A 57671-nucleotide genomic window follows, 5' to 3' on the forward strand; every position below is an offset into this window, starting at 1 on the left:
CGACTGGTTCGACACCATCAAGCTGTCCGGCGCCCGCACCGCCCTCGTCGTCGGCGACGTCATGGGGCACGGCATCCACTCGGCCGCCATGATGGGCCAGCTCCGCACCGCCGTGCAGACGATGGCCGGGCTCGACGTGCCGCCCGCGCAGCTGCTGCGCAAGCTCGACGACCTCGCCCAGCGGCTCGGCGAGCACTACCTCGCCACCTGCCTGTACGCGGTGTACGACCCGGTGGCCGGGGAACTGGAACTCGCCAACGCCGGGCATGTGCCGCCGGTGCTGGTCCGTGCCGCCGACGGACGTGGCGAGCTGCTCGACCTGCCCCCGGGTGCGCCCGTCGGCGTCGGCGGGGTGCCCTTCGAGGCCGTGCGCGTAGCCGTGCAGCCCGGTGACCGGCTGGTGATGTGCACGGACGGGCTGGTGGAGATGCGCGGCGAGGACATCGGCGCGGGCCTGGCCACGCTGTGCGAGTCCGCCGCCCATCCGGCGGCCTCCATGGACGACGCCTGCGACACCGTCATCCGCGCCCTGGCCCGCCGCGGCGGCCGCAAGGACGACGTCGCCCTGCTGATGGCGCGGCTGAACGGCGTCCCGGCGGCCGACGTCGCCCGCTGGCGGCTCGACGCCGAGCCCCGGTCCGTGCGGAAGGTCCGCGCCCTGGTCAGGGACCAGCTCTCCGACTGGCGGCTCGACCCGCTCGCGGACACGCTGCAGCTGCTGGTCAGCGAGCTCGTCACCAACGCCCTGCGGCACTCGGGCAGCCGCCGCCCCGTCGACGTGCGGCTGGTGCGGACCGACGCGCTGATGTGCGAGGTCACCGACGGCGGCCGCACCCTGCCCGCCCTGCGGGACGCCGGCCCGGACGCCGAGGCGGGGCGCGGCCTGCACGTGCTGAACGCACTGGCGCAGGAGTGGGGCGCCGGACGCGCCGGGGAGGGCACCGCGGTGTGGTTCGAACTGCCCCTGCCGAGGAAAGGAACGTCAGGAACCTGACAGCAGCCTGACAGCGTGTGGGGAGCAGCAGATGAGCGTGACGGACGACAGCCGGAACCGCAGCCGCCACCGGGACGCCTGGGAGGGGTTCTGGCGGGCGGCGCCCACCGGGCCCGGCGCGGTCTTCTGGGACGCGGAACCCGCCCGTACGGCCGCCCCGCACCTGGAGCTCCTCACACCGCACCTCACCGAGCCGGCGCTGCCGCTGGTCGACCTCGGCTGCGGCAACGGCACCCAGACCCGGTACCTGGCGGGGAGACTCCCCGGTCCGGTCGTCGGCGTGGACGTGTCGGCCGCCGCCCTTGAGCTGGCGCGCGCCCAGGACCCCGAGGGGGCCGCCCGGTACCGCCGGCTGGACGCCGCGGACACCGGCGCGGCCGCCGACCTGCACGCGGAACTCGGCGACAGCAACGTCTACATGCGCGGAGTCCTGCACCAGACCCCGCCCCACGACCGCGACGCCCTGGCCGAGAGCGTCGCCACGCTGCTCGGGCGGCGGGGCCGCGCCTTCGTCGTGGAGCCGGGCGAGGCCGCGGGGAAGGCGCTGGGGGCGCTCATGCGGGACCCGGCGGGGCCGCCCGCGAAGCTGCGGCCCGTCTCCGAGCACGGCATCGTGCCGGGCGCGGTGGCCGACGCGGACGTGCCGGAGCACTTCCGGGCCGCCGGGCTCGACGTGCTGGCGTCCGGCGGGGCGCCCCTCGCCACCACGGAGGTCCGTGCTGACGGCACGCCGATCGAGCTGCCGTCCCTGTGGCTGGTGGTGGGCCGGGCGGGCCGCGCCTGAGCGACGGTCCGGCGCCTCCGGCCGTCCCTCGGGCACACGCCCCGGTCCCCGCCGCCCCCTGTGCGGGGCGCTGCGGGGACCGGGGGACAGGGCGGGACGGCGCGGGCCGCCCGCAGGCCGGCGGGGCGGCCCGCAGGCCGCCCCGCCCGGATGGCCGGAGCTCAGCTGCTGCTCTTGCCGCGGCCCGTGATCGCGTCGCGCAGCCGGTCGACGAGGCCGGCGCCCGGAGCGAGAAGCTTGTTGGCCGGCGGCTTGTCCGGCGCCGCCGGGTGCGGCCTCGTGGGGGCCGTCTTCTTGGCGTGGCGCACCTTGTCGCCCAGCCGGTCGAGTTCCTCCTGCGGGCACACCGAGCGCAGCCGGGGCAGCAGGTTGTTCTCCTCGTCCTCCACGTGCTCCCGGATCTCGCTCATGAGCTGGGTGATCAGCGCGTCGAACCGGGCGTCACCGGCCTCGCAGCCCTCCAGCTCCTTCATGACGCGTTCCGCGGAGGCATGGTCCTCCAGTTCCTTGTCGGCGAGTGCGTCGCCGTTCGGCAGGTGCTTCCGCACCGCCGGGTACAGGTACTCCTCCTCGGCGATGGAGTGCCGTACGAGTTCGATGGTCACCTTGTCCGAGAGTTCCTTGCGCCGCTCGTCCCCGTGCGGCAGCCCTTCTATGCGGGTGAACATCTCCTCCACCTCGCGGTGGTCACTGATCAGTTCGGCGATCACGTCTCCGCCGTGGCCCATGACTCACTCCTCCGTGGTCGGGGGTAGCTGACTGCTACGTGGCGAATGCCACCTAATGGGAGAGATATGCGGCATACCCTCGTGCGGGCGCGGCGGCGTACCGTGCCGGTGTGCATCCGGCTCTCTCACCCCTGGTCGCGGCCACCACGCGGTGGCTGACCCGCGCCTACCCGCCCGGCGGGGGCGCCCTCCAGCGAGCCCTGGCGGAGGGCCAGGCCCGCCAGGCGGTCACGCTGGCCGCCGTGCTCCGCTATCCGACGGAGCTGGACGCCGGGCTCGTCGCCCTGACCGGCGCGGGCGGCACCGGCCGCCTCGACTGGATCACCGGCGCCGACACCCCCGCCGACCCCGCCGCGGACCCCTCCGGCGAGGACGCGCGGGACGACGACCTGCGGCGGGACGGGCACGAGGAGCCCCCGGACGCCTGGCGCACCTGGGTCGACGAGGCCGTGGCGAGCTGGGCGGCCTGCCTGCTCGGCGACCCCGAGCTGGCCGCGGCGGCGGCCGGGGCCGCCGGCGCGGGAGCGGGCGCCCCCGACGCGTACCGGCGCCTGCTCGCGCCCGGCGAGCACGACCGGAGGGCGGCCGCGCTCCTGCGCCACCCCGACCTGCTCGCCCCGGTCGCGGACCTGCACCGCGCCGAAGCTGCTCGACCTCCTCGCGCCGTCGTCCGGCCGCCCGGGCTGAGGACCGGCCCGGCGCCGCCGCCGGCACGGCACTCCGGGGACGCCGGTGCGGCCGGCCGGCCGGTCCGCCGGGTCACGCCGGTGTCAGCGTCGTCACCAGGACGTCCCGGTACGCCGGGGCGGTCCCGTCGACCGGGTGGACCGCGCTGACCTCGTGCAGGACGCACCGGTCGTCACCGAGCAGCAGCGTGCCCGGCTCGGCGAGCGTCGCCGTCAGCAGCTCCGTCCCGTCGGGGCGGAAGACCGCGCTCTCGCCGCCCGCCGCGTTCCGCCGGGAGACCAGCAGCGACGACACGAGCGTCACCCCGTCGCGGTGGCGGCCCTCCGGTGTGGGCCGGCCGTCCGACCCGCCGTCCGCCACCACCCGGAACGGGTGCACGTGCACCGTCCACTCGGCGGGCCCGTCCAGGCAGCCGGCCACCTCGTCCAGCAGCCGTACGACCGCCCGGAACACCGGGTCCGCCGTGAAGTCGCCGGTCAGCGGAGCGAAGTGCCGGTCCGTGTCGGCGTAGAGGGCATTGCTCCGCTCGGGCTGGAGGAACCCGTCGTGCGGCCGCGGCACGAGCTCGCCGGTCCCCGGCTCCAGGGAGAAGCGGCCGTAGCGGCGCAGCCGCCGCGTGCCGCCCTCGGCGGCGTACGGGTCGGGGCGCAGCTCGTCCCAGTGGGCGGCGAACCCGTCCCAGCCGCGGCTGTCCGCGCGCGTGTACGCCAGAACGTCGGCGGGCGGCATGACGTACACCCGCTCCGAGACGAGGGCGCGACGCGCGGCCTCGATCGCTGTGTCCGTGTCCCGGTGCATGCGGCCCCGGGTACCCGCCTCCGGCCGCGTCAGGCACCGACCGCTTCCGTGGCGCAGGGGGAGGAGCGCGCAGGGCGCGGTCCCGCCGGGAGGGCCCGGCGGGACCGGCTCCCGCACGCAGCGGTCCGCCGGGCCGGTGCGGAGGGCCGCTGTGGAGGGCTCAGACGCCGACCGGCTCCAGCACCGCCGCGATCCCCCGCGCCAGCTGCGGCACGCGGTCCGCGGGGAGGCCCGCGATGTTGATGCGCCCCGAGGAGGTGCCGTAGACCGCGTGGTCGCGGCGCAGCGCCGCCATCTGGCCGGGACCCAGCGGCAGCCCGGCGAACATGCCCTTCTGCCGGGCCAGGGGCGCGGCGGCGGCGCCGTGGCCCAGCGCCTCCAGCGCGGCCACCAGCGCGGCGCGGTTCGCGGCGATCCGGGACCGCATCGCGTCCAGCTCGGCCCGCCACGAGGCGCGCAGCGCCGGGTCCTGGAGGACGGCCGCCACGATCGCGGCGCCGTGCTCGGGCGGCATCGAGTACAGGGTCCGGGCCGCGTTCTGCAGAGCCGTCTCCACGTGCCGCAGCGCCGGCCCGGAGGAGCCCAGCACGATCGCGCAGCCGGTGCGGTCCGCGTACAGGCCGAAGTTCTTGGAGCAGCTCACGGCGACCAGCAGCTCCGGCAGCCGCTCCGCCAGCATCCGGACCGCCCACAGGTCGGCCTCCAGGCCGTCGCCCAGCCCGTGGTAGGCGAGGTCCACGAACGGCACCCAGCCCGCGTGCGCCGCCAGGGCCGCCAGCGCCTCCCACTGCTCCCGCGTCGGGTCGACGCCCGTGGGGTTGTGGCAGCAGCCCTGGACGAGCACCACGTCGTCGCGGCCCGCCAGGGCCAGGTCGGTGAGCAGGCCGTCGGGGTCGGTCCACCGGTACGGGCGCACGGCCAGGCCCGCGGCCTCCAGGATCGGGCGGTGGTTCACGTAGGCGGGGTCGCTCACCCACACCGTCGTACCGGGCCGGGTCTGGCGCACCAGGTCGGCGAGGAGCCGCAGCGCGCCGGTGCCCGCCACGGTCTGCACCGCGGTGGACCGCGCGACGAGGGCCTCGTCGCCGAGGACGGTCTCCAGCATCGCCTGGTTGAAGGCCGTGTTCCCGGACAGGCCCCGGTACTCCTTCGACGGGGAGCGCTCCGCGAGCCGTATCTCGGCGTCCCGCACCGCCCGCATCACCGGCGTGACGCCGGACTGGTCGCGGTAGACGCCGAGGACGAGGTTCAGCCGCTCGGGGCGCGGGTCGGCGCCGTACTCGGCCGTCAGGTCCCACAGCGGATCGGCGGGCGGGGCGGGCAGCAGCTCAAGCATCGCGGGAGACCTCCGGAGCAGGGGTACGGGCAGGGGGAGTGGTACGGGGGGAGCGGGCCGTCTCGGGACGGCCGGGGGTACGCGGCGTGCGGCCGCCAGGCGCGCGGCCCGCCCCGCTGCGGGCGGCGGGGCCACCGGAGGCGGCCGGGCCGTCCTGTGCCGCGCGGGCGCGGGGGCTGCGGTTGGCCAGGACCACCCCGGCCGTGATCAGGGGCACGCCGATCAGCACGGGCAGGGTCGGCCGCTCACCCAGCAGGGGGATCGCCAGCACCACTACGGCCACGGGGCTGAGGCTGCCGACGACGGAGGCGCGCTCGGCGCCCAGCCGGCGGATCGCGAACGCGTACAGCAGGCCGGCGCACAGTCCCACGCCCAGCCCCTGCACCACCAGGAACAGCGCGATGTCGCCGCCCGCCGCCCGCGCCAGCCCCGTGGGCAGCACCCCGGCCGCCACCAGCACGCCGATCACCGCGAACGACGGCAGGCACAGCAGGCCGATCGACCCCACCGGGTCGAGGTCCACCTCGCGCAGCCCCACCGTGTAGAGCGCCCACAGCCCGCTGGCCACCAGCAGCGTTCCGGAGCCGAGCATCACGTCCGCATCGAACGGCACCGCGTACCGCCACACCAGCGCCACGACGCCCGCGGCGATCAGCAGCAGCCCCGCCGACTGCGTGCCGCGGGGCAGGCCCCGGCCGCGTGCCACCATCAGCGCGGACACGAACAGCGGCACCATGCCCGGGACGATCGCCCCGACGAACGACGCCGACGTCAGCGAGCCACCGAACATCGCGGCGAGGAAGAACGGCACGCCCGCGCCGCACACGATCTTCGCCGCGGGGCCGGGCCGTACCGCGGCCAGGGCGCGCCTGCGCCGCCACAGCGCGGGCGCCAGCACCACCAGCGGCACGCCGAAGCGCAGCAGCGCCGCGTCGGCCGGGAGCAGCGTCGACGCGGCCAGCGCCCGCGCGCTGAGCGCGAACGCCGCCCAGACCGACACGGTCAGCAGCAGCGCCGCCATGCCCACCGCCTGCGGCGACGGTCGCACGCGGGTCACGCGAGCCCCCCGCCCGGCGACGGCCGGCGTCGCCATGTCCGTCGCGACACACGGCCTCCCTACGATCGGGTCATCCGCCCGTCACCTTGCGGGCGCCGCAAGACTAGGGCGTAAGCCGAGGCAGCCGATTGCTTGTTCTGCCTCCCGCTCCTATGTTTGGGGCAGAATCTGCCAAGAAGCAGCCGGGAGGACTCATGGACGACACCGACCTGCAGATCATCCGCGAGTTGCAGGCCGACGGGCGGCTCTCCAACCAGGACCTCGCCGACCGCGTCCGGCTCTCGCCCTCGCCGTGCCTGCGCCGGGTCCGCCGACTGGAGGAGTCCGGCCTCATCCGCGGCTACACGGCGATGGTCGACCAGGTCGCCTTCGGGCTGCCCATCACCGTCTTCGTCCGGATCCGCCTGGAGCGCCACACGGCCGAGGCCGTCGCCGTCTTCGAAGAGCACGTCGGCCTCATCGAGCACATCCAGGACTGCTACCTGATGGCAGGGAGCAGCGACTACCTGCTGCGCATCGTCATCGAGAGCCTGGAGGCGTACGAGCACCTCGTGCGCCACCGCATCCACGCCATCCCCGGCATCGCGTCCATCGAGTCGAGCTTCGCCTTCGGCAGCGTCAAGCAGACCCGCACCTACCCGAGGCCGAAGCCCTCCCGCTGAGCCCTCCCGCTGAGCCTCCGCGCGCCGAAGCCCTTCCCCGGTGCGGTCCCGGGTGCCGCGGCCGTGCGCACGGCACCCGAGGCCCCGCCAGGCGACCCGTCCGCCGAGCCGCCGTGCCTCCCCGGACCCCCGCGGCCGCGTCAGGGCCGCCCGGCCGCCCGGCCGTCCACCGGGCCACGCGGCCGAAGCCCGCAGGCCGCGCCGCGCTGACGCGCCGTCGGCGCGGCGGCAGCCTGGTACGGCCACCGGCCAGCCCGTAACGTGTGGGCATGAAGATCCTCGTCAGCGCCGACATGGAGGGCGCCACCGGCGTCACCTGGCCCGCGGACGTCCTGCCCGGCACCCCCCAGTGGGAGCGCTGCCGCGCCCTGTTCACCTCCGACGTCAACGCGGCCGTGCTCGGCTTCTTCGACGGAGGCGCCGACGAGGTCCTCGTCAACGAGGCACACTGGACCATGCGCAACCTGCTGCTGGAGCGCCTCGACGAGCGCGCCCAGATGCTGACCGGACGCCACAAGTCGCTCTCCATGGTGGAGGGCGTGCAGCGCGGCGACGTCGACGGCGTGGCCTTCGTCGGCTACCACACGGGTGCCGGGAGCGAGGGCGTCCTCGCCCACACCTACCTCGCGAACTCCATCACGGGCGTCTGGCTCAACGGCGTCCGCGCCGGCGAGGGATACCTGAACGCCCACGTCGTCGCCGAGTACGGTGTCCCCGTCGTCCTCGTCACCGGCGACGACCTGACCTGCCGTGACGCCGACGGCTACGCCCCCCAGGCGCGCAAGGTCGCGGTGAAGGACCACGTGTCGCGGTACGCCGCGGTGTGCCGCACGCCCGCCCGGACGGCCGCGGACATCCGTGCCGCGGCGAAGGACGCCACGCGTCTCGCCGTACGGTACGAACCGGTGCGGGGCGGACCGTACACCGTGGAGCTGGAGTTCGACGCCGAGCACCTCGCCGCGGCCGCCACCGTCGTGCCCGGGGCGGCCGTCAGCGGCGAGCGGCGCGTCGCCTACACCAGCACGACGATGTACGAGGCCATCCGCACCTTCAAGGCCGTCACCACGATCGTCTCGGCAGCAGTGGAGGAGCAGTATGGCTGAGCCCGTCACCCGGGGCCCGCAGGCGACCGGCCCGGACCCGCAGGGCGCGGACGCCCCCGGCCCGCAGGCACCCGGCCCGGACGCGCAGGCGTTCGACGAGGTCGTCGCGTTCACGTCGGACCTGATCCGGATCGACACCACCAACCGCGGCGGCGGCGACTGCCGCGAGCGGCCCGCCGCCGAGTACGTCGCCGAGCGCCTCGCGGCGGCAGGAATCGAGCCCGTCCTGCTGGAGCGCACCCCGGGCCGCACGAACGTCGTCGCCCGCATCCCCGGGACGGACCCCTCAGCCGACGCGCTCCTCGTCCACGGCCACCTCGACGTCGTCCCCGCCGAGCCCGCCGACTGGAGCGTCCACCCCTTCTCCGGCGAGGTCCGCGACGGCGAGGTGTGGGGCCGCGGCGCGGTCGACATGAAGAACATGGACGCCATGGTCCTCGCCGTCGTCCGCGACTGGGCCCGCCGCGGCGTCCGCCCCCGCCGCGACATCGTCCTCGCCTACACCGCCGACGAGGAGGACAGCGCCGCCGACGGCGCCGGCTTCCTCGCGGACCGGCACGCCGAGCTGTTCGAGGGCTGCACCGAGGGCATCAGCGAGTCCGGCGCGTACACCGTCCACGCCGACCCGCACCTCGCCGTCTACCCGATCGGCGCCGGCGAGCGCGGCACCGCCTGGCTGCGGCTCACCGCCCGCGGCCGCGCCGGGCACGGCTCCAAAGTCAACCGGGAGAACGCCGTCAGCCGGCTCGCCGCGGCCGTCGCCCGCATCGGCGACCACTCCTGGCCCGTGCGGCTCACCCCCACCGTCCGCGCCGCCCTCACCGAACTCGCCGCGCTCCACGGCATCGAGCCCCCGGACCTCGACGACCCCGCCGTCGACGTCGACCTGCTGGCCGGCAAGCTCGGTGCGGCCTCCGCCCTCGTGGAAGCCACCCTCCGCAACAGCGCCAACCCGACCATGCTCGACGCCGGCTACAAGGTCAACGTCATCCCCGGCACCGCGTGCGCCCACGTCGACGGGCGCATGCTGCCCGGCGCCGAGGCCGAGTTCGCCGCCACCCTCGACGAACTCACCGGACCCGACGTCGACTGGGAGTTCGTGCACCGCGAGATCCCCCTCCAGGCGCCCGTCGACGGCCCCACCTACGCCAAACTGCGGGCCGCCCTCGAACGGTTCGACCCGGACGCCCACGTCGTGCCGTTCTGCATCTCCGGCGGCACCGACGCCAAGCAGTTCGCCCGCCTGGGCATCACCGGCTACGGCTTCACCCCGCTGAAGCTGCCCTACGGATTCGACTACCAGGCGCTGTTCCACGGGGTGGACGAACGCGTCCCGGTCGACGCGCTGCACTTCGGCGTCCGCGTCCTCGACCACTACCTCCAGTCCGCCTGACCACCACCCGACCAACCGACCGCACAGCCCACAGGGGGGAGTCGTCCATGGTGCCCACGGGGGCCTACGGAACCTGGCCGTCACCGATCGGCGCGAGGCTCGCCGCCGCCCACGGCGGACATCCCGAGTTCGTCGGCATCGTCGGCGACGAGGTGTGGTGGACGGCGCCGCGCCCCGCCGAGGACGGCCGCCGCACCCTCGTCCGCCGCACCCCGGACGGCACCGAGCGGACCGTGCTGCCCGCACCGTGGAACGTCCGCAGCCGCGTCGTCGAATACGGCGGCCGCCCCTGGACCGGGACCGCCCGGCAGGACGGCGGCGGCCCCCTCGTGGTCTTCAGCCACTTCCCCGACCAGCGGCTCTACGCGTACGAACCCGACGGCGACGCACCGCCCCGCCCCCTCACCCCCGTCTCGGACACCGGCGGCGGACTGCGCTGGGCCGACCCCGTCCTGCACCCCGCAGGCCGCGAGGTGTGGTGCGTCCTGGAGGAGCACACCGGCGCCGGGCCCGGCGACGTGCGCCGCGTCATCGCCGCCGTACCGCTCGACGGCTCCGCCGCGCACGACCGGTCCGCGATACGGGAACTCACCGACGACCGGCACCGGTTCACCACCGGGCCCCGGCTCTCCCCCGACGGGCGGCACGCCGCCTGGCTCGCCTGGGACCACCCGCTCATGCCGTGGGACGGCACCCTGCTGATGACCGGCGAAGTCCCCGCGGACACAGGGCCCTTCACCGGCGTGCACCCCGTCGCCGGGGCAGTCGACGAATCCGTCTGCCAGGTGGAGTGGGCCCCCGACGGCTCCCTGCTCTACGCCTCCGACCGCGGCGGCTGGTGGGAGCTCCACCGCCTGCCGCCCGGCGGCACCGACGCGGTGCCCCTGTGCCCGGGCCGCGAGGAGGAGTTCGGCGGCCCCCTCTGGCGGATCGGCCTCACCTGGTTCACCCCCCTGGACAGCGGACTCGTCGCCGTCGTCCACGGCCGCGGCGCCAACGCCCTCGGCATCCTCGACCCCGAGACCGGCGAACTCGTCGACGCCGCCGGGCCCTGGACCGCCTGGGAAGCCACCCTGGCCGCCCACGGCAGCCGCGTCGTCGGCGTCGCCGCAAGCCCGCGCAGCGCCTACGAGGTCGTGGAACTCGACACCGGCACGGGCCGCGCCCGCGTCATCGGCTCACCCCACGAGGACCCCGTCGACCCCGCCTACTACCCCGAACCCCAGATCCGCACCTTCACCGGGCCCGACAACCGCGAGGTCCACGCCCACATCTACCCCCCGCACAACCCCGACCGCGTCGCCCCCGACGACGAACTCCCGCCGTACGTCGTGTGGGTGCACGGCGGCCCCACCAGCCACGCCCCGCTGGTCCTCGACCTGGAGATCGCCTACTTCACCTCCCGCGGCATCGGCGTCGCCGAGGTCAACTACGGCGGCTCCACCGGCTACGGCCGCGCCTACCGCGAGCGGCTGCGCGAGCAGTGGGGCGTCGTCGACGTCGAGGACTGCGCCGCCGTCGCGGAGGCCCTCGCCGCCGAAGGCACCGCCGACCCCCGCCGCCTCGCCATCCGCGGCGGCAGCGCCGGCGGCTGGACCGCGGCCGCCTCCCTCGCCACCACCGGCGTCTACGCCTGCGGCACCATCAAGTACCCCGTGGTCGACCTCACCGGCTGGAGCGACGGCGAGACCCACGACTTCGAGTCGCACTACCTGGACTCCCTCGTCGGCCCCCGCGCCGAGGTGCCCGCCCGCTACCGCGACCGCTCGCCCCTCACCCACGCCGACCGGATCGCCGCCCCCTTCCTGCTCCTCCAGGGACTCGACGACGTCATCTGCCGGCCCAGCCAGGCCGAGCGCCTCCTCGCAAGGGTCGCGGGGCGCGACGTGCCGCACGCCTACCTCGCCTTCGAGGGCGAGGGCCACGGCTTCCGCCGCGCCGACACCGTCGTCCGCGCCCTGGAGGCCGAACTGTCCCTGTACGTCCAGACGTTCGGCGTCCACCGGACGGACGTGCCGCTGCTGGAGCTGAAGAAGTGACCCCTGCCGAGCCCCTCGCCCCGCTGGTCCGCCCCGCCCGGCTGCGGCCCGGCGCCCGCGTCGCCGTCGTCTCCCCGAGCGGGCCCGTCGCCGAGGAGCGGCTGCAGACCGGGCTGGACATCCTGCGCGGCTGGGACCTCGACGCCACCGCCCTGCCGCACGCCGTCGACCGCCACCCCCGGGCCCGGTACCTGGCGGGCACCGACGAGGACCGGGCCCGGGACCTCCAGGCGGCCTGGTGCGACCCGGACGTCGACGCGGTGATCTGCGCCCGCGGCGGCTACGGCGCCCAGCGGATGGTCGAACTGCTCGACTGGGACGCGATGCGCGCCGCCGGGCCCAAGGTCTTCGTCGGGTTCAGCGACGCCACCGCCCTGCACGAGGCGTTCGCCCTGCGCCTCGGGCTCGCCACCCTGCACGGGCCGATGACCGGCGCGGTCGGCTTCCTGAAGGACGCGGACACCCAGGAGTCCCTGCGCGCCGCGCTGTTCGACCCGGAGTCCGTACGGGTGCTGGGCGGCCCGGCCGCGCGCCCGCTGGTCCCGGGGCGTGCCCGGGGCGTCACCGCGGGCGGCTGCCTCTCCCTCCTGACCTCCGGCCTCGGCACGCCCGACGGGCGCACGACACTGCGGGGCGGACTGCTGCTGCTGGAGGACGTGGGGGAGGAGCCGTACCGCGTCGACCGCATGCTCACCCAGCTCGGCCGCGCCGGGCTGCTGGAGGGGCTGGCGGGCGTCGCGCTCGGCTCCTGGGAGGACTGCGGGCCGTACGGGGAGCTGCGGCCGGTGCTGCTCGACCGGCTCGGCGGGCTGGGCGTGCCCGTCGTGGAGCACCTGGGCTTCGGCCACGGCAGCCCGGCGCTGACGGTCCCGCTGGGCGTGGCGGCGGAGCTGGACGCCGACGCGGGCACCCTGACCCTGGAGCAGGGCGCACTGCGCTGACGCCGGGGCGCGCGCGGTTCCGCTTGCCGGGCGCCGTACGGCACGCCGGGCCCGGAGGACGCGCGCGGGTCCTGGCGGACCCGGCCCGGCGCACGGGCCTGACGCGCACCCGGTGCGCCGCGGCCCGTGTCGGCGGGGCCGCCGCGCCCTGCGGGGCCGCGCCGCACGCTCGAAGGCAGCCGAGTGCCGTCCGCCGCCGGTGCCCCGCCGGGTGGCGGCGCCGGGTGGCGCCGCGTCGTCAGCGTCCGGCGCGGAGAGCCGCGTAGCCGGGGCGCACGATCTCCTCGATGATCCGCTGCCGCTCCGGCAGCGGGAGGAACGCGGCCTCCACCGCGGCGACCGTGAACTCCTCGAACACCTCGGGGCCGTAGCCGAAGGCGTCGACCATGTGCTGGAACTCCGCGCTCATGGTGGTGCCCGACACCAGGCGGTTGTCGGTGTTCAGGGTGATGCGGAAGCCGAGGCGGCGCAGCTCGTCGATCGGGTGCGAGGCGTAGTCCTTCGCGGCACCCGTCTGGAGGTTGGAGGTCGGGCAGACCTCCAGGGCGATCCGGTTGTCGCGGACGTACGCGGCCAGGTGCCCCAGGGTGCCGTCCTCGGCGATGTCGTCGGTGATCCTGACCCCGTGCCCGATCCGCTCGGCACCGCACACCTGCACGGCCTCGTGGACGGACTCGGCGCCCACGGCCTCGCCCGCGTGGATCGTGAAGTGGCAGTTGTGCCGCTTGAGGTGCTGGAAGGCCGACAGGTGGCGGGCGGGCGGGTTGCCGATCTCGCCGCCCGCGATGTCGAAGCCCGCGACCCCGCGGTCGCGGTGGGCGACGGTGAGCTCGGCTATCTCCAGGGACCGGTCGGTGTGGCGCATGCCGGTGAGCAGCGCGCGGACCGTGATCCGCCCACCCGTGCGCCGCTCGCCCTCGCGGAGCCCCTCGTTGACGGCGTCGACGACCTCGTCCAGGCTCAGCCCGGCCGCCTGGTGCTGCTCCGGCGCATACCGCACCTCGGCGTACACGACGCCGTCGGCGGCCAGGTCCTCGGCGCACTCGGCGGCGACGCGGTACAGGGCGTCGCGGGTCTGCATGACGGCGCAGGTGTGCGCGAAGGTCTCCAGGTACCGCTCCAGCGACCCGGAGTCCGCGGCGTCGCGGAACCACGTGCCCAGGGCGGCCGGGTCCTCGGTGGGCAGCCCGGTGTACCCGCAGGCCCGGGCCAGCTCGATGATCGTGGCGGGGCGCAGACCGCCGTCGAGGTGGTCGTGCAGCACGGCCTTCGGGGCGCGGCGGATCCAGTCGGCGGCGAGGTTGTCAGACAAGTCCATGCGGGGAGTGTAGGGCACGTGGTGCGGGCCCCGGTCCGTGGCGCAGGGGGCGCCTCTCGCCGCTGCCCGCCGCCGCTGCCGGTGCCCGCCGTCTCCGGCAGCGGCGCCCCCACGCCTCATCAGCGGCGCCCTCGTCGCCTCCGACAGGGCGCTCTCGTCCCCTCCGGCAGTAGTGCCCCGCCGATTCCGGCAGCAGAGCCCCGCCGCCTCCGGCAGCAGCCCCCCGCTGCCTCCCGGCAGTAGTGCCCTGCTGTCTCCGGCAGCAGCGCCCCGGAGCCGCCCGGTCAGTCGGACTGGAGCACCGGGAGGGCCGGGGCGCCGGTGGGCAGCATGTGCTTGGCGGCCAGCACCGGTGTCTCGCCGGTCCGCACCACCTGCGTGACCAGCACCGCGGGCGTCTCCGCGGCCCGCCCCAGCTGCTGCCCCCGCCGCTGCCCCAGCAGCGTCGCCGTCACCGTGCAGTGGCCCGTCAGCGGCACGTCCCGGGACGCCCCGGACAGCACGGCGAGCATGGACCCGCGGGGCGCCGCCGCGAGGGCGGCCGCGAACGCCGGGTGCGCCTGCGCCAGGACGGCGTCCGGAGCCGCCCACTCCTGGCTCAGCACCCCCGCGGCCCCCTCCGCCACCAGCAGCGACTCCCAGAACCGCAGCTCGGCCCCGGCAGGGGCCAGCAGGTGCTGGGTGGTGAAGTCCGTCGGTTCCTCCACCGTCCGCAGCAGGGCGCGGACCGCGACGGGCGCGCCCGGGGCCAGCAGCTCCTCCAAGGGGCGCAGGTGCTCGAACCCGCGCCGCGGCGGGCGGTCGTTGACGGTACGGCCCACTCCGCGCCGCACCGTCAGCAGGCCGTCCTCCTGGAGCAGCAGCAGCGCCTCCCGCAGGGCCGGGCGGCTCACCCCCAGCTCGACGGCGAGCCGCGGCTCGGACGGCAGCGTCGAACCGGGCGGGTAGACACCGGCGTGGATGGCGTCCGCGATCCGCTCGTACAGCACCACGACCGGTCGCCGCCGCTCCGCACTGACCACCGCTGCTCCTCCTCGGCTCACCTGTCGGCAGGACATGCGCACCGTAGTCGGCGCCTCCCGGCGCGGCAATCCGCGCTCACTGGGCCGGCAGCGGGGGTGCCGGACCGAGGGCCTTGACGTTTTACGCGCGTAGATCGGAAAGTGGTGCAGGGTTACTTGTCTGACAAGAGCCCGTCGCAGGTAAGCGCTCGACATCCAAGGCAAAGGGGCCGACATGTCCACCACGCCCGACCGGACCCGTCCGTCCGGGGCACCATCCGATCTCGCGGGGCGCGGCCCCCTGCTGTTCGCCCTGGTCATGGCCGTCCTCGGCTACCAGATCAACGCGACGATGCTGAGCCCCGCGCTCCCGGACGTCATCGAGCGCCTGGGCACCACCACCGGAGCGGCGGGGCTGTCGCAGACCCTGTTCTTCCTCATGGCGGCCATCGGTCAGGTCACCCTGGCCCGGCTGAGCGACCAGCGCGGCCGCAAGCCGATGATGCTCGTCTGCGCGGGCGTGCTGATCGCGGGCAACCTGCTGTGCGTGTTCGCCCCGAACATCGAGGTCTTCATCGCGGGCCGGGTCCTGCAGGGCGTCTCCGCCGCGATGTTCACCCTCGCCTTCCTCACCCTCAACCAGATGCTGACCCCGGCCGGGTTCGGCAAGGCGGCCGGCATCATCACCGCCGTCAACGGCGGCCTCGCCGGCGTCGACGCCGTCGCGGGCGGCCAGATCGCCGACACCATCGGCTTCCGCGGCATCTTCGTCTGCTCCACCGTGATCGCCGTCCTCGGCCTCCTGGGCATCCGCCGCCACGTGCCGGACCTGCCGCCCACCACCGACCCCGGCGCCCGCTTCGACTCGCGCGGCATCACCGCTCTGGCCCTCGGCCTCACCGGTGTCCTCGTCGGCCTCGCCCAGGGCGCCACCTGGGGCTGGACCTCGCTGCTCACCCTGGGCTTCCTGCTGGGCGGCCTCGCCGCGCTCGGCTTCTTCGTGGTCTCGCAGCGCACCGCCCCCAACCCCGTCATCGACATCGACGTACTCGCCTCGCGGCGCGCCTGGCCGCTGCTCCTGACGACCGTCTGCACCCTCGGCGGGGCCTTCGGAGCCATCGCCCTGACCATCCCGCTGTTCTCCCAGGACGCGCGGGTGGGCCTCGGGCTGTCGGCGGTGACGTCCGCGCTGCTGTTCCTCACGCCGATCCAGCTCATCGGCGTCGTGTCCGCCCCGCTCACCGGGCGCCTCGGTCCGCGCGTCGGCTGGCGGAGGATCGTGGTCGCGGGGGCCGCCGCCAACTTCGTGATCTTCGCCGTGGCGACGGTCTTCCTGCACCACGAGTGGGTCCTGGTGGCCGCCCTGGCCGCGCTCGGTGTGACGTACGGCGGCTTCATGCTCACCGGCCTGAACGGGCTGGCCGTCACGACCGCGCCGAAGGACAAGCCCGGGTCGCTGTCCGGCCTCAACGGCGCCTGCTTCGGCATCGGCGCGTCCCTGGGCATCGCCCTCGCCTCCGCGATGATCACCGCGGGCAGCGACGCCCAGGGCGTCACCGAGGCCGGCTACCGCAACGCCATGGCCGTCGCCCTGGTGCTGCTCGGCATCGGCGTCGTCAGCTCGCTGCTGATCCGGCGCCCCGAGGCGGACGGCACCGCCGGCCAGGCGGACGACCGGCCCCTCGTCGTCGCCCACCACTGAGCCGCCGGACGGGTGCCGGGGCGGCTCCCCGCCCCGGCACCCCGGGCCCTCATGCGGACGGCCGCCGGTCCGCGTACTCGAACACCGCGCCGTCCGGGTGCACCGCGATCAGGTTGCGGCCCACCGGCGTCGCCACCGGGCCCGCGAGCACCCTGGCCCCGCCCTCGGTCAGCGCCTTGTGCGCCGCGTCCACATCGGCCACGGCGATGGTCGCCGTCACCTTCCGCAGCACCTCCAGCTCCGCTTCCGGTCCGCTCATCAGCAGGAAGCAGCCGACGGCCGCCACGCGGACGCCGCCGCGTTCGAAGCGCAGGGCCTCGCTGCCGGTGAGCCCCTCGTAGAAGGCCACCGAAGGGTCGAGGTCGTCGACGTAGATGCGCAGTGTGGTGCCGAGGATCTCCATGCCGCCACAGGGTAGTTGGGGCCGCCCACCCTGGGCAGGGCGCCCCGCGGCCGGAACGCGCCGCCCGGCGCCCCCGCCCGCGCCGCCCTCCAGCGCCGCCCGGCGCCTCCGCCCGCGCCGCCCTCCGCTACCGGCGGCGGCCCGGCGGCCCGGTCCGCCGCCGGTAGCGGAGGTCCCGTACCGGGCCCGTGCGCCCTATGCCCGGCACAGCAGTTCGCCGTGCGGCACCAGGAACCAGCCGTCCGGGCTGCGCCCCCACTCCCGCCACCCTCGGCGACGGCCGCCAGCTCCTCCGGTGCCGCGTGGCCGCGGTCCACCGCCAGCCGCGCGTACGCCGACCGCGTCGTACGGTCCGCCCACAGCCCGCTCCACCAGGCGCGCTCCGCCGGGGTGGCGTAGCACCACGCGGAGGCCCCGGGGGTGATGTCCGTGAAGCCCGCGGCCCGCGCCCACGACAGCAGCCGGCGGCCCGCGTCCGGCTCCCCGCCGCCGGACCTGGCCACCCGCCGGTACAGCGCCCGCCAGGTGTCCAGCGCCGGCACCTCGGGAAACCACGTGAACGCGGCGTAGTCGCTGTCCCGTACGGCGACGACCCCGCCGGGGCGACACACCCGGCGCATCTCCCGCAGCGCGCCCACCGGGTCGCCGACGTGCTGGAGCACCTGGTGGGCGTGCACCACGTCGAACGAGTCGTCGGGGAAGCCCAGCCCGTTGACGTCCGCCACGGCGAAGTCGACGTTGTCCAGCCCGCGTTCCGCGCTCACCTCGCGCGCCTGCGCGAGGACGCCGGCGGCCGCGTCCACCGCCGTGACGCGTCCGCCCGGCGCGACGAGCGCGGCCAGGTCCGCCGTGATCGTGCCGGGACCGCACCCCACGTCCAGGACGTCGAGCCCGGCGCGCAGCTCGCCCAGCAGGTACGCCGCGGAGTTCTCCGCCGTGCGCCACCGGTGGGACCGCAGGACCGACTCGTGGTGGCCGTGCGTGTAGACGGCGTCCGTCATCGCCCGCCCCTTCCCGTCGTTGCCGACACTCATGCCGGTGCCCCCGCCGGGCGGCGGAACCGGCCCCTGCGGCCACCGTACGCCCGCTGGCCGTATGGCGAGACGACCGTCTCGTCATACGGATGGGCGGCCTGGCGGGCACCGTGATGCCCGCGTTACCCGCGGGCGCCTCCGGGTACCCGCCGCCGCATGGAGAACAAGTCCCCGCGCTTCCGCGTCCCGCTCCGGGTGCCGGCCGCGGCGCTGGGCGGCGCGCTCGCCGCCGCGGCGGTCGCCCTGGTGCGCCGCCGCGCCGCCGCCAAGGCGACGGGGGCCCCGACACGGGCCCGCCGACCCGCCCCGGTCCGGGGCCCGTGCCCGTGGACGCACCCCTCGGACAGGACGAGCCCGGGGACGGCGACGAGGTACGCGTCGTCGCCCCCGGTACCCCGCCCGCCGCACCGCCGCCGCCACCGGTGCCCCGCCACCCGAGCCGCCGCCCGCCGCTCCCGCGCCCGACGTGCCGCCCGCGGCCCCCAGCCGCCGGCGGACCCGGAAGGGCCGCACCACCGCGCCTGAGGGCGGGCCGCGCCGCGACGAACCGGCACGGCGCCACCCGGCCCTCCGTCAACCACCGTCCCGTCACCGGAGGTCCAGTGACCAGCCCGACGCGGCGCCGGCCGCGCATCCTGATCGTCGGAGCCGGATTCGCCGGCTACCACACCGCCCGGGAAGTCTCCCGACTGCTGCGCGGCCGCGTCGAGACCGCCCTGCTGAACCCGACCGACTACTTCCTCTACCTGCCGCTGCTGCCCCAGGTGGCGGCGGGCGTCCTCGAACCGCGCCGGGTCACCGTGTCACTGCCCGGCACCCTGCGCCACGTGCGGCTCGTCCTCGGCCAGGCCGACAGCGTGGACCTGGACGCGCGCACCGTCCACTGCACCGACCCCGAGGGCACCCCCCGCACCCTCCGCTACGACCGGCTCGTCCTCGCCGCCGGCAGCGTCAGCAAACTGCTGCCCATCCCCGGCGTGGCCGAGCACGCCACCGGTTTCCGGGGCCTGCCCGAGGCGCTCTACCTCCGCGACCACATCACCCGGCAGGTGGAGCTCGCCGCCACCGAGAGCGACCCGGCCGCGGCCGCCGCCCGCTGCACCTTCGTGGTCGTCGGCGCCGGCTACACCGGCACCGAGGTCGCCGCCCACGGAGCCATGTTCACCGACGCCCTCGTCCGCTCCCAGCCCGCCCGCCCCGGCGGCCTGAACCCGCGCTGGGTCCTCGTCGACGTCGCCGACAGCGTCCTTCCCGGGCTCGACGAACGCCTCGCCGCCACCGCCGACCGCGTGCTGCGCGGGCGCGGGGTGGAGATCCGCACCGGCACCTCCGTGCAGGAGTCCACCGCCGACGGGGTACGGCTCTCCGACGGCGACTTCCTGCCGACGCGGAGCCTCGTCTGGTGCGTCGGCGTTCGCCCCGACCCCCTTGTCGCCGACCTCGGACTGCCCCTCGAACAGGGCCGCCTCGTCGTCACCCCCGAGCTGTCCGTGCCCGGCCGCCCCGAGGTCTTCGCCTGCGGCGACGCCGCCGCCGTCCCCGACCTCGCCCACCCGGGCGCGCTCACGGCCATGACCGCGCAGCACGCCTCCCGGCAGGGCAAGACCGCCGCCCGCAACCTCGCCGCCTCCCTCGGTGTCGGAACGGCCGTCCCCTACCGGCACGACTCCCTCGGCTTCGCCGTCGACCTCGGCGGTGTCAAAGCCGCCGCCAACCCTCTCGGCGTCCCGCTGTCAGGACCGGTCGCCGGAGCCGTCACGCGCGGCTACCACCTGGCCGCCATGCCCGGGAACCGCGTCAGGGTCGCCGCCGACTGGCTCCTCGACGCGGCCCTGCGCCGCCAGGCGGTCCAGCTCGGGCTGATCAGCTCCTGGCAGGTCCCCCTCGACACCGACACACCCGAGCTGGCCCGCACCCCCGGCGGCAGCGACGGCACCGGCACCAGGAAGGACTGACACCCATGCCGTACGAGGAACTCGCCGAGCTCGCCCAGCAGCTGCGGGCCGACGCGGTCCGCGCCGCCGACGCGGCCGGCTCCGGCCACCCCACCTCCGCCATGTCCGCCGCGGACCTCGCGGCGGTGCTCCTCGCCCGACACCTCCGCTACGACTTCGACCGCCCCGACCACCCCGGCAACGACCGGCTGGTCCTCTCCAAGGGCCACGCCTCGCCCCTCCTGTACGCGATGTACCACGCCGCCGGCGCCGTCGACGAGGACGAACTGCTCGGCTACCGCACCCTCGGCAGCCGCCTCGAAGGCCACCCCACCCCCCGCCTGCCCTGGGTGGACGTCGCCACCGGCTCCCTCGGCCAGGGACTGCCCGTCGCCGTCGGCATGGCCCTCGCAGGACAGCGCCTCGACCGCCTCCCGTACCAGGTGTACGTCCTGTCCGGCGACAGCGAGATGGCCGAGGGCTCCGTGTGGGAGGCCGTCGAGCACGCCGCCGACAGCCACCTCGACAACCTCACCCTCATCCTGGACGTCAACCGGCTCGGCCAGCGCGGCCCCACCCGGCACGGCCACGACCTCGACGCCTACGCCCGCCGGCTGCACGCCTTCGGCTGGCACGTCGCCGAGATCGACGGCCACGACCACCAGGCGGTCGACTCGGCCCTGGCGGAGGCCCGCAGCACCACCCGGCAGCCCACCGCGATCCTCGCCCGCACCCGCAAGGGACGCGGGGTCGCCGCCGTCGAGGACCGCGAGGGCAAGCACGGCAAGCCGCTGCCCGACGCCCAGGACGCCCTCGCCGAACTCGGCGGTGTCCGCCGCGGCCGCGTCACCGTCCGGCGACCGCCCGAGCCGCCCGAGACGGCCGCACCCGACGAGCGGCGCACCCCCGACCTGCCGCGCTACGACCCGGGCGACAGCGTCGCGACCCGCAACGCCTACGGCGAGGCCCTCGCCGCCCTCGGCTCGGCCCGCTCCCGCGTCGTCGCCCTGGACGCCGAGGTGAGCGACTCCACCCGCGCCGAGTTCTTCGCGAAGGCCCACCCCGAGCGCTTCGTCGAGTGCTACATCGCCGAGCAGCAGCTTGTGGCCGCGGCCGTCGGCCTCGCCGCCCGCGGCTACATCCCGTACGCGTCGACGTTCGCCGCCTTCCTCACCCGCGCCCACGACTTCCTCCGCATGGCCGCCGTCAGCCGCGCCGGCATCAACGTGTGCGGTTCCCACGCGGGTGTCTCCATCGGCCCGGACGGCCCCTCCCAGATGGGCCTGGAGGACCTCGCCATGATGCGGTCCGTGCACGGCAGCACCGTCCTCTACCCGTGCGACGCCAACCAGACCGCCCGGCTCGTCGCCGCCATGGCGGACCTCGACGGCGTCCGCTACCTGCGCACCACGCGCGGCGCCACCCCCGTCCTCTACGGCCCCGACGAGGAGTTCCCCGTCGGCGGCAGCAAGGTGCTGCGCCGCCACGACCACGACCAGGTCACCATCGTGGCGGCGGGCATCACCGTCCACGAGGCGCTGAAGGCGGCGGACCGGCTGGAGGCCGAGGACGGCATCCGGGCCCGGGTCATCGACCTGTACTCGGTCAAGCCCGTGGACGCGGACACCCTCGACGACGCCGCCGGCCAGACCGGCTGCGTCCTCACCGTGGAGGACCACCACCCCGAAGGCGGCCTGGGCGACGCGGTCGCCGAGGTGTTCGCCGACGGCCGCCAGGCCCCGCGCACGGCCCGCCTCGCCGTCCGGAACATGCCCGCCTCGGCCACCCCCGAGGAGCAGCTCCACGCCGCCGGCATCGACGCGGACGCCATCGCCTCGGCGGTGCGGCTGCTGGTGGAGCGTGTGGTCGCGCACTGAGGCACGGCCCGCAGCGGGCCGCGCCGCACCGCCGCGACGACGAGCCGCCCCGGATCCCTGCGGATCCGGGGCGGCCCGTGTTCTTGCGCCCGTCCTACCACCGGTACCAGCGCGAGCGGCCGCCACCGGACGCGCTCGTGAAGAAGAAGCCGAGCAGCCAGATCACCAGCACCGCCACGGCGAACCACCACAGGATCTCCCACGCGAAACCCGCACCGAACAGGATCAGGATCAGCAGCAGGACCAGAAGAATCGGAACCATGATGCACCTCCACTGTCCGGGTGCCCGGTCGTCGCCGTCGTAACCAGCAGGGGCGGGAGATGGCGGTGGGACCGGAGCAGCCGGCGGGTACGGCGATGGCGCAGATACAGGAGCGGCCGGAGGGGCTCGCGATGCCGGGGTCCGCAGGGGCGGAAGGGCTCGCGACGCCGGGACCGGAGGGGGCGGGCAGGCATCGGAACCGCCGGCCCCTCCGGGCAGCAACAGGACGCCCCGGTGCCGCGGCCCCGGAAGGGCTGCGGCACCGGGACGTCCCCGATCCCCGGTCGGGGCCGGCGGCTCACATCGTCGCTGCCTCGGTCTCCTTCTCGCTGTACGGCCAGCGCAGGAGCGCACCCAGCCCGCCGACCGGCAGGTCGTCCTCCAGCTCGGGCCGCACCCGCAGGACCTCCGCCCCGGCGCTGACCGCGGCCCGCAGCAGCGCGTCGTCGGCGCGGGCCGGCACCGGGTCCGTGTCGCCCAGGTACTGGCTCTCCGAGCGGCGCACAGCCAGCTGGTCCGGCTCCGCGCCCACCCACACCTGGCGGTGTGCGTCCGGGCCCTCGCTGCGGATGAGCAGCTCCATGATCCGGTGCTCCCGGGCCGCCTCCACCAGCGCGGGCAGTCCCTCGGCCGCCGCCGCCCCGGCGGCCTTGCCGCCCTCCGGGGCCCGCACCGACCGGAACCGGTCCAGTTCGGCCTCCTCGTTGCGCCGCAGGAGCCGCTGCCGCGCCTCCCGCACGTCCTCGTCCAGCCGCACCCGGGAGGCGCCCGCGGCACGTCCGCCGTGCTCGGTCTCGACGGTCACCGACCGGCACTCGCCGGGCAGCCGGTCGTAGACCGAGCGCCGCTCCCGCGAATCGCCCGCCAGGACGACGAGGTCCGCGCCGGTGTCCGCCACGCACTCGGCGATGGCGTCCGCGACCTCGGCGGCGTTCTGCTCCCAGGTGTTCTCCACCCCGAGCTGCCAGTGCCGCACGTTCCAGGTGTTCTGCGAGGTGCGGTGGATCGGCCACTCGCGGCCGGTCACCGTGCGCAGCCGCATCTCCCCGACGGGGGAGCGCAGCTCCAGGTCCGCGCCGGTCCGGTCGATGTATGCCACGAGGCAGACGGGCTCCCGCGCGGCGAGGTCGAGGAGCGGACCGATACGGGGCAGCGAGGACCAGTAGACCTGCGACGGGGCGTTGGGCCGCACCGACAGCGACGGGTCGAGGACGACCTCGCCGTGCGCCGCGAACACCGCACGGCCGGCCTCACCCGGCGGGCGCGGCCAGGCCGACAGCGCCTCGTGCACGGCCTGCACGGTCGCCTCGTCGGCGCCCTGCGCGGCCAGGTCGTCACAGGCGTTGCGCGCCTGGAGCTCCATGCGCCAGCGTGCGGACTCGTCCATCCGCGAGGTGTCGAGATACACGGTGGCCCAGGGGCCCGGACGGTCGTACAGACTGGTCAGATAGGCGAGCTGCATGGCTCCCTCCCGTCAGGCGGTCGTGTCCGTCGCCGACGGGTACCCCTGCGGCCGCCGCGCACACTGCCGGTCTGCTGTCGCGCGCGGGCCGCGCCGGGCGCACAGTGGAACCGCCCGCTTCGCTACCTCCGGAGGTGACGCCGGATGCCCGGCAGCCCGCTCCTCGCCCGCCACGCGGAAGCCCTCGACCTGTTCTCCTCCCACGTCCACGCGATCCGCGCCGACCAGTGGGACGCCCCGACACCGTGCACCGAGTGGACGGTGCGGGACCTGGTGAACCACCTCACGGGCGAACAGCTCTGGACCGTTCCCCTGGTGCGGGACGGCAGCACGATCGCCGAGGTCGGCGACGCCTACGACGGCGACCTGCTGGGGGAGGACCCGGTCGCGACCTGGGACGAGGCCGCGGCGGCCGCCCGCGGCGTGCTGCGGGAGCCGGGTGCGCTGGACCGCACGGTCCACCTGTCGTACGGCGACGTGCCGGCCGCGGCGTACTGCGCGCAGATGACGGCCGACGCGGTCGTCCACGCGTGGGACCTCGCACGCGGCATCGGCGCGGACGACACGATCCCGGCCCCGCTCGTCGACTTCGCGCTCCAGGAGTACGGCCCGCACGCCGAGGAGTTCGCCGCCGGCGGCCTCTTCGCACCGGCCCTCCCCGCGCCGCCCGACGCCGACGCCCAGACGAAGCTGCTCGCCCTGCTGGGCCGCGCGGCCTGACCGGCGGCACGGGCCCCGGACCGGTGCGTCTCCGGCTGTGGGCGGCAGGGTGGTCGGCCCTGGGCGGCAGGGGTCCCGGACCGGTGCGCCCCCGGCTGTGGGTGGCAGGGTGGTCGGCCCTGGGCGGCAGGGGTCCCGGACCGGTGCGCCCCCGGATGTGGGTGGCAGGGTGGTCGGCCCCGGACGGCAGGGTCCCGCCGTACCGCACGCCCCGGTCGGCCGGGCGCTCGCCCACCCGCCGCGCCCGCCCCCGCACCCGCGTCGCAGGGCACATGCCCCGCACCCGAGCAGGAGCCGCCGCATGGCGAAGGACCCGCCGCGGGATGCCGCAGCGGGTCCTTCGGGCGTCCTCGGCGGGTCCTCGGGCGTCTCCGCGCCCGGCGGCGCGCCGCTCAGGCCGCCCGCGCCGGGCGCTCGGCGTGGAACTCGGACAGGAGCGTCGAGCAGAAGGCGTCCAGGTCCGCCGGCTTGCGGCTGGTCACCAGGCGGTTCGGGCCCGCGTGGCACACCTGCACCCGCTCGTCCACCCAGGTGCCGCCGGCGTTGCGGATGTCCGTCCGCAGGCTCGGCCACGACGTCAGCTCCCGCCCGCGCACCACATCCGCCTCCACCAGCGTCCACGGCGCGTGGCAGATGGCCGCGACCGGCTTGCCCGCGTCGAAGAAGGCCCGCACGAACGCCACGGCCTGCTCGTCCATCCGCAGGAAGTCGGGGTTGGCCACGCCGCCGGGCAGCACCAGCGCGTCGTAGTCGCCGGCCGCGGTCTCGTCGACGGTCCGGTCCACCGGGAAGGTGTCACCCTTGTCGAGGTGCTGGAACGCCTGGATCCGGCCCGGCTTCGTCGAGACCAGGACGGGTGTGTCACCGCCGTCGGCCACGGCCTGCCACGGTTCGGTGAGTTCGACCTGCTCGACGCCTTCGGGCGCCACCAGGAATGCGATACGCACGATAGTGCTCCTCAGTCAGTCGTCTTCGCTGTCGGGTGCCGCGCGGCTGATGTCCGCCAGCACGGACCCCGGTTCCTGGGAGACCGCCAGGTCGCCCAGGCTCACCACGCCCAGCGGCCGGCCGTCCGCGACCACCGGCAGCCGGCGCACGGCGTGCCGCCGCATGAGGTCGGCGGCGGTGGAGACCGCGTCGTCGGGGGACACGCACACCGGGTCGGGGGTGCACACGGCGCGGGCGTCCACGGTCAGCGGGTCGGCGCCCTCGGCGACGGCCCGGACGGTGATGTCGCGGTCGGTGAGGACCCCGACGAGCAGGTCCCCGTCGGCCACCAGCACATCGCCGATGTCCTGGGTCCGCATCAGCCGTGCCGCCTCGACGAGCGAGGCGTCGGGGCGCACGACGGCGACCCCCGTGGTCATGACCTCTCTGACCAGGTGAGCCATGGCTGCCGGTCTCCTCCCTTCCCCCGTGCCGTGCCGGTCGGGACGTCACCCGCGGTGCAGGGCCTTGGCGACCTCCTGCACGCTGCGGTAGGTGTGGTCATCGGGCAGGGTCTCCACCCGTTCCCGCAGCGGGTCCGGCGCGTGCCGCTCGCGCAGGACGCGCAGCAGGTCGCCCCGGTGCGCGGGGAACGGCGTCCTGGCCAGATGCCTGGCGAGTTCCAGACGCAGCGCCTCGAACGTGTCGGACGGGACACGGCCGCCCATCGCCAGCTCCGGGTCGTCGTCGGCCATGGGCTCCGGGTCGTGCCACTCCTCCACTCGGGTCGGGTGGCCGGACCGCAGCAGCCCCTGGAGCTGGTGCTTCATCTCGTCGTCGTGATGGCGGCTGAGCCGATCGCTGCCTCGCTGCATGGCGCCCTCCACGGTGCCGCGTGTGTCGGTCGCCGGGCGGGTACCCGGCGGCGCCGCCGCGAATCCCGCGCGCCGAGGGCCTGGTTTGAGCCCGTCGGCGCAGGGGACTCGCTGCTGCGGTTCCCGGCGGTTCGGCGCGGACCCGGAAGGGTCCGGACGGGAGGACGGGTCGATGGATCTCATCTCCGTACTGTTTCCGTTGCTGCTGCCACCGGCGATGCTGGGCGCGGTGATGGCGATGGCGCGTTACGAGGACCTGGTCCTGCCCTACCCGGAAGAGCCCCGCGACCCGGAGGACCCGCTGCTCGACCCCGACGCGGACGACCCGCAGCCGCCCGTGCCGCTCCCGCTGGGCGAGGCCCCGGCCCGCCCCGGACCGCACGGCCAGGCCGACGCCGCGTAGCGCCGCGCTCCGTATCACCCGTACGGCGGTACTCCCGCTCCTTGTCCTCTTCCGCCCCGAACCCCCTCCCACCTGTGGTTCTGCCGCATCGACGCCCCCGCGGGCCGGTCGCCGCACACCTGGCGGCAGGCCGCGGGGGCGATTCGCGCGGACAGTGGAATCAGGTGTTTGCCACCGCTGACCCAGGGCAGGCGAACCTCGTGCTTCGGACCGGAGGCACGACCGGGAGAGCGGCCCACCGCCCCGGACGTACGTGCCCGGCAACGGTCCCGTGGCGATCCCCGGGGTGACAGCCAACCATCAGCGCCGTTCGAGGAGCTGGACACACCATGCGAACCCTCGCCCCCACGAAGCATCCGCACGACGACGCACCCGACACGGCCGAGGCGTTCCGGCGGCTGGCGGCCCTGCCGCCGGGCCCCGAGCGGGACGCCGTACGCCAGGACATCGTGCGTGCCTGGCTGCCCATGGCGGACCGGCTCGCAGGCCGGTTCCGCAACCGCGGCGAGGCGCTGGAGGACCTGAAGCAGGTCGCCGCGCTCGGCCTCGTCAAGGCGGTGGACCGGTACGACCCCGAGCGCGGCGCCGCGTTCGAGAGTTTCGCCGTACCCACGATCACCGGCGAGATCAAACGCCATTTCCGCGACCACATGTGGACCCTGCACGTGCCCCGCCGGGTCCAGGACCTCCGCGGCCGGGTGCGCCTCGCGTACCGGGAGCTGTCGCACTCGGTGGGCGGGCGCACCCCGACCGTCGCCGAGATAGCCAAGAAGGCCGGGATGACCGAGGAGGAGGCCGTCGCCGGCCTCGAAGCCCTCGACAGCTTCACCGCCCTGTCCCTGGACGCCGAACTGCCGGGCACCGAGGACGGCTACACCCTCGTGGACGCGCTCGGCGGGCCCGACCCCGCACTGGACGTCGTGGTGGACCGCGAGGCGGTCAAGCCGCGGTTGCAGAGCCTGCCCGAGCGCGAGCAGAGAATCCTGTACATGCGGTTCTTCCGCGACATGACGCAGAGCAGCATCGCCGAGGACCTGGGCATCTCCCAGATGCACGTCAGCCGGCTGATAAGCCGCTGCTGCACCAGGCTGCGCGAGGACATCATGCGGGACGCCGCCTGACGACCGCGGCAAGCGGCGTACGCGGGTCACGCATCGTGAAACCGGCGAAACGTCCGTAAGGCCCCCTCAAGGAACCAGGGCCCTCCGGGAGCGGGTCCCGTCGACGGACGGCGCCGCACGGAGCAGCAGATCCTGAGCAGATCCTGAGGGGACAGGTCCCCGAGGAACGGAATTCCTCCAGGACCGCGGACGGCGGGCCGGACCACGCGGAGGCGGCGACATGCAGCACACCACCCCCGGAGCCGGGGACCCCGCCGCCCGCTCGACGGGTCGGCGGGCTCCGCGGGTGCCCCGTCGGCGGCCCCGGCCGCAGCGCGGCCCCCGCGCCGGGCGGGGCCGCGGCGCGCCCCCGCGCCGCGGCGGGGCACCGCGAGCCCCCGAGCGGTTCGGGCACGGGCAGGTGCGGTACGCCCCGGCCGCCCCCGGCAGCGGGCTGCCAGTGGTCGGCGAACTCGTCGCGGTGCTGGCCGCCGCGGCCGACCGCTCCGAGCCCGAACCGCCCGGCGGCGGGGCCGTCCTGCGGGAGGCCGCCTGCGGCTACTGGTGGCGGCGCGGGCTGCGCTGCCACCCGGAGGACCTGGCGGCGGCCCCCGGCGCCGGACCCCTCCTCGCCGCCGTACTCGCCGCGCACGGCGGGGACGTGCTCATGCCCCGCCCCTGCCCCCTCGGCTGGACCCCGCAGGCCAGGCTGCTGGGCCGCAGCGCCTACCACGTGCCCACGCCCGCCGAGTGCGGCGGCGTCCCCGACTCGTACGCCCTCCTGGAGACCGTGCGCAGGGTGCGGGCCGAGGGCGGCCACCCGGCGGTGCTGCTGCTGTGCGTCGCCGACGACCCCACGGGCACCGTCGCCCCGCCGGAGCTGGTGCGCGAGGCGTGCGAGGCGGCCGTCGCGGAGGGGCTGCACATCGTCAGCGACGAGACCTGGCGCGACACCCTGCACAGGCCCCACGACACCGTGCTGGTCAGCCCCGGGGAGATGTGCCCCGGCGACGTGACCGTGCTGAGCGACCTGTCCGGCGCGGTCGCGCCCGCCTCGTGGCCCGCCGCCGTCGCCCGCTTCCCCCGGGCGCCGCCGCGTCCGCGGCGCACCGGGCCCGCGTCCTCGACGTGCTCACCGCCCTCGGCGCGCGGCTGCCCGGCCCACTGGCCGCGGCCGTCGCCCACGCCCTCGACGAGCCGGCACCGGTGACCGCGCAGGCCGCCGCCGCGGCCGCCCTGCACGGCAGACTGGCCGCCGCCGTGCACCGCGCCGTGCACGGCGCCGGAGCACTGGCCCTGCCCCCGGAAGCCGGCCGGCACCTGTACGCCGACCTCGACCCGCTGCGTGAACGCCTCGCCGAGCGGGGCGTCACGGACTCCATCGCGCTGGAGGAGTACCTGAGCGAACGGCTCGGCACGCCCGTGCCCGGCGGTCACCGCTTCGGTGACGAACCGGGCGCCCTGCGCGCCCGGTTGGCGACCCTCCCGCTGCTCGGCACGACACCGGGGAGCGCGCGGAGGCGGCGGCCGCCGACGACCCGCTGCACGTCCCGCACGTGGCCCGGGCCCTCGACCGCCTGACCGCCACCCTCCGCGACCTGCCCGCCGACCCCCGAGCCGGTGAACACCCCGTGCGCCCGCGCCCCCGGGACCGGACCCTGCGGGCCCTCTGCCATGAGCCCCGGCGCCCGTACGCCCTGCGGGGCGTGAGCAGCGTCCGCACGCGACGGACGCGACCGGCCCCCCGTCTCAGCCCACCGGCGTACCCGGCCGCTTCCGCAGCCGCCGCCACACCACCGGCGCCCCGCTGATCAGCAGCGTCAGCGCCACCACCGCCACGACCCCCTGCCACGGCTGCGGGAACAGCGACCCGCCGGCCACCCCGATCAGCTGGTACGTCGCCGCCCACACGAGGCACGCCGGGATGTCCCCGACCAGGAACCGCCGCAGCGGCATCCGCGCCAGCAGGCACGCCAGCATCACCGGGATCCGCCCCGCCGGCACCAGCCGGGACAGCACCAGCACCGGCACCCGGTGGTCCCGCAGCCGCGTCCGCGCCCACGCCAGGCGCTCCGGCGCCGCCCTCGCCTGGAGCGCGTCCAGCCACGCCGAGCCGTTGCGGGACCGCACCCCGCGCTGCCCCAGCGCGTACAGCGCCGCGTCCCCGACCAGCGCCGCGCACGCCGCCACCGCGAACACCAGCAGCAGCGCGAACGGCGCCGTCTGGTGGAACGCCACCACCGCCGCCGAGCTGACGATCGCCCCGGTCGGCACCACCGGCACCAGCGCGCCCAGGGCGACCAGCAGGAACAGCGACGGGTAGGCGACCGCCCGCTGCGTCTCCTCCGGCGGCAGCCGGTTCATCACGTCGGCGAGCAGCCCGGCCGCCGCCACGCCGGTCACCGGGCCGCCTCGGGCCGCACCCGTTCCCCGTGCGCCGGCAGGTGCACCGCGACCTCGGGCGCCGCCCGCGCCGCGAGCCGCGCGAACTCGCTGCCCGGCGCGTGGAACTCGTGCGGCCGCACCGCGTCCATGCCGATCGGCCAGTACGTCCCGTAGTGCACCGGCACCGCGGCCCGCGGCCCCAGGGCGGCCAGCGCCCGCGCCGCCCGCCCCGCGTCCAGGTGGTCGTGGCCCAGGAAAGGCCCCCAGCCGCCCACCGGCAGCAGCGCCACGTCGATCTCGCCCACCGCCGCCGCCATCCCGTCGAACAGGCCCGTGTCCCCGGCGAAGTACGTACGGGCCGCGCCCTCCACCACGTACCCCAGGGCGGGGAGCGGTGCGGCCCCACCGGCAGCCGCCGCCCGTCGTGCGCCGCCGGCACCGCCCGCACCGCCACCGGGCCCGCCTTCACCTCGTCGCCCCACCCCAGCTCGGCCAGCCGCACCCCGCGCGGCCCCTCGGCCAGCCGCCGCAGCGCCGGCACCGCGCGCGGCGCCCCCGCGGCACGACGACCAGCGTGCCCGGCGCGAGCCGCGCCAGCGACGGAAGGTGCAGGTGGTCGGCGTGCAGATGGGAGATCAGCACCACGTCCGCGCGGGCCGCTTCGGGCGGCGGCAGGGCCCCGCGCCGCCGCCGCAGGTGGGCCAGCCGACGCGTGAACAGCGGGTCCGTCAGCACCCGCACACCGGAGTCCTCCACCGTGCAGGTGGCGTGCCCCCACCAGGTGACCTCCATCAGGCGCCCTTCCGTCCGCGGCTGCTGCCTACGAGCGTAGGGCCACGTCTCCTCGGACGGCGGCCGGCGGAGTAGGGTCGGGCCATGCAGGACGTACGCGTGGCGGCGATCGCCAGCCTGACGCCGCTGGAGGAGCTCGACTCCGACCCCTTCCTGGTGGACACCCGCAGCCAGCACGCCATGTGCGCCCGATGGGCGGCCGGCAGGGGATACGTGGTCATCCGGGAGCTGCTGTTCTACGGGCTGCCGCCGGACCACCGGATGCTCTGGGCCGACGTCGACGCGGGGGACGTCGATGTCTTCGTCGCCCCCAACGAGCGGGTGCTGGCACGGGCCGTGACCTGCGCGCGGGCGTTCTCGGCGGAGTGCGAGCGGCGCGGGGTGCGCCTGGAGACGGCCGGCCTGGAGGAGCCCGCGTACGACGCGGTGACGAAGGCGCGGGTCCACCGGCGGCTGTCGATGCCCACTGCCGGGTACGACGGCTGCTGAACCCCGCACCCCGAGCCCCGCACCCCGAGCCCCGCACCCCGAGCCCCTTGCCGACCTGCCTCACCGGCCCCGCCTTACCGGCCCCGCCTTGCCGACCCGCCCCGCCGACCCGCCTCACCGGCCCCGCCCGGCGCACGGCCGGGGCCCCGCCCTGCCCGGCCCGGAGCCCGTGCCGAGCTGATCTCCCGGCGCGCGGCCGGACCCTCCCCGCCGCAGCCTGTGCCACGCTGGATCTCCCGGTGGAAACCGGGGCGAAGCAGCCGACCCGGGCGGTCGGCGCCGGCAGCGGGCGGAGGGCGGACCGCGTGGGCGGAGGACACGGGCGCGCAGGGCACTGGAGGACGGTCGGCGGCGCCGTCCTGCGGGTCGTCGTCGTGTGGGTGGTGTCCACCCTCACCCTGCTGGCCCTCGCCGGCATCCTCCCCGACGTGCAGCTCCAGTCCGACGACGGCGACAGCATCACCCGCACGGCCCTGACCGCCGCCTGGGGCGCGGGCGCCTTCGGCCTGCTGAGCGCGCTCGTGTGGCCGCTCGTCGTGCGGGCGTTCCTGCTCGTGCCCGCCCTGGTGCTCGGCCTGCTGGTCTTCTTCCTCAACGGCTCCCTGCTGCTGGTCGCCCTCTGGCTGATCCCCGACGGGCGCGGCGAGGCCGACCCGGACAACGCCGTGGTGGTGGCGGCCGTCATGTCCGCCGTCGCGTCCGCCACCTCCACCGCCCTCGCCGTCCGGGACGACACGGCCTACCGGCGGCGGCTGTACCGGCTCGCCGGCCGCAGCCACACCCGGGCAGGAGACGCCGCCGCCCGGCCCCCCGGCACGGTCTTCCTGCAGATCGACGGCGTCGGCCACGACACGCTGCGGTCGGCGATGGCGTCCGGCGCCATGCCCACCGTCGCCGCCTGGGCCGGCACCACCCACCGGCTCGCCCCGTGGCGCACCGACTGGTCCAGCCAGACCGGCGCCAGCCAGCTCGCGCTGCTGCACGGCACGAACCACGACGTCCCCGCCTTCCGCTGGTACGAGAAGGACACCGGGCGGCTCATGGTCAGCAACCGGCCCGCCAGCGCCGGCGAGTTGCAGCGCCGCGCCGCCGCCCGCACCGGCTACCCCGGCCTGCTCGCGGGCGGCGGCGCCAGCCGGGGCAACCTCTTCACCGGAGGCGCCGACCAGCTCGCCCTGGTCCTGTCGGTCACGGCCCGGCGCGGTCTCGGCAGCCGCTCACGCGCCGGCTACTTCGCGTACTTCCGCGACCCCGCCAACGCCACCCGCACCGCCGTCTCCTACCTCGCCGAGGTCGGCCGCGAGGTCGTCCAGGCGCTCGCCGCCCGGCTGCGCGGCGACCGGCCCCGGGTGCCGCGCGGCGGTCTCTACCCCTTCGTGCGGGCCTTCGCCACGGTCGTCGAACGGGACGTCGTGCTCGCCGCCGTCATGGGCGACGTGCTGGCCGGGCGCCCCGCCGTGTACGCCGACTTCGTGGCGTACGACGAGGTGGCCCACCACTCCGGTCCGCACAGCCGGGACGCGCTGAAAGTGCTGGAGCGGATCGACCGCTGCGTCGCGCTCGTCGCGAAGGCGGTCGAGCACGCGCCGCGCCCGTACCGGATCGTGCTCCTCTCCGACCACGGGCAGAGCTTCGGGGAGACGTTCGAGTCCGCGTACGGGCTCACGCTGCGCGACCTCGTCAGGGTCTGCTGCGGTCTGCCCGTCCCGCGCCGCGTGCGGCACAGCCCGAGCGGCGCCGAGGCCCGCGGGGCCCTGCGCACCGCCCTGCACCGGCCGGAGGAGGGCTTCGAGGCGCCGCCCGGCGAGCGTCCGGCGCGCGGTGCGGGGCCGATCGTGCTGGCCTCGGGCAACCTCGGACTGATCTCCTTCCCCGACGTGCCGCACCGGATGTCCCGCGAGGAGATCGACCGCCGCTACCCCGCGCTGCTGCCCACCCTGGCCGAGCACCCCGGGATCGGCTTCCTGCTGGTGCGCAGCGAGGAGCACGGGTCGGTGGTGCTCGGGCCGGGCGGCTTCGCGGAGCCCGTCGACCGCGTCACCGACACCTCGGGGCCGCTCGCCGCCTTCGGCCCGGGCACCGCCGACGCCGTCCGGCGCACCGACTCCTTCCCCCACGCCGCGGACATCATGGTCAACTCGATGTACGACCCTGCGTCCGGGCGCGTGCACGCCTTCGAGGCGCAGATCGGCTCCCACGGCGGACTCGGCGGCGAGCAGGCGCGGCCCTTCCTGCTGTGGCCTTCCGAGCTCACCCCCCCGACGGCCGACGGCGGGCCGCTGAACGGGGCGGAGGCGGTGCACCGGGTACTGCGCCGCTGGCTGGAGGAGTCCCACGCCGGAGAACCGCCCGCGGCGGGCTCCCGGGGCGAGGAGCCGCCCGCGGTGGAGCGCCGTGCCGAGGAGCCGTCCACGGCGGAGGCCGGCGCCGGACGGCCCCCCGCTGTCGAACGCATGAAGGAATCCCGTCTCGACGTGCGAGACGGTGAAGGTTTTCCTGTGGCGGACGGCCTCACGCGGGATAAAAACAGTTGATTTGGTGGGGCGTTCTCCGTAGCTCACCATGGTCTCGTTTGTACGGAGAAAGGCGCACCACCCCTCATGACCACGGTCACCCCCCGCCACGACATCACCGGAGCAGCACCCGCCCCCGAGGGGCCGGCGCCCGCCGGCGGCGAAGGCCCGGGCGGTGACGGGCGGCACGCCCGACGCTTCGGGCTCCCCGTCGCCACCGCCCTGGTCATGGGCAACATCATCGGCGGGGGCATCTTCCTGCTGCCCGCCTCGGTCGCCCCGTACGGCACCATCAGCCTGGTCGCGTTCGGCATCCTGACCGCCGGAGCGATCGCCCTCGCCCTGGTCTTCGGGCGGCTGGCCGAGCGCCACCCGCGCACCGGCGGCCCGTACGTCTACGCCCGCGAGGCGTTCGGCGACTTCGCCGGCTTCCTCGCCGCCTGGTCGTACTGGATCACCGCCTGGGTGTCGAACGCCGCCCTCGCCGTGGCCGCCGTCGGCTACCTCGGCGTGCTGCTGCCGCTGCACGGGTCGGTGGCCGCGACGCTCGCGGCGGCGCTGTGCCTCCAGTGGCTGCCGGCGCTCGCCAACCTCGCCGGGACCCGGTACGTCGGTGCGGTCCAACTGGTCTCCACGGTCCTGAAGTTCGTGCCGCTGCTGCTGGTGGCCCTGGGCGGGCTGTTCTTCTTCGACCCGGCGAACCTGGGCCCGTTCCAGGCCGGCGGAGACGGCGCGCTCGGCGCGGTGTCGGCGTCCGCCGCGATCCTGCTCTTCAGCTACCTGGGCGTCGAGTCCGCCGCCGTCAGCGCGGGGGAGGTGCGCGACCCGCGCCGCAACGTCGGGCGGGCCACCGTCCTGGGCACCCTCGGCGCGGCCGTCCTTTACCTGCTGGGCACGCTCGCGGTGTTCGGCACCGTCGCCCAGGACCGGCTCGTGGACTCCTCGGCACCCTTCTCCGACGCTCGGCGCCCTCAACGGCTGGACCCTGCTCAGCGCCCAGACCCCGTACGCGGCGGCCCGCGACGGGCTGTTCGGCGGTCGGGGGCGGGGCCATCGGCGGCAGGGCCATCGGGGGTAAGGCGGTCGGGGGCAGGGTCCGCTGCGGGGCGGTCGGGGCCCTCGGCAGCCGCTTCCACGAGCGGCTCGAACGCCTCGGACGTCTCGGAGGCCTCAGACGCCTCAGACGCCTCAGACGCCTCCGGGTCCGCCGCGTGCGCGGGTCCGGCGGGTTCCGGGGCCGGGGCGGTGCTCGTCGCGGCGGCCAGGGCGTCGGCGAGCGCGCCCAGCTCGACATGGACGACGACCACGGGCTTGGCCGGCGCCGTCGCGGACGCCGCGCGCAGCGCCTCCGCCAGCACCTCCCCCTCGGCCTGCGGCTCGGTCGAGCCCTGCTCGCCCACCCACGGGATGGCGGTGACGACCACCGCGTCGCAGTTCTCGTCGTGCAGGGCCGCCGCGAGCGCGGCACGGAAGTCGTCGGGGGTGGCGGAGGTGGTGAGGTCGCGCGGGCGCAGCGGCCGCAGCCCCTCCGCGAGGCACGCGTCGTACGTGAGGAGGCCGAGCGACTCCGAGTTCCCCAGGATCGCGATCCGGGGGCCGGCCGGCAGCGGCTGCCCCGCGAGGAGGAGCCCGACGTCGACGAGTTCGGTGACCGTGTCGACGCGGATGACGCCCGCCTGGCGCAGCAGTTCGGAGACCGTGGCGTGCGGGACGCGGGTGGCGGGCACGGCGTGGCCGGGAGGCGCGCTGCCGCTGTGGCGTCCGCCCTGGACGGCCACCACGGGCTTGGCCACGGCGGTGCGGCGGGCCAGCCGGGTGAACTTGCGGGGATTGCCGATCGACTCCAGGTAGAGCAGGACGACGTCGGTGCCGGGGTCCTCGTACCAGTACTGGAGTATGTCGTTGCCGGAGACGTCGGCGCGGTTCCCCGCGGACACGAACGAGGACACCCCGGCGCCCCGGCGGTGCAGTCCGGCGAGCAGGGCGATGGCGATGGCGCCGGACTGGGTGAAGAGGCCGATCCGTCCGGTCGTCGGCAACTGGGGCGCGAGGGAGGCGTTGAGCCGGACGTCGTCGGCGGTGTTCAGGATGCCGAACGCGTTGGGGCCGATGACGCGCATGCCGTACGAGCGCGCCTGCCGCACCAGGGCGCGCTGCCGCTCGCGTCCGGCGGGGCCGCTCTCGGCGTATCCGGCGGAGAGGACGACGAGGCCGCGGACGCCGTGGTCGCCGCACTCGGCGACCACGGACGGCACATGGGCGGCGGGTACGGCGACGACGGCCAGGTCGACGGGCTCGGCGATGCCGGTGACGGAGCGGTACGCGGGAACGCCGTCCATGGTCGCCGGCGCGTCCTGGAGCGCGCGGTTCACGGCGTACAGGCGGCCGGTGTAGCCGGACTCCAGGATGTTGCGCAGGACGGTGCGGCCGACGCCGCCGGGGGTGCGGCCCGCCCCGATGACGGCGACCGAGCCGGGCGCGAGGAGCCGCTGCACCGAGCGGGCCTCGGCGCGCTGCTCGCGGGCCCGCTGGACGGCGAGGGCCCGGTCGGTGGGCTCCAGGTCGAGGTGGAGGCGGACGGCGCCGTCCTCGAAGCTGCGCTTCTGGGTGTACCCGGCGTCCGTGAACACCTTGATCATCTTGGTGTTCGCGGGGAGCACCTCCGCGGCGAACCGGCGGATGCCCCGCTCGCGCGCGCAGGCGGCGATGTGCTCCAGCAGGGCGGAGGCGACGCCGCGGCCCTGGTGGGCGTCCTGGACGAGGAACGCGACCTCCGCCTCGTCGGCCGGGGCTCCGGCGGGGCGGCCGTGCGCGTCGATGCGGTCGTAGCGGACGGTGCCGATGAACTCGCCGCCGATGGTGGCGGCGAGGCCCACCCGGTCCACGTAGTCGTGGTGGGTGAAGTGGTGGACGTCCTTCGCGGAGAGCCGGGGGTAGGGCGCGAAGAACCGGTAGTACTTCGACTCGTCCGAGACCTGCTCGTAGAAGCTGACCAGGCGCTCCGCGTCGTCCGTGGTGATCGGCCGGATGCGGGCGGTGCCTCCGTCGCGGAGGACGACGTCGGCCTCCCAGTGGTCGGGATAGGCGTGGACCGGCTGCGGGGCCGGTGGTTCCGACTGATCGGAAGGGTTCCGCATGGGCCAAGCGTACGGCGCTCGTACGGATGGCGGAGCGGTTCGCGGGCCCCGGCGGGCGCAGCGGGGCCGGTCGCCGTACGACACGGGCCGGAAGGCCGTGCGGCGCGGGGGCCGGACGGCCCGGCGCGGGACACTGTGCCGACGGGCCGCTTCGAGCACCGCGCACCCCGTGGCACACTGGTCTAGACAACCCCTAGCACCTGAAGGGCAACACCATGGCTGAGCGCCGCGTCAACGTCGGCTGGGCCGAGGGCCTGCACGCCCGCCCCGCCTCCATCTTCGTCCGTGCCGCCACGGCGTCCGGCGTCCCGGTGACCATCGCCAAGGCTGGCGGCGCTCCGGTCAACGCGGCGTCGATGCTCGCGGTGCTGGGTCTGGGCGCGCAGGGCGGCGAGGAGATCGTGCTCGCGTCCGACGCCGAGGGCGCGGAGGCGGCCCTGGACCGCCTGGCGAAGCTGGTCGCCGAGGGTCTTGAGGAACTCCCCGAGACCGTCTGACCTCGCGGCGCCGCCACCGGCGCCCGCACCGGCCACGAAGCCGCGCCGCCCCCTGGGGGTGGCGCGGCTTCGCGCATCACGCCATGGCCGTGCGCCTACCGCCCGTGCGGGCGTACGACGCTGGTGCACCGCCGCATGCGGGGCGTACGGCCCTGCCCGCGCCGCCGCAATCGGCCGCCCCTCACTCCCCCGCCACCGCCTTCAGACACTCCGCGCCCCGCGCCACCGTCTTCACGTCCCGCACCCCCGCCCTCGGCGCCCTGCACCACCGTCTTCACGTCCCGCACCCCCGCCCTCGGCGCCCTGCACCTGCGCCTTCAGGCACCGCACCGCCGCATCCGGGCGTGCCCACGCCCCCGCACCACCGCATGCGGGGACACCGCTTCCTGCGCACCTTCCATTCCCGCGCACCCTTCCCGGCCCCCCACGTGCCGGCACACGGAAATCAGCGTGCCGAAACGCGGAAATCAGACTGCCCCGCTTTTGCCCGCACGCATGACTGCGGGGAATTACGGGCAGCCGGATAAAGCGGCCAGACCTTTCCGCTCCCCCTTGTATACGGCGCAGCCGTTAATTCCGGGATCCCGCGGTGTTGACGGGATGTTGCGAAACCCTCACACGGTCGGGCCGGCGCAGCCGGTGCACCCCGCGCCAGCGCTCGGCGTGCTGGGTGGTGAGCGCGCGGGCCCGCTCCGCGTCGCCGCGGGCCACCGCGTCGACGATGGCGCCGTGCTCGGCCCAGACGTCGGCCGGCCGGGACGGCTGGTCGACCGCGTACATCCAGGTGATCTTCTGCCTGAGCTGGGTGAGCAGTGCCGTCAGCCCGGGGCTCGCCGCGGCCTGGGCGAGCGTCTCGTGGAACCACACGTCGAGAGACCGCAGGTCGTCGCCCTGGCCGTGGCGGGCGCGCTGCTGGCCGAGCCGTACGAGCCCGCGCAGCACCTTGAGGTGGGCGTCGGTGCGGCGCTGGGCCGCTCGGGCCGCGCCGAGGGGCTCCAGGAGCGCACGCATCTCCAGCAGGTCGGCAGCCTCTTGCTCGCTCGGCTCCGCGACGAACGCACCGACGTGCCGGCGGGAGGTGACGAAGCCCTCGGACTCCAGGGTGCGCAGCGCCTCGCGGACCGGGACACGGGACACTCCGTAGCGGCGCGCCAACTGCTCCTCGGCGAGGCGGCTGCCGCGCGGCAGGACACCGGAGACGATGTCCGTGCGGATCGCCGTGCATACCGAGTGCGCCGGAATGCGCATACCGGACCTCCGAATCGCTCCGCCCACTGTTTATCCGCGCGAAACCCACAAGTCGGCCGCTGCTTGGCGTGACTCTATGGCAAAGGCGCTGTTTTTCCGATGCCCCGTCGTATTCCATGGCGACTTTTCGGCCGAACACCGACGTGAACCGAACACGGACGGCACTCAGGAGGCGTGCGGCCGGGCTCGGGCCCCGGACCCGGCGGCGCGGATGCACCCGGCTGAGGGAGGGGAGAAGGCCGGTTGCGGGGGCGGAGGAGTGGAGGAAGCTCCGCCCGCGAGGCGAGGGTGAAGGGCAGGCCGAGGCCCCGGCCGCGGGGGCCGAAGGAGGAACTCCGGCCCGGGTGGGTGGGGCCGGCGGCTGCCGACCGGGTACGACGGAGGCCCCGGCTGCTGGTGAGCCGGGGCCCTTCCTCGTACCGCTGAGGGGACGGCGTCAGACGCGGACGCCTCGGGCCCGCAGGTAGGCCACGGGGTCGATGTCGGAGCCGTAGTCCGCGCCCGTGCGTGCCTCGAAGTGGAGGTGGGGCCCGGTCGAGTTGCCGGTCGAGCCGGAGACGCCGATCTGCTGGCCGGGCGCGACGGTCTGGCCGACGGCCACGGTGACGGAGGCGAGGTGGCCGTACTGCGTGTAGGTGCCGTCGTGCATGCGGATCACGACGTTGTTGCCGTAGGCGCCGCCCCAGCCGGCCTCCACGACGGTGCCGAGGCCCACGGAGACGACGGTGGAGCCGTACGGGGCGTGGAAGTCGACGCCGGAGTGGCTGCCGGAGGACCACAGGGAGCCGCCGGCCCGGTACGCGGTGGAGACGTACGAGCCGGCGACGGGCAGCTGGAAGGAGTGCAGGCGCCTGCGCTCCTCCTCGCGGTCGGCGCGTTCCTTGGCCGCGCGGGCCTGCTTGAACCGGGCCTCGGCCTGGCGCTTGGCCTCCTGCTCCGCCCGCGCCTGGCGCTCGGCGGCGGTGGCGGCCTCCTCCTGCACGGCGGCCTGCTCCCGGACCTCCTCGGCCAGACCGTGGCCGGTGATCGTCTTGGTGGGCCCGGTGCTGTCGAGGGCCTCCAGGGTCCCGGTGAGCGCGGCCTCCCGGCCGGCGGCGGACGCCGGGGAGGTGAGGGTACCGATGACGCCGGTGGTGGCGAGGGCGGCGACGCCTGCGGCGTGCGCGCTCCTGCGGGTCATCCGGCTGGGGGCACGGTGCTTCCCGGTGGCACGGGTGAACGCCATGAAGTGGGGTGGTCCTTTCCTTCCCTCTCGCCTACCGGGTTAGCTGACGGGTTCGGAGCAGGAAGGTCTCCTACGACCCCCTCCGCACGGTGGCGAAGGCGGCCGATTCACCCCAGGGGACGTGGTGGGTCCCCGGCTCCCCAGGCTCGCGCCCGACGGGGATTCGGCGATCGCTGTCCGGTGCCGCGGGTGCGGCGGGTGCAGCGGGCGGACAGCGACGAAGACGCTATGCGGCGGATCTTTCAATCACCAAACGGACACGGATTTTTGTAGCGCACGCCACAGGGCAGACACCCAGGCTCCCCACCAAAACGGACAGGGGCGGGGGCAATCGGAACCCCGACGTCCCAAGTGGACGCCGGGGTTCCGGGGCGCGGTGCCCCGAAGGGGCGACAGACCGTCAATCAGCCGGAGACGACCGTCACTTCTCCGATGCCGAGCGCTTCGACCGGCTCCCTGATGACCGCGGCGTCCCCGACGAGGACGGTGACGAGCCGGTCCGGCGGGAAGGCGCTGACCACCGCCGCGGTGGCCTCCACGGTGCCGGTCTCGGCCAGCCTGCGGTACAGCTCCGCCTGGAAGTCGTCCGGCAGGTGCTGCTCCACCTGGTCGGCCAGCGTCCCCGCGACGGCCGCCGCCGTCTCGTACCGCAGCGGGGCGACGCCCACGAGGTTGTGGACGGCCGCGTCCCGCTCCGCGTCCGTGAGGCCCTCCTCGGCGAGGGTGCGCAGCACCTTCCAGAGGTCGTCGAGGGCGGGGCCGGTGTGCGGCGTGTCGACGGAGCCGTTGATCGCCAGCAGCGCCGCGCCCGTGCCCTCCGCGGTGGAGCGCAGCACCTGCCCGAAGGCCCGCACGCCGTACGTGTAGCCCTTCTCCTCGCGCAGGACGCGGTCGAGCCGCGAGGTGAGGGTGCCGCCCAGGCAGTACGTGCCGACGACCTGCGCGGGCCACACGCGGTCGTGCCGGTCGGGGCCGACCCGGCCGATGAGCAGCTGGGTCTGCACCGCGCCCGGCCGGTCCACGATGACGACGCGTCCCCGGTCGTCCGCGGTCACCGGCGGGGCCGTGCGCGGCTTCGCGGCGGTGCCGGTCCAGGTGCCGAGCGACTCCGCGAGGACGGCGTCCAGGTCGATGCCCGTCAGGTCGCCCACGACCACGGCGGTGGCCGACGCGGGCCGCACGTGGGCCTCGTAGAAGGCGCGGACGGCGGCCGCGTCGATCCGTGCGACGGTCTCCTCGGTGCCCTGGCGCGGCCGGGACATGCGGGACGCCGCGGGGAACAGCTCGGCGTACAGCTGCTTGGCTGCGCGGCGGGCCGGGTTGGCCGTCTCGTGCGGGATCTCGTCCAGGCGGTTGCGGACGAGGCGCTCGACCTCGCTGTCCGCGAAGGCCGGGGCCCGCAGCGCCTCGGCCAGCAGGCCCAGGGCCTTCGGCAGCCGGGAGGCGGGGACCTCCAGGGAGACCCGGACGCCGGGGTGGTCGGCGTGCGCGTCCAGGGTGGCCCCGCAGCGCTCCAGCTCGGCGGCGAACTCCTCGGCCGTGTGCTTGTCGGTGCCTTCGGAGAGGGCGCGCGCCATGATCGTGGCGACGCCGTCGAGCCCTTCGGGCTCGGCGTCGAGCGGGGCGTCCAGGTCGATCTCGACGGCGACGACCTGCTGGCCGGGGCGGTGGCAGCGCAGCACCGTCAGGCCGTTGTCGAGGGTTCCGCGCTCGGGGGCGGGGAACGCCCACGGGCGGGGCGTGCCGCCGGCGGGCTGCGGGTGGAAGTCCATGCTGGTCAGAGACACGGCAGCGTCGCTCACTGGTCCGTACCCTCTTCCTGGTCGTCGCTGTCGGTCGGCTGGCCGTCGGCGGCCTTGTCCACGGGCTCGTAGACGAGCACGGCGCGGTTGTCGGGACGCAGCCGCTCGGAGGCGACCGCCTGCACCTCCTCGGCGGTGACCTCCAGGACCCGCTGGACCGCCGTGAGGGCGAGCTGCGGGTCGCCGAACAGCACCGCGTACCGGCACAGTTCGTCCGCGCGGCCGGCGACGGTGCCGAGCCGGTCCAGCCATTCCCGCTCCAGCTGGGCCTGGGCGCGTTCCATCTCCTCGGCCGTGGGGCCCTCGGCGGCGAACCGGGCCAGCTCCTCGTCGACGGCGGCCTCGATGGCGGGCACCTCGACGCCCGCGGACGCCTTCACGTCCAGCCAGCCGAGCGACGGCGCGCCGGCGAGCCGCAGGAGGCCGAAGCCGGCCGCGACGGCCGTGCGGTCCCGGCGGACGAGCCGGTTGTGGAGGCGGGAGGACTCCCCGCCGCCGAGGATGGTGAGCGCCACGTCGGCGGCGTCGCACGCGCGCGTGCCGTCCTGCGGGAGGCGGTAGGCGGCCATCAGGGCGCGGGAGGGGACGTCCTCCTCGACGACGTGGCGGAGCTGCTCGCCGATGGTGTCGGGGAGCGTGCCGTCGCGGGGCTCGGGCTTCCCGTCGTGCCCGGGGATGGAGCCGAAGTACTTCTCGATCCACGCGAGCGTCTGCTCCGGGTCGATGTCGCCCACCACGGACAGGACCGCGTTGTTCGGCGCGTAGTAGGTGCGGAAGAAGTTCCGGGCGTCTTCCAGGGTGGCGGCGTCCAGGTCGGCCATGGAGCCGATGGGCGTGTGGTGGTAGGGGTGCCCGTCCGGGTACGCGAGCGCGGTGAGCCGCTCGAAGGCGGTGCCGTAGGGCACGTTGTCGTACCGCTGGCGGCGCTCGTTCTTGACGACGTCCCGCTGGTTCTCCATGGACTCGTCGTCGAGGGCGGCCAGGAGGGAGCCCATCCGGTCCGCCTCCAGCCACAGCGCGAGCTCCAGCTGGTGGGCGGGCATGGTCTCGAAGTAGTTGGTGCGCTCGAAGCTGGTGGTGCCGTTGAGGGAGCCGCCGGCGCCCTGCACCAGCTCGAAGTGGCCGTTGCCCTCGACCTGCTTGGAGCCCTGGAACATCAGGTGCTCGAAGAGGTGGGCGAGGCCGGTGCGGCCCTTGACCTCGTGGCGGGAGCCGACGTCGTACCAGAGGCACACCGCGGCGACCGGGGTCAGGTGGTCCTCGGAGAGCACCACGCGCAGACCGTTGGCCAGCCGGTGCTCGGTCGCTTTCAGGCCTCCGGAGCCGGCCGGGGCTGTGGCCGTGTGACCCTTGGGCATGTACGTCCCTTCGATCGCGTCTGGGAAACCCTGGGTACGTCGGGAAGACGTCCGGGGAAAGTCCTGCCACTGTATGCAAGCGCACCGGTGCTCCGGGAAGTTCCCGGAGGTACTCCGCGTCCCTCTTCCGGGTCGCGGTCGGCCGTGTCAGTGGGACGGTCCACAATGGTCCGCGTCAGATCAACCTTGTTGGTGAAGGAGCCGCAGCAGCGATGGCCCGCCGCAGCACGAAGACCACGCCGCCCGACGATTTCGAGGAGCGGATCCTCGACATCGACGTCGTCGACGAGATGCAGGGCTCCTTCCTCGAGTACGCGTACTCGGTGATCTACTCCCGGGCCCTGCCGGACGCCCGGGACGGCCTGAAGCCCGTGCACCGGCGCATCGTGTACCAGATGAACGAGATGGGGCTGCGGCCGGACCGCGGCTTCGTGAAGTGCGCCCGCGTCGTCGGCGAGGTGATGGGCAAGCTCCACCCGCACGGCGACGCGTCGATCTACGACGCGCTGGTGCGCATGGCGCAGCCGTTCTCGATGCGGCTGCCGCTGGTGGACGGCCACGGCAACTTCGGCTCGCTGGGCAACGACGACCCGCCGGCCGCCATGCGGTACACGGAGTGCCGCGCGGCGGACGCGGCGAGCCTGATGACGGAGTCGATCGACGAGAACACCGTCGACTTCGCCCCGAACTACGACGGGCAGGAGCGCGAGCCGGCCGCCCTGCCGGCCGCGTTCCCGAACCTGCTGGTCAACGGCGCGTCCGGAATCGCGGTCGGCATGGCGACGAACATGCCGCCGCACAACCTCGGCGAGGTGATCGCCGCCGCCCGGCACCTGATCAGGCACCCGGGCGCGGACCTGGAGACCCTGATGCGGTTCGTGCCGGGGCCCGACCTGCCGACGGGCGGGCGGATCGTCGGTCTGAACGGCATCAAGGACGCGTACGACTCCGGCCGCGGCACCTTCAAGATCCGCGCCACGGCGACCGTGGAGAACGTCACCCCGCGCCGCAAGGGCATCGTGGTGACCGAGCTGCCGTTCACGGTCGGCCCGGAGAAGGTCATCGCCAAGATCAAGGACCTGGTCGGCGCGAAGAAGCTCCAGGGCATCGCGGACGTCAAGGACCTCACGGACCGGGAGCACGGGCTGCGCCTGGTCATCGAGATCAAGAACGGTTTCGTGCCCGAGGCGGTGCTGGAGCAGCTGTACAAGCTGACGCCGATGGAGGAGTCCTTCGGCATCAACAACGTGGCGCTGGTGGACGGGCAGCCGGTCACGCTCGGCCTGAAGGAGCTGCTGGAGGTCTACCTCGACCACCGCTTCGAGGTGGTGCGGCGGCGCAGCGAGTTCCGCCGGGGCAAGAAGCAGGACCGGCTGCACCTGGTCGAGGGCCTGCTGGTGGCGCTCGTCGACATCGACGAGGTGATCCGGCTGATCCGGTCGAGTGAGAACTCGGCGGAGGCCAAGCAGCGCCTGATGGAGCGGTTCGGGCTGAGCGAGGTGCAGACGCAGTACATCCTCGACACGCCGCTGCGCCGGCTCACCAAGTTCGACCGGCTGGAGCTCGAGGCGGAGCGGGACCGGCTGGCCGACGAGATCGAGCAGCTGACGCGGATCCTGGACTCGGACGCGGAGCTGCGGAAGCTGGTGTCGTCCGAGCTGGCCGCGGTGGCGAAGAAGTTCGGCACGCCGCGGCGCACGGTGCTGCTGGAGTCGGCGGGCGCCGCGGCCCCCACGATGCCGCTGGAGGTCGAGGACTCCCCGTGCCGGGTGCTGCTGTCGTCGACGGGCCTGCTGGCCCGTACGGCCTCGGGCGAACCGCTGCCTGAGGCCGCCGGCCGGCGGGTCAAGCACGACGTGATCGTGTCGGCCGTGGCGGCGACGGTGCGGGGCGCGGTGGGCGCGGTGACGTCCGCCGGCCGGCTGCTGCGCGTCTCCGTGGTCGATCTGCCGCAGCTGCCGGACACGGCGGCGGCGCCGAACCTGGCGGGCGGGGCGCCGCTGTCGGAGTTCCTGACGCTGGAGAAGGACGAGACGGTCGTCTGCCTGACGACGCTGGACGAGGCGTCGCCCGGGCTGGCGCTGGGCACCCTGCAGGGCGTGGTGAAGCGGGTGGCGCCGGACTACCCCGCCAACAAGGACGAGTTGGAGGTCATGACCCTGAAGGAGGGCGACCGGATCGTCGGGGGCGCGGAGCTGCGGACCGGCGAGGAGGACCTGGTCTTCATCACCTCGGACGCGCAGCTGCTGCGCTACCCGGCGTCGCAGGTGCGGCCGCAGGGCCGCGCCGCGGGCGGTATGGCGGGAGTGAAGCTGGCGGCGGGGGCACAGGTGCTGTCGTTCACCGCCGTGGACCCGGCGGCCGACGCGGTGGTGTTCACCGTCGCGGGTGCGACGGGCCAGCTGGACGCGTCGGTCGGTACGTCGGCGAAGGTGACGCCGTTCGACCAGTTCCCGCGCAAGGGGCGGGCCACGGGCGGCGTGCGCTGCCAGCGGTTCCTGAAGGGCGAGGACGTGCTGGTGTTCGCCTGGGCGGGTGAGGCTCCGGCGCGCGCGGCGCAGAAGAACGGCGCCCCGGTGGAGCTGCCGGACCCGGACCCGCGCCGGGACGGCTCGGGCGTGCCGCTGGTGAAGCCGGTGGCGGTGGTCGCCGGCCCGGTGTCGTAGCGGCGGTTCTCAGGGGGCGTCCTCCGGTACGTCCGGCTCATCATCGCCAGGGTCCGGTACGTAGCGGAGGACGCCCCACATGCTGTGCGGGTCGGGGACGTCGTGCGGTCCTGCGACCGTGCAGCCGTCGAGGGCCTTGCGCAGCGCCTCCCCGTCGGTGCCGGATCCGATGAGCACCAGTTGGGTGAGGCGCGGCTCGCCGGGCGGCCAGGGCTGCGGGGAGAACCGCAGGAACCGGCCGACGGCGTGCAGGCCGTAGCGGTTGGCGGGGTCGGCGCTGCCGAAGTCGACGAAGCCCTTGACGCGGTAGAGCCCGTCGGGCCGGGAGTCCAGGAACTCCATGAGGCGGCGGGGGTGCAGGGGCGCCTCGGCGGTGAAGGACACCGTGTCGTAGGCCGCGTGCGGGTGCCGGGCGTGGTCGTGGGCTGCGTCGTATGCCTCGGCGTACAGGTCCTCGAAGGAGAGCTGGCGTCCGCCGACCAGCTCGTCCTCGGTCCTGGCGGCGCGGTCGAAGAGCAGCTCGGGGTCGATCCGCCCGTACGCCGCGTCGACGACCGCGGCAGGCCCGGCGAGTTCGGCGACGGCGTCGCGGACCCGCGCCAGTTCGCGGGCCGGGACGCGGTCGGCCTTGTTGACGACGACGAGGTCCGCGAGCGCCAGGTGCCGGTCGCTCTCGGGGTGGCGGGCGCGGGTGGCGTCGAACTCGGCGGCGTCGACGACCTGCACGAGGCCGCCGTACACGATCCGCTCGTTGTCGCTGGCGAGCACCATCCTGACCAGTTCCTGCGGCTCGGCGAGGCCGCTGGCCTCGATGACGATCACGTCGATGCCGGAGGCGGGCCGGGTGAGGACCTCCAGATAGGTGTCGAGTTCGCTCGCGTCGACGGCGCAGCACAGGCAGCCGTTGCCGAGGGAGACCGTGGAGCCGACCTGCCCCGCGACGGTCATGGCGTCGATCTCGATGGAGCCGAAGTCGTTGACCATGACCCCGATGCGGGTGCCGCGCGCGGTGCGCAGCAGGTGGTTGAGCAGGGTCGTCTTGCCGGATCCGAGGAAGCCCGCGAGGACGACGACGGGGATCTGCTGCGGGCGCTGCTGCAGGCTCAAGAGGCACCTTCCTGTCGATGGCCGCCTCTCAGGATAGGCAGGGCGCCCCCACGTCCGCGGACCGCAGCGCGCCCGCACGTCCGCGGACCGCAGCGCGCCCGCACGTCCGCGGAACGCAGGGCGGCCGTGCGGGCCGCCGTGCGCGACCGGGCCGGGCACCGCCGCGCTTGCCGGGGGCGGCGACCGGGGCCCGGGGCGACCGGCGCGCGGCGACCAGGGCGCGACCGGGGGCCGGGTGCGCGCCCGCGGGGCTGCCCGGCCGGGCCGTCTTCGCGGTCCGTGCGGGTTCGCGGGGTGGGACGGGAGGGGCGGCGGCGGGCCGGGCCGTCAGACGGCTCCGGCGCCGGTGAGGGCGCGGACCTCCGTCTCCGCGTGCTTCGCGGCGTCCGGCGGCTCGTGGGACGTGACGGTGCCGAGCCATCCCGCGAGGAAGCCGAGCGGGATGGAGACCACGCCCGGGTTCTGCAGCGGGAAGACGTGGAAGTCCACGCCGGGGAACAGGGCGCCGGGACTGCCGGAGACCACCGGCGACAGCGCCACCAGCAGCACGGCGGGCACGAGTCCGCCGTACACGGACCACACCGCCCCGCGCACGGTGAACCGGCGCCAGAACAGCGTGTACAGCAGGACGGGCAGGTTCGCCGAGGCGGCCACCGCGAAGGCCAGACCGACGAGGAACGCCACGTTCAGGTCCTGCGCGAGCAGCCCGAGCCCGATGGCGGCCGCGCCGATCACGACGGACGCCACCCGGGCGACGGCGACCTCGCTGTACGGAGCCCCTCCCCAGCGCCGGGCGAGCGACGCGTACAGGTCGTGCGCCACCGAGGTGGACGAGGCCAGGGTGATGCCGGCGACGACGGCGAGGATCGTCGCGAACGCCACGGCGGCGACGACCCCGAACAGCACCGCGCCGCCGGTGGAGCCCGCTCCCCCGCCGAGGTGCAGGGCGAGCAGGGGCACCGCGGTGTTGCCCGCGGCGTTGGAGTCCCGTACGGCGTCGCTGCCGAGGAGGGCCGCGGCGCCGAAGCCGAGCACGATCGTCATCAGGTAGAAGCTGCCGATGAGGCCGATCGACCAGACGGTGGAGCGGCGGGCGGAGCGCGCCGTCGGCACGGTGTAGAAGCGGGCGAGGATGTGCGGCAGCCCGGCGGTGCCGAGGACGAGGGCGAGGCCGAGGCTGATGAAGTCCAGCCGCGCGGTCCAGTCGGTGCCGTACGCGAGGCCGGGGGCGAGGAAGTCCCGGCCGTGGCCGCTGCGGTCGGCCGCTGTGGTGAGCAGCGCGTCGATGTCGCCGTGGAAGCGCAGCAGGACGAGCCCGGTGAGGGTGAGCGCGCCCGCCATGAGCAGCACGGCTTTGACGATCTGGATCCAGGTGGTGGCGCGCATCCCTCCCAGCGACACGTAGACGATCATCAGGGCGCCCACTCCGACGACGGTCCACGAGCGTGCGGCCCCGCTCGTCCCGCCGAGGAGGAGCGCCACGAGGCTGCCCGCGCCGACCATCTGGGCGACCAGGTAGAGAACGGACACGGCCACCGCGGAAGTTCCCACGGCGGTGCGGATCCTCGGCTCCCCCATGCGGGCGGCGATGACGTCGGCGAGAGTGAAGCGGCCGCAGTTGCGCACGAGTTCCGCGACGAGCAGCAGGACGACAAGCCAGGCCACGAGGAAGCCGACGGAGTACAGCATCCCGTCGTAGCCGTAGAGGGCGATGAGCCCGGAGATCCCGAGGAAGGACGCGGCGGACATGTAGTCGCCTGCGATGGCGAAACCGTTCTCCATCGGGGAGAAGAGGCGTCCTCCGGCGTAGAACTCCTCGGCGGTGCCCCGCCGCCGGCGGCCGGCCCAGGTGGTGATGGCGAGCGTCACCGCGACGAAGGCGCTGAACAGCACCAGGGCCAGGGTCTGGTGGTCGCCGGTCACCGCTGGGCCTCCCGGGTCAGCTGCTGGGTGTCCCAGCGGAGGTCGAGCGCGGCGCGGTCGCGGTGCACGCGGGCGTGCCGGGCGTAGGCCCAGGTGAGGGCGAAGGTGGTCAGGAACTGCGCGAGGCAGGCGACCATCGCCACGTTCACCGCGCCCGCCACGGGTCGGGCCATCACGCCGGGGGCGACCGTGGCGGCGACGACATAGGCGAGGTACCACCCGAGGAAGGCCACGGTGGCCGGCAGGACGAACCGCCGGTAGCGGCTGCGGACTTCCTGGAAGGCGGGGCTGCGCTGCACGTCGAGGTAGATCTCGGCCGTGCTGCGGGGCCGCGCCGCGGGGTCGGGTTCCGGCCGCTGCCTCGGGGCGGCGGCCGGAACCGTCCCGGTCTGCTCGCCCCACCCGGACGCCAGCGCGTCGTACCAAGGGTCCTCGATCCGCGTCGCGGCGGTGTCGAGTCCTTCCCACTTGTCCACCGGTCAACTCTCCTTGTCAGCGAACCGTTTCGGCCGCGTTGCCCAAGGATGGGCAGAACGGGAAGATCTCGGACTCTTCTCTCCGCGCACTTCACCCCATCAGGTGATAGCGGACCGGGGGTGGAGGAGAACGGGCCGAGGAAGGGGGCTCGGCAGGGCACGGGCCGCGCCGGAACGGCACGGCGGACGACGGGATCGGGGGTGGCGAGGGCGCGGAAACCGGAGGAGCCCGCCGCCGGAAGGGCTCCGGTCGGCGGGCTCGCACCCGGGCGGCGATGCCTCAGGCGTCGATGCGGGAGCGGTCGAGGGTCGCCGCGGAGCTGGTGATGAACTCCTTGCGGGGCGCCACCTCGTTGCCCATGAGCAGGTCGAACACCTGCTCCGCCGCCTCCAGGTCACCGATGTTGATACGGCGCAGGGTGCGGTGGCGCGGGTCCATGGTGGTCTCGGCCAGCTGGTCGGCGTCCATCTCGCCGAGGCCCTTGTAGCGCTGGATGGAGTCCTTGTAGCGGACCCCCTTGCGCTGGAACTCCAGGAGCGTCTGGCGCAGCTCGCTGTCGGAGTACGTGTACACGTACTTGTCCTGGCCCTTCTTGGGCTGGACGAGTTCGATGCGGTGCAGCGGCGGTACGGCGGCGAAGACCCGCCCGGCCTCCACCATGGGCCGCATGTAGCGCTGGAAGAGCGTGAGGAGCAGGCAGCGGATGTGGGCGCCGTCGACGTCGGCGTCCACGAGCAGCACGATCTTGCCGTAGCGGGCGGCGTCGAGGTCGAAGGTACGGCCGGATCCGGCCCCTATGACCTGGATGATCGCGCCGCACTCGGCGTTCTTCAGCATGTCCGAGACGGACGACTTCTGGACGTTGAGGATCTTGCCGCGGATGGGCAGCAGCGCCTGGAACTCGCTGTTGCGGGCGAGCTTGGCGGTGCCGAGCGCGGAGTCGCCCTCGACGATGAACAGCTCGCTGCGCTCGACGTCGTCGCTGCGGCAGTCCGCGAGCTTCGCGGGCAGGGAGGAGGTCTCCAGCGCGGTCTTGCGGCGCTGGGCCTCCTTGTGCTGGCGGGCCGCGATCCGGGTGCGGGCGGCGGCGACGATCTTCTCCAGGACCGCGCGGGCCTGGGCCTTGGCATCGCGCTTGGTGGAGGTCAGGAATGCCTTGAGCTCCTTGGCGACGACGTTGGCCACGATCCGGTTGGCGGCGGAGGTGCCGAGCACCTCCTTGGTCTGGCCCTCGAACTGCGGCTCGGCGAGCCGCACGGTCACGACGGCGGTCAGGCCCTCCAGGGCGTCGTCCTTGACGACGTCGTCCTCGGCGACCCGCAGCAGCTTGCTGGACCGCAGCACCTCGTTGACGGTCTTGGTGACGGCGCGCTCGAAGCCGGTGACGTGGGTGCCGCCCTTGGGAGTGGCGATGATGTTCACGAAGGAGCGGACCGTGGTGTCGTAGCCGGTGCCCCAGCGCAGGGCGACGTCGACGCCGAGCTCACGGGTGACCTCGGTCGGCGTCATGTGGCCGCGCTCGTCGAGGACGGGCACGGTCTCCTTGAAGGTGCCCTGCCCGGTGAGGCGCAGCACGTCGCAGACCGGCTTGTCCTGGCCGAGGTACTCGCAGAACTCGCTGATGCCGCCGTCGAAGCGGAAGATCTCCTGGCTCTTGCCGATGCCGTCGAGGTCGCGGTCGTCGCGGACGACGATGGTGAGGCCGGGCACCAGGAAGGCCGTCTGCCGGGCCCGCTGGTGCAGGGTCTCCAGGGACAGCTTGGCGTCCTTGAGAAAGATCTGGCGGTCCGCCCAGTAGCGCACGCGTGTGCCGGTGCGGGTCTTGGGGACGCGCTTGGCCTTGCGCAGGCCACCCGTGGGGTCGAAGGGCGCGTCGGGGCCGGACTCGGTGAAGATCCCGGGCACGCCCCGGCGGAAGCTGATCGCGTGCGTGTGGCCGCCGCGGTCGACCTCGACGTCGAGGCGGGACGAGAGGGCGTTCACGACGGAGGCGCCGACGCCGTGCAGGCCGCCGGAGGCGGCGTACGAGCCGCCGCCGAACTTGCCGCCGGCGTGCAGCTTGGTCATGACGACCTCGACACCGGAGAGGCCCGTCTTCGGCTCGACGTCGACGGGGATGCCCCGCCCGTTGTCCCTGACCTCCACCGACCCGTCGTCGTGCAGGACGACCTCGATGTGGTCGCAGTAGCCGCCCAGGGCCTCGTCGACGGAGTTGTCGATGATCTCCCAGATGCAGTGCATCAGGCCCCTGCTGTCGGTGGACCCGATGTACATGCCGGGGCGCTTGCGGACCGCCTCAAGGCCCTCAAGTACGAGCAGGTGCCGCGCGGTGTAGTTGGAACCGTCACGGTCTGCTGTCAGCAGCGCACTGGACGGAACGGACGTTTCGGCGGTCACGCGGTTCGCTCCTCGCTGAATTTGAGTTCTGGCCCCGTGGGGTAAGGCTCGGCGTCTGTCGCCGGTCCGAGCGTACAGAGCCCTGGTAGAGCCGTTGTCACGCCACCCTCGCGTAGGCTCATGCTAGTCCAGCGTCGCATGGGTGTTCGATCCCTCGTGCGGGTGACGTGGACATCACGTTCCCTTCCAGGCATGAACCATTTAGGCTCCGGGCACGTCCTCATGCACAACCGGCAACCCGGCCGGGAGGACGTACGAGACAAGCAACGCGAAACCCGTAACGCACAGCGAGACAGCAATACGGCTCATTCGCCGCCAACCGGCAGCAGACGGCCAGAGTCCCCTCCTTGGAAAAAGTTTCGAGGAAAAGCCGCGAGCGGGAACGTTTTCGGCCTGGTTGGATGTTGACCCTGGTACGACAGCTCGTCGAGCTAGAGAAGAGGCGACGTGACTACTGTTCTGACCCCCGCGAGCCCGCTGACGGCCGCCGACCGCTGCGACCGCTGCGGCGCCCAGGCATATCTGCGCGTCGTGCTGACCAGCGGTGGCGAACTGCTCTTCTGCGCCCACCACGGCCGCAAGTTCGAGCCGGAGCTGAAGAAGATCGCCGCGGAGATACAGGATGAGACGGACCGGCTCACCACCGTGCCGGCCGACGCACCCACCGAGGACCGCTGACACGCGCATCCACGACGAGCCAGCAGCCGGTCAAGGACCGGCCGACGGGCGGCCGCCCCCTGACCGGGGAACGCCGCCCGTCCTCGTATCCGCACATCTGACCCACCCGGCCGATCACACCCCGCGCCTAGGCGGTAACGCACCGGAGTGACGGCCCACCGCGCCGCTCCCGCGGCGTGGCCCGGCAGCGCGCCCTGGCGCCTACCTGCGCGCCCCCGCACACGCTCCTGTGCCACCGCCCTCTCGGAGAGCGCTCGTCGGGGCCCGTACGGCCCGCGACGCCGCCGGGAGCGGTCGCCGCTGACGAGGGGGACACCCTCGCACGCGCGCAACCCGGCCGCGCGCCCACCGTGGCGCGCCGGGGCCGCCTCCCGGAACGGCAGGCGGCCCGCATGCACACCTCAGCCCTGGGGCAGCACCGTCGCGGCGCGGGTGTAGACGCCCGGGTTGTCCGCCCTGCCGCAGCCGCTGCCCCACGACACCAGGCCGATGAGCCGCCCCCGCGCCACCAACGGCCCGCCGCTGTCGCCCTGGCAGGCGTCCCGTCCGCCCTGCGGGTCACCCGCGCACAGCATCGTGTCCGCGAGGTAGCGCACAGCCGCCCGCCCACCCGGGTACGCCCGCTCACACGCCGCGTCCGGCAACACACCCACCGTGGCGACGCGGAGCCCGTACGCGTACGTCCCGACCCCTGTGGTGTCGCCCCAGCCGTAGACCCGCGCCTCCGTGCCCGGCTCGTACGCGGGGTCCCCTACCGGTGCGACGGGCAGCACGTGCGCGGCGGGAAGCGGCTCGGCCAGAGTGAGGACGGCCGCGTCACCCGCGTTGGTGGCCGGGTCGTAGGCGGGATTGACGACGACCTCCTTGACGGCGATCTCGCGGCCGCCGCTACCCCGCAGTTCGGTGCGGCCCGCGATGACCTTGAGGTCGCGGATACTGGCGGGGTCCACGCCGAGCACCTCCTCCTGGAGGCAGTGCGCCGCGGTGGCCACCTTGGCGGGCGCGATGACCACACCCCCGCAGAACTGCCCCGCCCTGATACGGCCGAACCGGTCACGGCTGGCCAGCGCCACCACCCAGGGGGCTTCCGAGGTGGTCGCCGCCTGCCCTCCGACCACGACACCGTCGGCGGCCGCGGGCGCGGGGGCCACCAGGGGGACGAACGCCGCCGCGGCGGCCAGGAAGGCGGCCGCGGCCCGCTTCCGGCCGAGTGGATGACGCGCGTACGGCCGGCGAGCACGACGCACACACAACGAACGGGGCACACGAGGCATACGGGCTCCTGACTCCCTGAAGCATGTCGTGCACTCAGAGTCAGGCAGGATGCGGTGCGGCGCACCCCGCGCAACGCCGGGGGGCCCGGCTCCCTTTCGGAAACCGGGCCCCGGCGGTGCCGACGTTCGCGCTGCGGTCAGTCCAGGTAGTCCCGCAGCACCTGCGAACGGGACGGGTGGCGCAGCTTCGACATGGTCTTCGACTCGATCTGGCGGATCCGCTCGCGGGTCACGCCGTACACCTTGCCGATCTCGTCCAGCGTCTTCGGCTGGCCGTCGGTGAGGCCGAAGCGCATGGACACGACGCCCGCCTCACGCTCGGAGAGGGTGTCGAGCACCGAGTGCAGCTGCTCCTGGAGGAGGGTGAAGCTGACGGCGTCGGCGGGCACGACCGCCTCGGAGTCCTCGATCAGGTCGCCGAACTCGCTGTCGCCGTCCTCACCGAGCGGGGTGTGCAGGGAGATGGGCTCCCGGCCGTACTTCTGGACCTCGATGACCTTCTCCGGGGTCATGTCGAGTTCCTTGGCCAGCTCCTCCGGGGTGGGCTCGCGGCCCAGGTCCTGGAGCATCTGGCGCTGGACGCGCGCGAGCTTGTTGATGACCTCGACCATGTGCACCGGGATGCGGATGGTGCGGGCCTGGTCGGCCATGGCGCGGGTGATCGCCTGACGGATCCACCAGGTGGCGTACGTGGAGAACTTGTAGCCCTTGGTGTAGTCGAACTTCTCGACGGCGCGGATCAGGCCGAGGTTGCCTTCCTGGATCAGGTCCAGGAAGAGCATGCCGCGGCCGGTGTAGCGCTTGGCGAGGGAGACGACCAGGCGGAGGTTGGCCTCCAGCAGGTGGTTCTTGGCGCGGCGGCCGTCCTCGGCGATGATCTCCAGCTCGCGCTTGAGCTTCGGCGCCAGCTTGTCGGCGTTCGCGAGCTTGTCCTCGGCGAACAGGCCGGCCTCGATGCGCTTGGCGAGCTCGACCTCCTGCTCGGCGTTGAGCAGGGGGACCTTGCCGATCTGCTTGAGGTAGTCCTTGACCGGGTCGGCCGTGGCGCCGGCGACGGCGACCTGCTGGGCAGGAGCGTCGTCCTCGTCCTCGTCGGACAGCACGAAGCCCTTGGCCTCGCCCTCGGTCTCCTCTTCCTCGCCCTTGCCGGGCTGCACCTCTTCGAGGAGCTCGTCGGCGTCGAGGAGTTCCTCACCGTCCTTCTTCGCGGCCGTCTTCTTGGCCGTCGTCTTCTTCGCCGCCGCCTTCTTGGCGACGGTCTTCTTCGCCGCCGTCTTCTTCGCGGCGGCCTTCTTGGCGGGCGCGGCACCGGCCTCGTCGGCCGGGGTGTCCTCGCCCTGGGCCGCCGTGGCCGCCGTGTCGGGCGACGCGGCCGGCTTGGCCGCGGTCTTCCTGGCGGTGACGGTCTTCGTGGCGGTGCGCTTTGCCGGGCTCTTCGCTGCGACGCTCTTGCGGGCGCGCTTCGGCGACTCCGCTGCACTGACCATCAGCGTCACACCCTCTTCCTCGAGGATCTGATTGAGGCTGCGCAGAACATTCTTCCACTGGGTTGGCGGAATCTGGTCAGCCTCGAAGGCCCGACGCACGTCATCGCCCGCGATCTGCCCCGCAGCCTTTCCCCGCTCGATGAGCGCCATCACAGACTTGGACTCGGCGATCTCCGGCGGGAGCGTACGCGATGTGCTGGCCGACACGAACAACCTCTCGGAACGATGGGAAACGGCTTCCGGCCCCGCCCGGGAACGGGCCGGAGCCGACGACCGCCGGCGGGGGATGGCCGACGACGCGGGCTGAACCTCGGAGGTGGACAGCGCCGTCTGCGGCGGCTGTATTCCCTCCTCGGCTGTCACCTCTTAGGTCATCGCCGTGCTCCGCGGAGCGTTACGCCCGTTCCGCGTGGCCCGAGTCACATCCCGAGGCGAGAGAAAGCGACCCAATGCGACAAACGCGCCGCAATCGGACCACCGGACCCCGGGGTTCCCGCACCCGCCGGGACCGGCACGGCCGCGGGCCGACGCGGGCGGGCACCCCGGGGATCCGGCAACACACCGTCGTACGGCGCCGGAGCACCCTCGGTGCGGTCACGGTACGCGGTTCAGTGCTCACGCGGAGCGGGCACGACCCGTTCCACGTCGGGCTGGACGATGAGGAGCTGGCGCATGGCGCCTTCCGCGGCCTGCCCGTCCCCGGCGGCCAGGGCCTCCACGATCCTGGCGTGGTGGGTCACGCACGCCTCCCCGGGCCGGTCGCAGCTGATCGCGGGGGCGCCGGAGACCTGGAGGGCCGCGGAGACGATGCCGGAGAGGTGCTCCAGCATGCGGTTGCCGGCGAGCTGGATGACGAGGGAGTGGAACTCGGCGTCGGCGCGGGAGAACGTGAGGGCGTCGCCCTGCCCGAGGGCGTGGCCCATGATCTCGACCATGTCGGCGAGGCGGCGCTGCAGGTCCTCGCGCCCGTGCCCGGCGGCCAGGCGGGCGGCCAGGGGCTCGATGGTCCAGCGCAGCTCGGCGAGCTCGCGGCGCTGGTCGTCGCGCTGGGGGCCGAAGGCCCGCCACTCGATGATGTCGGGGTCGAGGAGGTTCCAGTCCCCGACCGGGCGGACCCGGGTGCCGACGTTGGGACGGGCGCTGACGAGGCCCTTGGCCTCCAGGACCCGCAGCGACTCGCGGACGACGGTGCGGGACACCTCGAAGCGCTGGCCGATCTCCTCGGGGACCAGGGGCCGGTCGGCTCCGAGGTCCCCGGAGACGATCATCTGGCCGAGCTGCTGGACGAGTTGGCCGTGGAGTCCGCGGCCGCGGCTGGCGCCGGTGCGGCGGCCCATCCGGCCCAACTCCGTTTCTGCGGCGTCCCACGCGGGGGCGGGGGCGCGCTCGGGGGCGGGCGCCTCCGCGTAGGGGTAGCGGTCCAGTCCGCCCGGGCCGGCGAGGGGGGCCTCGGCGGGGCGGGCGGCGGTCATCATGGTGTGCGCAAGGGTACTCACGCCTCCTTTGTCGGCGCGGGTTCCGGGCCCCTTGAGGTCTTTGGTGAAAAGCACACGAAAGGGTGATCGGTGCTCGTTGCCCAATTGACGCCTTATCGGAAGGAAGCGGGCAATTTCCAAGGCGTCTCGACCGATTGAAAAGGATCGGTCGGCGCCTGAACGCAAGCGATCAGCTTCCGGCCCCGCGCCATAGCCGGGGGAACAGAAACGCGCAGAGGAGCGCCGCCAGGGACAAGGTCAGGGCCGCGGCGACGGGTTGGGCGAGAACGCGCGCGGCGCCCTCCAGCCAGCGGTCGGCCTCCTGCGGCCAGCGGGCCCACGCGAACTCCCGCAGCCGTGCCGGCAGCCCCGCGACCGGGCGGGCGGGAGGCCCGGCGAGCACCCGCTCCACGAGCGGGGCGACGACGGGGACGGACAGGACCGCCGCCACCCCCGCGGCCGTCGCACGGAACGCCCCCGCCGCCAGCAGTCCGACCCAGCCGCACCCCACCAGCAGCCCCGCCCACGCCGCGCACAGGCCGGGCCAGTTCGCCGGCACGGGGATGAGCGCACCGCCGTACACCAGCCGCAGGACCTCCAGGTCGACGACGATCACCGCCACCGCCAGCAGCAGCGCGAGGGCGGCCGTGACGGCGAGCTTGGCCGCCAGCAGCCCGATGCGGCGGGGCGCCGCCCCGAGGGCGTGCTGCAGGACCGGGTAGCGGAACTCGTGCCCGTACGAGAAGGCGCCCAGGAGCCCCGCGGCGAGCGCGGCGGGCGGCAGCGGCAGCAGGGCGGCCAGGCGGCCAGGACGTCGTGGAGGGGGCACTGCCCCTCCACGCCGACAGCACGGCCGCCACCGCCGAGACGGCGAGCGCAGAGGCGATGGTCAGCGGCGTGGAGGGCACGCCGAAGATCCGCCGCACCTCATACCGCAGCGGCCGCAGCGGCCCGCGCCGCGGCCCCGCCCCGCACCGCGCCACCGCGCCCACCGCACTCCGGGCGGTGGGGTGGCGCGGGGTGGTGCGGCCGGGCGGTGGGCACGCGGGGTCCGCGGACGGGGGCGTGGGGATGCCGGTTGCGGTGACGCAGGGCACATCGGCTCTGCGGGCATGCGCTCGGCGGCCGCGGCGTTCGGCGCGGCGGCTGCCTCCGCGGCGGGCGGCGGGGTGGAGGTCGCGGACTCCGGGAGCCGGGTGAG

At 74.7% G+C, this 57671-nt stretch carries 43 protein-coding genes, 6 pseudogenes and 1 riboswitch (1 of these 50 cut by a window edge); of the genes and pseudogenes, 21 read left to right on the top strand and 28 right to left on the bottom strand.

All coding sequences use genetic code 11. The features are described from left to right. Nucleotides 1–994, top strand: a pseudogene (locus L6E17_RS05020) (SpoIIE family protein phosphatase); it begins 1567 nt to the left of the window's first position. A gap of 31 nt (nt 995–1025) precedes the next feature. Further along, a complete protein-coding gene (locus L6E17_RS05025; RefSeq protein ID WP_236239503.1) occupies nt 1026–1778 on the top strand; it encodes a class I SAM-dependent methyltransferase in 753 nt (250 codons plus the stop codon). A gap of 161 nt (nt 1779–1939) precedes the next feature. On the opposite strand, the gene L6E17_RS05030 is transcribed toward L6E17_RS05025, so the two are convergent. Next, on the bottom strand, nt 1940–2506 hold the full coding sequence (locus L6E17_RS05030) for a hemerythrin domain-containing protein (RefSeq protein WP_236239504.1): 567 nt from the start codon (nt 2504–2506) through the stop codon (nt 1940–1942). A 110-nt stretch (nt 2507–2616) separates the two neighbouring features. On the opposite strand from L6E17_RS05030, the pseudogene L6E17_RS05035 reads away from it, so the two are divergent. Next, a pseudogene (locus L6E17_RS05035) lies at nt 2617–3150 on the top strand (hypothetical protein); the annotation flags it as partial. 115 nt (nt 3151–3265) lie between these two features. Here L6E17_RS05035 and L6E17_RS05040 read toward each other — a convergent pair. The 3 genes from L6E17_RS05040 to L6E17_RS05050 form a co-directional block, all read right to left on the bottom strand. Further along, entirely contained in the window at nt 3266–3991 is a 726-nt protein-coding gene (locus tag L6E17_RS05040; protein WP_236239505.1) for a 2OG-Fe dioxygenase family protein, read from the bottom strand. A gap of 160 nt (nt 3992–4151) precedes the next feature. After that, complete coding sequence (locus L6E17_RS05045; protein WP_236239506.1) at nt 4152–5327, bottom strand: aromatic amino acid transaminase; 1176 nt, start codon at nt 5325–5327, stop codon at nt 4152–4154. Then, a complete protein-coding gene (locus tag L6E17_RS05050) occupies nt 5320–6384 on the bottom strand; it encodes a DMT family transporter (RefSeq protein WP_236239507.1) in 1065 nt (354 codons plus the stop codon). The genes L6E17_RS05045 and L6E17_RS05050 overlap by 8 nt, the downstream gene beginning before the upstream one ends. Nucleotides 6385–6578: 194 nt before the next feature. Between L6E17_RS05050 and L6E17_RS05055 the strand changes: the two genes are divergently transcribed. From L6E17_RS05055 to L6E17_RS05075, 5 genes are all read left to right on the top strand, one after another. Beyond that, complete coding sequence (locus tag L6E17_RS05055) at nt 6579–7046, top strand: Lrp/AsnC family transcriptional regulator (protein ID WP_236239508.1); 468 nt, start codon at nt 6579–6581, stop codon at nt 7044–7046. Nucleotides 7047–7315: 269 nt separating this feature from the next. Next, nucleotides 7316–8149: a M55 family metallopeptidase gene (locus L6E17_RS05060; protein ID WP_236239509.1), complete on the top strand. Its 834-nt coding sequence runs from the start codon at nt 7316–7318 to the stop codon at nt 8147–8149. Beyond that, the gene (locus tag L6E17_RS05065; protein ID WP_236239510.1) at nt 8142–9542 is read left to right on the top strand and encodes a M20/M25/M40 family metallo-hydrolase; all 1401 of its coding nucleotides are present in this window, start codon (nt 8142–8144) and stop codon (nt 9540–9542) included. The genes L6E17_RS05060 and L6E17_RS05065 overlap by 8 nt, the downstream gene beginning before the upstream one ends. 47 nt (nt 9543–9589) lie before the next feature. Next, a complete protein-coding gene (locus L6E17_RS05070) occupies nt 9590–11581 on the top strand; it encodes a prolyl oligopeptidase family serine peptidase (RefSeq protein ID WP_236239511.1) in 1992 nt (663 codons plus the stop codon). Beyond that, nucleotides 11578–12522, top strand: coding sequence for an LD-carboxypeptidase (locus tag L6E17_RS05075; protein ID WP_236239512.1), 945 nt, complete (start codon nt 11578–11580; stop codon nt 12520–12522). Before L6E17_RS05070 ends, L6E17_RS05075 begins: the two co-directional genes overlap by 4 nt. 238 nt (nt 12523–12760) lie before the next feature. On the opposite strand, the gene L6E17_RS05080 is transcribed toward L6E17_RS05075, so the two are convergent. Continuing rightward, nucleotides 12761–13840: an adenosine deaminase gene (locus L6E17_RS05080; protein WP_236239513.1), complete on the bottom strand. Its 1080-nt coding sequence runs from the start codon at nt 13838–13840 to the stop codon at nt 12761–12763. A 284-nt stretch (nt 13841–14124) separates the two neighbouring features. Then, a complete protein-coding gene (locus L6E17_RS05085) occupies nt 14125–14862 on the bottom strand; it encodes a GntR family transcriptional regulator (protein WP_236239514.1) in 738 nt (245 codons plus the stop codon). A gap of 214 nt (nt 14863–15076) precedes the next feature. Here L6E17_RS05085 and L6E17_RS05090 point away from each other — a divergent pair, with 214 nt between their 5' ends. Next, nucleotides 15077–16543, top strand: a complete 1467-nt coding sequence (locus tag L6E17_RS05090; protein WP_236239515.1) for an MFS transporter — start codon at nt 15077–15079, stop codon at nt 16541–16543. Between the two features lie 49 nt (nt 16544–16592). Here the strand turns inward: L6E17_RS05090 and L6E17_RS05095 are convergent, their stop codons facing one another. Then, nucleotides 16593–16946: a VOC family protein gene (locus L6E17_RS05095; RefSeq protein ID WP_236239516.1), complete on the bottom strand. Its 354-nt coding sequence runs from the start codon at nt 16944–16946 to the stop codon at nt 16593–16595. A 195-nt stretch (nt 16947–17141) separates the two neighbouring features. Next, a pseudogene (locus tag L6E17_RS05100) lies at nt 17142–17947 on the bottom strand (methyltransferase domain-containing protein). 635 nt (nt 17948–18582) lie between these two features. Here L6E17_RS05100 and L6E17_RS05105 point away from each other — a divergent pair. Together L6E17_RS05105 and L6E17_RS05110 are read left to right on the top strand one after the other, a co-directional pair. Then, nucleotides 18583–19935 (top strand): NAD(P)/FAD-dependent oxidoreductase, encoded by a 1353-nt coding sequence (locus L6E17_RS05105; RefSeq protein ID WP_236239517.1) that lies wholly within the window; start codon nt 18583–18585, stop codon nt 19933–19935. A 5-nt stretch (nt 19936–19940) separates the two neighbouring features. After that, on the top strand, nt 19941–21791 hold the full coding sequence (locus tag L6E17_RS05110) for a transketolase (protein ID WP_236239518.1): 1851 nt from the start codon (nt 19941–19943) through the stop codon (nt 21789–21791). A 94-nt stretch (nt 21792–21885) separates the two neighbouring features. Here the strand turns inward: L6E17_RS05110 and L6E17_RS05115 are convergent, their stop codons facing one another. Together L6E17_RS05115 and L6E17_RS05120 are read right to left on the bottom strand one after the other, a co-directional pair. After that, nucleotides 21886–22053 (bottom strand): hydrophobic protein, encoded by a 168-nt coding sequence (locus L6E17_RS05115; protein ID WP_236239519.1) that lies wholly within the window; start codon nt 22051–22053, stop codon nt 21886–21888. Nucleotides 22054–22351: 298 nt separating this feature from the next. After that, nucleotides 22352–23515, bottom strand: a complete 1164-nt coding sequence (locus L6E17_RS05120; RefSeq protein ID WP_236239520.1) for a Vms1/Ankzf1 family peptidyl-tRNA hydrolase — start codon at nt 23513–23515, stop codon at nt 22352–22354. A gap of 144 nt (nt 23516–23659) precedes the next feature. On the opposite strand from L6E17_RS05120, the gene L6E17_RS05125 reads away from it, so the two are divergent. Next, the gene (locus L6E17_RS05125; protein WP_236239521.1) at nt 23660–24235 is read left to right on the top strand and encodes a TIGR03086 family metal-binding protein; all 576 of its coding nucleotides are present in this window, start codon (nt 23660–23662) and stop codon (nt 24233–24235) included. A gap of 392 nt (nt 24236–24627) precedes the next feature. On the opposite strand, the gene L6E17_RS05130 is transcribed toward L6E17_RS05125, so the two are convergent. The 3 genes from L6E17_RS05130 to L6E17_RS05140 are packed head-to-tail and all read right to left on the bottom strand — an operon-like array spanning nt 24628 to nt 26037. Continuing rightward, nucleotides 24628–25182: a type 1 glutamine amidotransferase domain-containing protein gene (locus L6E17_RS05130; RefSeq protein WP_236239522.1), complete on the bottom strand. Its 555-nt coding sequence runs from the start codon at nt 25180–25182 to the stop codon at nt 24628–24630. Between the two features lie 15 nt (nt 25183–25197). After that, nucleotides 25198–25626, bottom strand: a complete 429-nt coding sequence (locus tag L6E17_RS05135; protein ID WP_236239523.1) for a CBS domain-containing protein — start codon at nt 25624–25626, stop codon at nt 25198–25200. Between the two features lie 45 nt (nt 25627–25671). After that, complete coding sequence (locus L6E17_RS05140) at nt 25672–26037, bottom strand: DUF2795 domain-containing protein (RefSeq protein ID WP_236239524.1); 366 nt, start codon at nt 26035–26037, stop codon at nt 25672–25674. A 172-nt stretch (nt 26038–26209) separates the two neighbouring features. On the opposite strand from L6E17_RS05140, the gene L6E17_RS05145 reads away from it, so the two are divergent. From L6E17_RS05145 to L6E17_RS05155, 3 genes and pseudogenes are all read left to right on the top strand, one after another. Continuing rightward, nucleotides 26210–26440 carry a hypothetical protein gene (locus L6E17_RS05145; RefSeq protein WP_236239525.1) on the top strand — a complete coding sequence of 77 codons (231 nt, stop codon included), beginning with the start codon at nt 26210–26212 and terminating at the stop codon, nt 26438–26440. A gap of 329 nt (nt 26441–26769) precedes the next feature. After that, nucleotides 26770–27561, top strand: a complete 792-nt coding sequence (locus L6E17_RS05150) for an RNA polymerase sigma factor SigF (RefSeq protein ID WP_236239526.1) — start codon at nt 26770–26772, stop codon at nt 27559–27561. A gap of 460 nt (nt 27562–28021) precedes the next feature. Next, nucleotides 28022–29141 (top strand): annotated as a pseudogene (locus L6E17_RS05155) (aminotransferase class I/II-fold pyridoxal phosphate-dependent enzyme); the annotation flags it as partial. Nucleotides 29142–29289: 148 nt separating this feature from the next. On the opposite strand, the gene L6E17_RS05160 reads toward L6E17_RS05155, so the two are convergent. Continuing rightward, a complete protein-coding gene (locus tag L6E17_RS05160; RefSeq protein WP_236239665.1) occupies nt 29290–29904 on the bottom strand; it encodes a DedA family protein in 615 nt (204 codons plus the stop codon). A gap of 35 nt (nt 29905–29939) precedes the next feature. Beyond that, a pseudogene (locus L6E17_RS05165) lies at nt 29940–30717 on the bottom strand (MBL fold metallo-hydrolase). 84 nt (nt 30718–30801) lie between these two features. On the opposite strand from L6E17_RS05165, the gene L6E17_RS05170 reads away from it, so the two are divergent. The 3 genes and pseudogenes from L6E17_RS05170 to L6E17_RS05180 all read left to right on the top strand — a co-directional run. Beyond that, complete coding sequence (locus L6E17_RS05170; RefSeq protein WP_236239527.1) at nt 30802–31206, top strand: hypothetical protein; 405 nt, start codon at nt 30802–30804, stop codon at nt 31204–31206. Between the two features lie 305 nt (nt 31207–31511). Next, nucleotides 31512–33740: a phage holin family protein gene (locus L6E17_RS05175; RefSeq protein WP_236239528.1), complete on the top strand. Its 2229-nt coding sequence runs from the start codon at nt 31512–31514 to the stop codon at nt 33738–33740. Nucleotides 33741–33806: 66 nt separating this feature from the next. Next, nucleotides 33807–34752, top strand: a pseudogene (locus tag L6E17_RS05180) (amino acid permease); the annotation flags it as partial. On the opposite strand, the gene L6E17_RS05185 reads toward L6E17_RS05180, so the two are convergent. Further along, nucleotides 34709–36856: a GNAT family N-acetyltransferase gene (locus L6E17_RS05185; RefSeq protein WP_374108985.1), complete on the bottom strand. Its 2148-nt coding sequence runs from the start codon at nt 36854–36856 to the stop codon at nt 34709–34711. The pseudogene L6E17_RS05180 and the gene L6E17_RS05185 sit on opposite strands and share 44 nt — an antisense overlap. A 215-nt stretch (nt 36857–37071) precedes the next feature. On the opposite strand from L6E17_RS05185, the gene L6E17_RS05190 reads away from it, so the two are divergent. Further along, nucleotides 37072–37353 (top strand): HPr family phosphocarrier protein, encoded by a 282-nt coding sequence (locus tag L6E17_RS05190; protein ID WP_071275165.1) that lies wholly within the window; start codon nt 37072–37074, stop codon nt 37351–37353. Between the two features lie 570 nt (nt 37354–37923). Here L6E17_RS05190 and L6E17_RS05195 read toward each other — a convergent pair. The 4 genes from L6E17_RS05195 to L6E17_RS05210 all read right to left on the bottom strand — a co-directional run bounded on the left by L6E17_RS05195 (nt 37924) and on the right by L6E17_RS05210 (nt 42986). Further along, on the bottom strand, nt 37924–38601 hold the full coding sequence (locus L6E17_RS05195) for a GntR family transcriptional regulator (protein WP_236239529.1): 678 nt from the start codon (nt 38599–38601) through the stop codon (nt 37924–37926). A gap of 436 nt (nt 38602–39037) precedes the next feature. Continuing rightward, a complete protein-coding gene (locus L6E17_RS05200) occupies nt 39038–39826 on the bottom strand; it encodes a M23 family metallopeptidase (RefSeq protein WP_236239530.1) in 789 nt (262 codons plus the stop codon). 13 nt (nt 39827–39839) lie between these two features. Then, a riboswitch (cyclic di-AMP (ydaO/yuaA leader) is annotated at nt 39840–40005 on the bottom strand. A 225-nt stretch (nt 40006–40230) separates the two neighbouring features. Then, nucleotides 40231–41598 (bottom strand): pitrilysin family protein, encoded by a 1368-nt coding sequence (locus L6E17_RS05205; RefSeq protein WP_236239666.1) that lies wholly within the window; start codon nt 41596–41598, stop codon nt 40231–40233. 26 nt (nt 41599–41624) lie between these two features. Then, the gene (locus tag L6E17_RS05210) at nt 41625–42986 is read right to left on the bottom strand and encodes a pitrilysin family protein (RefSeq protein ID WP_236239531.1); all 1362 of its coding nucleotides are present in this window, start codon (nt 42984–42986) and stop codon (nt 41625–41627) included. Between the two features lie 212 nt (nt 42987–43198). Between L6E17_RS05210 and L6E17_RS05215 the strand changes: the two genes are divergently transcribed. Then, nucleotides 43199–45652, top strand: a complete 2454-nt coding sequence (locus tag L6E17_RS05215; protein WP_236239532.1) for a DNA topoisomerase (ATP-hydrolyzing) subunit A — start codon at nt 43199–43201, stop codon at nt 45650–45652. A gap of 9 nt (nt 45653–45661) precedes the next feature. Here the strand turns inward: L6E17_RS05215 and L6E17_RS05220 are convergent, their stop codons facing one another. The 4 genes from L6E17_RS05220 to L6E17_RS05235 all read right to left on the bottom strand — a co-directional run bounded on the left by L6E17_RS05220 (nt 45662) and on the right by L6E17_RS05235 (nt 51556). Then, nucleotides 45662–46759, bottom strand: a complete 1098-nt coding sequence (locus L6E17_RS05220) for a GTP-binding protein (protein WP_236239533.1) — start codon at nt 46757–46759, stop codon at nt 45662–45664. 327 nt (nt 46760–47086) lie between these two features. Further along, nucleotides 47087–48682: a cation acetate symporter gene (locus tag L6E17_RS05225; protein ID WP_236239534.1), complete on the bottom strand. Its 1596-nt coding sequence runs from the start codon at nt 48680–48682 to the stop codon at nt 47087–47089. Further along, the gene (locus L6E17_RS05230) at nt 48679–49158 is read right to left on the bottom strand and encodes a DUF485 domain-containing protein (protein WP_236239535.1); all 480 of its coding nucleotides are present in this window, start codon (nt 49156–49158) and stop codon (nt 48679–48681) included. Before L6E17_RS05230 ends, L6E17_RS05225 begins: the two co-directional genes overlap by 4 nt. 280 nt (nt 49159–49438) lie before the next feature. Continuing rightward, the gene (locus L6E17_RS05235; protein ID WP_236239536.1) at nt 49439–51556 is read right to left on the bottom strand and encodes a type IIA DNA topoisomerase subunit B; all 2118 of its coding nucleotides are present in this window, start codon (nt 51554–51556) and stop codon (nt 49439–49441) included. Nucleotides 51557–52003: 447 nt separating this feature from the next. Between L6E17_RS05235 and L6E17_RS05240 the strand changes: the two genes are divergently transcribed. Next, nucleotides 52004–52234: a hypothetical protein gene (locus L6E17_RS05240; protein WP_236239537.1), complete on the top strand. Its 231-nt coding sequence runs from the start codon at nt 52004–52006 to the stop codon at nt 52232–52234. Nucleotides 52235–52635: 401 nt separating this feature from the next. Here L6E17_RS05240 and L6E17_RS05245 read toward each other — a convergent pair whose 3' ends face one another. The 4 genes from L6E17_RS05245 to L6E17_RS31365 form a co-directional block, all read right to left on the bottom strand. Continuing rightward, nucleotides 52636–53481: a trypsin-like serine protease gene (locus L6E17_RS05245; RefSeq protein WP_374108986.1), complete on the bottom strand. Its 846-nt coding sequence runs from the start codon at nt 53479–53481 to the stop codon at nt 52636–52638. Between the two features lie 164 nt (nt 53482–53645). After that, nucleotides 53646–55202: an RNA polymerase sigma factor gene (locus L6E17_RS05250; protein WP_236239538.1), complete on the bottom strand. Its 1557-nt coding sequence runs from the start codon at nt 55200–55202 to the stop codon at nt 53646–53648. 401 nt (nt 55203–55603) lie between these two features. Next, nucleotides 55604–56545, bottom strand: a complete 942-nt coding sequence (locus tag L6E17_RS05255) for a FadR/GntR family transcriptional regulator (RefSeq protein WP_308315826.1) — start codon at nt 56543–56545, stop codon at nt 55604–55606. Between the two features lie 115 nt (nt 56546–56660). After that, nucleotides 56661–57299, bottom strand: a complete 639-nt coding sequence (locus L6E17_RS31365; protein WP_374108987.1) for a hypothetical protein — start codon at nt 57297–57299, stop codon at nt 56661–56663. Between the last annotated feature and the right edge of the window lie 372 nt (nt 57300–57671).

It is taken from the genome of Streptomyces sp. CC228A, from assembly GCF_021390935.1.
GTDB lineage: Bacteria > Actinomycetota > Actinomycetes > Streptomycetales > Streptomycetaceae > Streptomyces.

Coding starts and splice junctions, on each gene's coding strand:
- L6E17_RS05040 (WP_236239505.1), bottom strand. CDS start 3,991: ATGCACCGGGACACGGACACAGCGATCGAGGCCGCGCGTCGCGCCCTC.
- L6E17_RS05170 (WP_236239527.1), top strand. CDS start 30,802: ATGCAGGACGTACGCGTGGCGGCGATCGCCAGCCTGACGCCGCTGGAG.
- L6E17_RS05195 (WP_236239529.1), bottom strand. CDS start 38,601: ATGCGCATTCCGGCGCACTCGGTATGCACGGCGATCCGCACGGACATC.
- L6E17_RS05190 (WP_071275165.1), top strand. CDS start 37,072: ATGGCTGAGCGCCGCGTCAACGTCGGCTGGGCCGAGGGCCTGCACGCC.
- L6E17_RS05090 (WP_236239515.1), top strand. CDS start 15,077: ATGTCCACCACGCCCGACCGGACCCGTCCGTCCGGGGCACCATCCGAT.
- L6E17_RS05065 (WP_236239510.1), top strand. CDS start 8,142: ATGGCTGAGCCCGTCACCCGGGGCCCGCAGGCGACCGGCCCGGACCCG.
- L6E17_RS05115 (WP_236239519.1), bottom strand. CDS start 22,053: ATGGTTCCGATTCTTCTGGTCCTGCTGCTGATCCTGATCCTGTTCGGT.
- L6E17_RS05145 (WP_236239525.1), top strand. CDS start 26,210: ATGGATCTCATCTCCGTACTGTTTCCGTTGCTGCTGCCACCGGCGATG.
- L6E17_RS05125 (WP_236239521.1), top strand. CDS start 23,660: ATGCCCGGCAGCCCGCTCCTCGCCCGCCACGCGGAAGCCCTCGACCTG.
- L6E17_RS05030 (WP_236239504.1), bottom strand. CDS start 2,506: ATGGGCCACGGCGGAGACGTGATCGCCGAACTGATCAGTGACCACCGC.
- L6E17_RS05200 (WP_236239530.1), bottom strand. CDS start 39,826: ATGGCGTTCACCCGTGCCACCGGGAAGCACCGTGCCCCCAGCCGGATG.
- L6E17_RS05210 (WP_236239531.1), bottom strand. CDS start 42,986: ATGCCCAAGGGTCACACGGCCACAGCCCCGGCCGGCTCCGGAGGCCTG.
- L6E17_RS05150 (WP_236239526.1), top strand. CDS start 26,770: ATGCGAACCCTCGCCCCCACGAAGCATCCGCACGACGACGCACCCGAC.
- L6E17_RS05140 (WP_236239524.1), bottom strand. CDS start 26,037: ATGCAGCGAGGCAGCGATCGGCTCAGCCGCCATCACGACGACGAGATG.
- L6E17_RS05120 (WP_236239520.1), bottom strand. CDS start 23,515: ATGCAGCTCGCCTATCTGACCAGTCTGTACGACCGTCCGGGCCCCTGG.
- L6E17_RS05055 (WP_236239508.1), top strand. CDS start 6,579: ATGGACGACACCGACCTGCAGATCATCCGCGAGTTGCAGGCCGACGGG.
- L6E17_RS05095 (WP_236239516.1), bottom strand. CDS start 16,946: ATGGAGATCCTCGGCACCACACTGCGCATCTACGTCGACGACCTCGAC.
- L6E17_RS05110 (WP_236239518.1), top strand. CDS start 19,941: ATGCCGTACGAGGAACTCGCCGAGCTCGCCCAGCAGCTGCGGGCCGAC.
- L6E17_RS05060 (WP_236239509.1), top strand. CDS start 7,316: ATGAAGATCCTCGTCAGCGCCGACATGGAGGGCGCCACCGGCGTCACC.
- L6E17_RS05160 (WP_236239665.1), bottom strand. CDS start 29,904: ATGAACCGGCTGCCGCCGGAGGAGACGCAGCGGGCGGTCGCCTACCCG.
- L6E17_RS05185 (WP_374108985.1), bottom strand. CDS start 36,856: ATGCGGAACCCTTCCGATCAGTCGGAACCACCGGCCCCGCAGCCGGTC.
- L6E17_RS05215 (WP_236239532.1), top strand. CDS start 43,199: ATGGCCCGCCGCAGCACGAAGACCACGCCGCCCGACGATTTCGAGGAG.
- L6E17_RS05135 (WP_236239523.1), bottom strand. CDS start 25,626: ATGGCTCACCTGGTCAGAGAGGTCATGACCACGGGGGTCGCCGTCGTG.
- L6E17_RS05045 (WP_236239506.1), bottom strand. CDS start 5,327: ATGCTTGAGCTGCTGCCCGCCCCGCCCGCCGATCCGCTGTGGGACCTG.
- L6E17_RS05205 (WP_236239666.1), bottom strand. CDS start 41,598: ATGGACTTCCACCCGCAGCCCGCCGGCGGCACGCCCCGCCCGTGGGCG.
- L6E17_RS05025 (WP_236239503.1), top strand. CDS start 1,026: ATGAGCGTGACGGACGACAGCCGGAACCGCAGCCGCCACCGGGACGCC.
- L6E17_RS05070 (WP_236239511.1), top strand. CDS start 9,590: ATGGTGCCCACGGGGGCCTACGGAACCTGGCCGTCACCGATCGGCGCG.
- L6E17_RS05080 (WP_236239513.1), bottom strand. CDS start 13,840: ATGGACTTGTCTGACAACCTCGCCGCCGACTGGATCCGCCGCGCCCCG.